General features: G+C 43.4%; 39 protein-coding genes and 1 riboswitch. Of the genes, 34 read left to right on the top strand and 5 right to left on the bottom strand.

Annotation, left to right across the window (positions count from 1 at the left end; all coding sequences use genetic code 11):
* Positions 1–123: 123 nt before the first annotated feature.
* Positions 124–311, top strand: a riboswitch (cobalamin riboswitch).
* Positions 312–771: 460 nt separating this feature from the next.
* The gene (locus LIZ66_RS15050; RefSeq protein ID WP_118577780.1) at positions 772–1,080 is read left to right on the top strand and encodes a cysteine-rich small domain-containing protein; all 309 of its coding nucleotides are present in this window, start codon (positions 772–774) and stop codon (positions 1,078–1,080) included.
* A 123-nt stretch (positions 1,081–1,203) separates the two neighbouring features.
* On the opposite strand, the gene LIZ66_RS15045 is transcribed toward LIZ66_RS15050, so the two are convergent.
* Positions 1,204–1,917: a phosphatase gene (locus LIZ66_RS15045; protein ID WP_227200972.1), complete on the bottom strand. Its 714-nt coding sequence runs from the start codon at positions 1,915–1,917 to the stop codon at positions 1,204–1,206.
* 279 nt (positions 1,918–2,196) lie between these two features.
* On the opposite strand from LIZ66_RS15045, the gene LIZ66_RS15040 reads away from it, so the two are divergent.
* The 16 genes from LIZ66_RS15040 (at position 2,197) to LIZ66_RS14965 (ending at position 14,985) form a co-directional block, all read left to right on the top strand.
* Positions 2,197–2,574: a BMC domain-containing protein gene (locus LIZ66_RS15040; RefSeq protein ID WP_021924989.1), complete on the top strand. Its 378-nt coding sequence runs from the start codon at positions 2,197–2,199 to the stop codon at positions 2,572–2,574.
* Positions 2,575–2,580: 6 nt separating this feature from the next.
* On the top strand, positions 2,581–3,054 hold the full coding sequence (locus tag LIZ66_RS15035; RefSeq protein WP_226836513.1) for a EutP/PduV family microcompartment system protein: 474 nt from the start codon (positions 2,581–2,583) through the stop codon (positions 3,052–3,054).
* Positions 3,055–3,300: 246 nt separating this feature from the next.
* Positions 3,301–4,167, top strand: coding sequence for a class II aldolase/adducin family protein (locus tag LIZ66_RS15030; RefSeq protein WP_118577777.1), 867 nt, complete (start codon positions 3,301–3,303; stop codon positions 4,165–4,167).
* Between the two features lie 72 nt (positions 4,168–4,239).
* Positions 4,240–5,628 carry an aldehyde dehydrogenase family protein gene (locus tag LIZ66_RS15025; RefSeq protein WP_148461168.1) on the top strand — a complete coding sequence of 463 codons (1,389 nt, stop codon included), beginning with the start codon at positions 4,240–4,242 and terminating at the stop codon, positions 5,626–5,628.
* Between the two features lie 17 nt (positions 5,629–5,645).
* On the top strand, positions 5,646–6,884 hold the full coding sequence (locus LIZ66_RS15020; protein WP_173716622.1) for a zinc-binding dehydrogenase: 1,239 nt from the start codon (positions 5,646–5,648) through the stop codon (positions 6,882–6,884).
* A 23-nt stretch (positions 6,885–6,907) separates the two neighbouring features.
* Positions 6,908–7,222 (top strand): BMC domain-containing protein, encoded by a 315-nt coding sequence (locus LIZ66_RS15015; RefSeq protein ID WP_118577774.1) that lies wholly within the window; start codon positions 6,908–6,910, stop codon positions 7,220–7,222.
* A gap of 128 nt (positions 7,223–7,350) precedes the next feature.
* A complete protein-coding gene (locus LIZ66_RS15010; protein ID WP_118577773.1) occupies positions 7,351–7,626 on the top strand; it encodes a BMC domain-containing protein in 276 nt (91 codons plus the stop codon).
* Between the two features lie 21 nt (positions 7,627–7,647).
* On the top strand, positions 7,648–7,950 hold the full coding sequence (locus tag LIZ66_RS15005) for a BMC domain-containing protein (RefSeq protein WP_118577772.1): 303 nt from the start codon (positions 7,648–7,650) through the stop codon (positions 7,948–7,950).
* Positions 7,951–8,153: 203 nt separating this feature from the next.
* Complete coding sequence (locus LIZ66_RS15000; RefSeq protein ID WP_005427721.1) at positions 8,154–8,432, top strand: BMC domain-containing protein; 279 nt, start codon at positions 8,154–8,156, stop codon at positions 8,430–8,432.
* Between the two features lie 128 nt (positions 8,433–8,560).
* On the top strand, positions 8,561–9,205 hold the full coding sequence (pduL, locus tag LIZ66_RS14995) for a phosphate propanoyltransferase (RefSeq protein ID WP_117850748.1): 645 nt from the start codon (positions 8,561–8,563) through the stop codon (positions 9,203–9,205).
* A 104-nt stretch (positions 9,206–9,309) separates the two neighbouring features.
* Positions 9,310–9,576 carry a EutN/CcmL family microcompartment protein gene (locus LIZ66_RS14990; protein WP_117850917.1) on the top strand — a complete coding sequence of 89 codons (267 nt, stop codon included), beginning with the start codon at positions 9,310–9,312 and terminating at the stop codon, positions 9,574–9,576.
* Between the two features lie 4 nt (positions 9,577–9,580).
* Positions 9,581–10,909: a 4Fe-4S dicluster domain-containing protein gene (locus LIZ66_RS14985; protein WP_118577771.1), complete on the top strand. Its 1,329-nt coding sequence runs from the start codon at positions 9,581–9,583 to the stop codon at positions 10,907–10,909.
* A 16-nt stretch (positions 10,910–10,925) separates the two neighbouring features.
* Positions 10,926–11,474, top strand: a complete 549-nt coding sequence (locus LIZ66_RS14980; protein WP_118577770.1) for a BMC domain-containing protein — start codon at positions 10,926–10,928, stop codon at positions 11,472–11,474.
* A gap of 42 nt (positions 11,475–11,516) precedes the next feature.
* Complete coding sequence (locus tag LIZ66_RS14975) at positions 11,517–12,290, top strand: DeoR/GlpR family DNA-binding transcription regulator (RefSeq protein ID WP_227200973.1); 774 nt, start codon at positions 11,517–11,519, stop codon at positions 12,288–12,290.
* A gap of 47 nt (positions 12,291–12,337) precedes the next feature.
* Positions 12,338–13,489 carry a 1-propanol dehydrogenase PduQ gene (locus LIZ66_RS14970; RefSeq protein ID WP_148461170.1) on the top strand — a complete coding sequence of 384 codons (1,152 nt, stop codon included), beginning with the start codon at positions 12,338–12,340 and terminating at the stop codon, positions 13,487–13,489.
* A gap of 380 nt (positions 13,490–13,869) precedes the next feature.
* Positions 13,870–14,985 carry a cob(I)yrinic acid a,c-diamide adenosyltransferase gene (locus LIZ66_RS14965; protein WP_227200974.1) on the top strand — a complete coding sequence of 372 codons (1,116 nt, stop codon included), beginning with the start codon at positions 13,870–13,872 and terminating at the stop codon, positions 14,983–14,985.
* A gap of 35 nt (positions 14,986–15,020) precedes the next feature.
* Here LIZ66_RS14965 and LIZ66_RS14960 read toward each other — a convergent pair whose 3' ends face one another.
* The 3 genes from LIZ66_RS14960 to LIZ66_RS14950 form a co-directional block, all read right to left on the bottom strand.
* Positions 15,021–15,281 carry a heavy-metal-associated domain-containing protein gene (locus LIZ66_RS14960; RefSeq protein ID WP_148461172.1) on the bottom strand — a complete coding sequence of 87 codons (261 nt, stop codon included), beginning with the start codon at positions 15,279–15,281 and terminating at the stop codon, positions 15,021–15,023.
* A gap of 110 nt (positions 15,282–15,391) precedes the next feature.
* Positions 15,392–15,628 (bottom strand): hypothetical protein, encoded by a 237-nt coding sequence (locus LIZ66_RS14955; protein ID WP_148461173.1) that lies wholly within the window; start codon positions 15,626–15,628, stop codon positions 15,392–15,394.
* 592 nt (positions 15,629–16,220) lie between these two features.
* Entirely contained in the window at positions 16,221–17,069 is an 849-nt protein-coding gene (locus tag LIZ66_RS14950; protein WP_227200975.1) for an AraC family transcriptional regulator, read from the bottom strand.
* 288 nt (positions 17,070–17,357) lie between these two features.
* On the opposite strand from LIZ66_RS14950, the gene LIZ66_RS14945 reads away from it, so the two are divergent.
* Together LIZ66_RS14945 and LIZ66_RS14940 are read left to right on the top strand one after the other, a co-directional pair.
* Positions 17,358–19,154: an L-fucose isomerase gene (locus tag LIZ66_RS14945; protein WP_148461175.1), complete on the top strand. Its 1,797-nt coding sequence runs from the start codon at positions 17,358–17,360 to the stop codon at positions 19,152–19,154.
* A gap of 380 nt (positions 19,155–19,534) precedes the next feature.
* Positions 19,535–20,707 (top strand): hypothetical protein, encoded by a 1,173-nt coding sequence (locus tag LIZ66_RS14940; RefSeq protein WP_227200976.1) that lies wholly within the window; start codon positions 19,535–19,537, stop codon positions 20,705–20,707.
* A 62-nt stretch (positions 20,708–20,769) separates the two neighbouring features.
* On the opposite strand, the gene LIZ66_RS14935 is transcribed toward LIZ66_RS14940, so the two are convergent.
* Positions 20,770–21,213, bottom strand: coding sequence for an RbsD/FucU family protein (locus LIZ66_RS14935; RefSeq protein ID WP_118577760.1), 444 nt, complete (start codon positions 21,211–21,213; stop codon positions 20,770–20,772).
* 258 nt (positions 21,214–21,471) lie between these two features.
* Between LIZ66_RS14935 and LIZ66_RS14930 the strand changes: the two genes are divergently transcribed.
* From LIZ66_RS14930 to rhaB, 15 genes are all read left to right on the top strand, one after another.
* Positions 21,472–22,320: a class II fructose-bisphosphate aldolase gene (locus LIZ66_RS14930; protein ID WP_173717930.1), complete on the top strand. Its 849-nt coding sequence runs from the start codon at positions 21,472–21,474 to the stop codon at positions 22,318–22,320.
* Between the two features lie 11 nt (positions 22,321–22,331).
* Entirely contained in the window at positions 22,332–23,339 is a 1,008-nt protein-coding gene (locus LIZ66_RS14925) for a LacI family DNA-binding transcriptional regulator (protein ID WP_173734870.1), read from the top strand.
* Positions 23,336–24,850, top strand: a complete 1,515-nt coding sequence (gene xylB, locus LIZ66_RS14920) for a xylulokinase (protein ID WP_227200977.1) — start codon at positions 23,336–23,338, stop codon at positions 24,848–24,850. The genes LIZ66_RS14925 and xylB overlap by 4 nt, the downstream gene beginning before the upstream one ends.
* Before the next feature lie 14 nt (positions 24,851–24,864).
* On the top strand, positions 24,865–25,914 hold the full coding sequence (locus LIZ66_RS14915; protein ID WP_173717933.1) for a galactitol-1-phosphate 5-dehydrogenase: 1,050 nt from the start codon (positions 24,865–24,867) through the stop codon (positions 25,912–25,914).
* Between the two features lie 4 nt (positions 25,915–25,918).
* On the top strand, positions 25,919–26,848 hold the full coding sequence (gene pfkB, locus LIZ66_RS14910; RefSeq protein WP_227200978.1) for a 1-phosphofructokinase: 930 nt from the start codon (positions 25,919–25,921) through the stop codon (positions 26,846–26,848).
* Between the two features lie 88 nt (positions 26,849–26,936).
* Positions 26,937–27,947, top strand: a complete 1,011-nt coding sequence (locus tag LIZ66_RS14905; protein WP_118577756.1) for an aldo/keto reductase — start codon at positions 26,937–26,939, stop codon at positions 27,945–27,947.
* A gap of 273 nt (positions 27,948–28,220) precedes the next feature.
* Entirely contained in the window at positions 28,221–29,843 is a 1,623-nt protein-coding gene (locus LIZ66_RS14900; RefSeq protein ID WP_148461183.1) for a response regulator, read from the top strand.
* On the top strand, positions 29,840–30,910 hold the full coding sequence (locus LIZ66_RS14895; RefSeq protein ID WP_173717935.1) for an FAD:protein FMN transferase: 1,071 nt from the start codon (positions 29,840–29,842) through the stop codon (positions 30,908–30,910). The genes LIZ66_RS14900 and LIZ66_RS14895 overlap by 4 nt, the downstream gene beginning before the upstream one ends.
* Positions 30,911–31,026: 116 nt before the next feature.
* A complete protein-coding gene (locus LIZ66_RS14890) occupies positions 31,027–32,841 on the top strand; it encodes a sensor histidine kinase (RefSeq protein ID WP_148461185.1) in 1,815 nt (604 codons plus the stop codon).
* Positions 32,828–33,814, top strand: coding sequence for a substrate-binding domain-containing protein (locus tag LIZ66_RS14885; RefSeq protein WP_148461186.1), 987 nt, complete (start codon positions 32,828–32,830; stop codon positions 33,812–33,814). Before LIZ66_RS14890 ends, LIZ66_RS14885 begins: the two co-directional genes overlap by 14 nt.
* A gap of 380 nt (positions 33,815–34,194) precedes the next feature.
* The gene (locus LIZ66_RS14880) at positions 34,195–35,172 is read left to right on the top strand and encodes an ABC transporter permease (protein ID WP_118577750.1); all 978 of its coding nucleotides are present in this window, start codon (positions 34,195–34,197) and stop codon (positions 35,170–35,172) included.
* A 20-nt stretch (positions 35,173–35,192) separates the two neighbouring features.
* Positions 35,193–36,704 (top strand): sugar ABC transporter ATP-binding protein, encoded by a 1,512-nt coding sequence (locus tag LIZ66_RS14875; protein WP_148461187.1) that lies wholly within the window; start codon positions 35,193–35,195, stop codon positions 36,702–36,704.
* A 10-nt stretch (positions 36,705–36,714) separates the two neighbouring features.
* Positions 36,715–37,692 carry an ABC transporter permease gene (locus LIZ66_RS14870; RefSeq protein ID WP_173770686.1) on the top strand — a complete coding sequence of 326 codons (978 nt, stop codon included), beginning with the start codon at positions 36,715–36,717 and terminating at the stop codon, positions 37,690–37,692.
* A 179-nt stretch (positions 37,693–37,871) separates the two neighbouring features.
* Positions 37,872–38,984: a substrate-binding domain-containing protein gene (locus LIZ66_RS14865; protein WP_173773161.1), complete on the top strand. Its 1,113-nt coding sequence runs from the start codon at positions 37,872–37,874 to the stop codon at positions 38,982–38,984.
* Positions 38,985–39,549: 565 nt separating this feature from the next.
* The gene (gene rhaB / locus LIZ66_RS14860) at positions 39,550–40,953 is read left to right on the top strand and encodes a rhamnulokinase (RefSeq protein ID WP_118577746.1); all 1,404 of its coding nucleotides are present in this window, start codon (positions 39,550–39,552) and stop codon (positions 40,951–40,953) included.
* Positions 40,954–41,060 lie beyond the last annotated feature (107 nt).

Below are 41,060 nucleotides of genomic sequence, written 5' to 3'. Positions count from 1 at the left end.
ATTGGGACATTTTCCTTTGTGGTATATTAGGACATTATCATAAATGGTTCATAAAAAATAACAAAAATCTTTTCAAAGGGTTGACAAAGACAGTGACCGGTGGTACTATGGTGTCAGTATAATTCCATAGTGAACATATTAAGTGCTGACAGCTATAAGCTGGCAGAAAGAGGGAATCAGGTGAGAAACCTGAGCGATCCGGTCACTGTAACAGAGGAGCGAATCTCATAGTCCATTGTGCTTGCGCATGAGAAGGAGAGAGGATGTGATGATCCTGGAGCCAGGAAACCTGCTTGGTATGGCGAGGTTAAACTTCCGATGAAAGTGTAACAACCAGTTTTGGGGAATCCGCAGCCCTGAGATGTTGTCCGCTTTTGTGAGTGGACATTTTTTATGGAATGATCGCCTGTTCAGAAGAATTATACAGATTAAATGGCAGGCGATACTACTTCGGATGAAACCGTTCCCTCCGCGTATATATGAACGGATCATATTCTACCCCGGAGTAGCATCGCTCCCTCTTAAATTACGATGATTCAGAAGCCGCATATGCGGTATTTTTTTTACACTTTTCCTGAGCCTGTTTGTAGAATTATTCCGTAATCTCCTGCAGAGTGTGACGCACATCTTGCAGAAAGCCTTTTTTAAACACGCTCTGGCAATATTCTATTCCTGTAAGCGGGAGTCATTTTTATCATTTGATTTTTGTGCATTACGAAATAGAATATAAAGAATATTTTGTTTTGAGTTGTATGAGATAAGGAGAGAAATATGGAGAAAAAATATTGGGAAGACAAAGAATACGCTTATTTCAGCCATAAGAAATGTGAATATTTTCCATGCCATAAAGGAGCTGATCCAGAGGACTTTAACTGTCTGTTCTGCTATTGCCCGCTTTATGCACTTGGAGACAAATGCGGCGGAAATTTCAAATATAATGAGAAGGGATTTAAAGATTGTACGAATTGTCAGCTACCTCATAAGAAGAAAAACTACGGTTATGTGACAGGAAAATATCAGGAACTTGCTGCGATGATGCAGAAAGTAAGAGAAGCAGATCATAAAAATGAAAATGAGTAATCAAAGAAATAAGTATAAAAAACTCTCCGGAATATATACGAAGTTAAGCTTACGTATTTATATTTCTCGGAGAGTTTTTGCGTAACGCAAAATTCCATTGGAATTCTGCAAGCTGGATCCTTTTTATCGTATGCTTAACAGCATCTTTAATTTCGGAATCTGGTTGTTGAGAATCAGACCCTCTGGAAACATAGCATTATGAACGAAATCAGCGGCATAAGTGAAGTCTCCAATATGCTCTGTTCCATGACTGTCACTGGAAAGCACGATTGGAACCAGATACTTCCGGCAGCAGGACAGGATCTGCGCGCAGTTGGCATGGGTATCGCCCCGATATCCGTAAGGTGCCAGGGAAGCTTCGTTGATCTCAAGGAGAACACCGTTTTCACCGGCAGCCTTTACAACTGCGTCGTAATCTATGTCATACTGGGGATTATCAATGTGTCCCAGGATCTTTATAACCGGATTCTTCATTACGTTCAGAAAAGCAGCAGTATTTTCTTCCCTGGTCTTAGGACGGAAATTCTGACAATGCATGCTGGCAATTGCGTAGTCCAGCTTATCAAGAAGCTCCTGTGGCAGATCTGTTTTTCCATCGGTATCCAGAATATTCAGTTCAATTCCATATAATAATTCCACGTCGAAACGCTTCCTTGGCGAATAGATCAGGCTTCGAAAATAAGAAGAAGTTCCTGCAGCCAGAGTGGCTGGTCCGTGGTCTGTGATTCCAAGAAGCTTCAGCCCTTTTTGAGAAGCAGCCTTTGCCATGTCGCTGATGGTGCAGGTCGTGCCGTGTCCGCTGGCAATAGAATGTGTGTGTATATCAGAAAGATACATAAAATCATCTCCTAGTCAAGATTACGTGAATATATGCAGCTGGTAATTTCACTATAAAAGTGTTTTGAAAAGCCATTTACAGTTAACTTTAGTATGCCAGAGGGCAAAAAACATGTCAATCATAAATAAGAAAAAACAGAGAAAACAAATAAAAACAACATTGCAGTACAAGAAAAACCACACATCACATGCAGAGAAGTGTTGCTTTTTGTTGACACTTGGAAATCAGAAAGGTATAATCAAATCAGAAAATAAAAACTCTTTATTCAGGAGGAGAAAATGGGATACACAGATAATATGTCTCCGGAAATGAAACAGAGAATTGTACAGGAGCTTGTGCCAGGCAAGCAGATTTCCCTGGCACATATCATTGCCAATCCAGATAAGATTCTTTACACCAAGCTGGGCCTTGATCCGTCGCTGGACTACTCAAGAGCGGCCATTGGGATCATGACTGTAAGTCCGGCAGAAACTGCTATCATTATGGCAGATATTGCGATGAAATCATCTGGCATTGAACTGGGGTTTGTTGACCGTTTCAGCGGAAGCCTGATCATCACAGGTACTGTGTCGGAAGTAGAAGCTTCTACCAGTGCAATTCTGGATTATGTGGGAAATAAACTGGGCTTTACTTTATGCCCCATTACAAGGACCTGACAGAATATGAAGAAACTTGTTCTGATCGGTCGTAGCGAGGCTGGAAAAACTACTTTGACCCAGGCCCTGCGTGGTGAAAAAATACATTATCATAAAACACAATATGTAAATAATTTTGATGTGATCGTAGATACGCCAGGAGAGTATGCCCAGACGAAAGGTCTGGGACACGCCCTGGCGTTGTATACATATGAATCAGATGTAGTAGGTCTGCTGGTATCTGCCACGGAACCTTATTGCCTTTTTCCACCTTGCATTACCTGTATGGCCAACCGTGAAGTAATTGGAATTGTTACCAAAATACACAATCCGGATGCAAATGTAAAACTTGCCACGTCCTGGCTGGAGCTTGCCGGCTGTAAAAAAATCTTTTATGTAGACTCCAGGCAGCAGGAGGGCATTCCGGAGATTTTGGAATATCTCAGGGAAGATGGCGATGTAATGCCGTGGGAAAAAGATGCCTCTGATCTTGTGAATTAGAAAATACTTGCCAAATGGGGAAAAACAGTAAAACCACGAAAAACAACATAGCAATCTAGAAAAAAATCCACATAAAACAACATAAAACAACGGAAAAACCTTGACTTATAATGTGGAATGGTGTAAACTTACAACATAACCAAAAAAGTAACAGGCTAGCTATGCCTAGCCATGATAAGTTACCCGGTGCGGTACTATAACATACATAATCCACCGCACCTGAATGTGCTTAAGGAGGAAAAAAGCATGGTAAACGAATACGAAATCAAAAAACAGATTTGCGACATCGGAAGAAGAATCTATAACCGCAACATGGTTGCAGCAAATGATGGAAACATCTCTGTAAAACTGAATGACAACGAGTTCCTTTGCACACCTACTGGTGTATCCAAAGGTTTCATGACCCCAGAGTTCATCTGTAAAGTAGATGCCAAAGGAAATGTTCTTCAGGCTAACCCGGGATTCAAACCATCATCTGAGATCAAGATGCATATGAGAGTATATGAGAAGAGACCTGATGTAGGATCTGTTGTACATGCTCATCCAATTTATGCAACATCTTTTGCTATTGCCGGTATTCCGCTTACACAGCCAATCATGCCAGAGGCAGTTATCGCTCTTGGATGTGTTCCGATCGCTGAGTATGGTACACCTTCTACAATGGAGATTCCGGATAACCTTGAGAAATATCTTCCATATTTCGATGCAGTTCTTCTTGAGAACCACGGAGCTCTTACCTGGAGCACAGACCTGAACGCTGCATACATGAAGATGGAGTCCGTAGAATTCTATGCACAGCTTCTGTATCAGAGCAAACTTCTTGGAGGCCCGAAGGAATTTGATAAAGAGAACATTAAGAAACTTTATGAGATCCGTCGTAAATTCGGTATGCCTGGAAAACATCCGGCAAGCCTTTGCCAGAACAAAGATGGCATGAACTGCCATAACTGCGGTGGTGCATGTCACAACGAAGACTATAAACAGTTCCCAGGATATCAGTATGATTTCGTTGGCGGCAACTGCGATGCTCCGGCAGCAGATACAGCTAATGCAGATGCAGAGTTAGTAGCTAAGATCACCAAACAGGTTATGGCTCAGTTAGGACTGAAATAATCAGAAAATATAAAGGCCGCAGCTGTGAGAGAATCAGGCAGCTGCGGGCAATTGTTAAGGAGGAACAATCTCATGCCAATCAGCGAGAGCATGGTACAGGATATTGTACAGGAAGTTATGGCGAAAATGCAGATTGCAGACGCTCCGGCCGGTAAACATGGAATTTTCAAAGATATGAACGAAGCCATTGAGGCAGCGAAAGCTTCTCAGAAGATCGTTCGGAAAATGTCCTTGGACCAGAGAGAAAAAATTATTACCTGCATTCGAAGAAAAACAAAAGAAAATGCAGAAATCCTTGCTCGTATGGGCGTTGATGAGACCGGAATGGGAAATGTAGGAGATAAGATCCTGAAACACCATCTGGTAGCAGACAAGACCCCAGGCACAGAAGATCTCAGCACTACAGCTTGGTCAGGCGACAGAGGACTTACTCTGATCGAGATGGGACCATTTGGTGTGATCGGAGCGATCACTCCGTGTACGAATCCAAGTGAGACCATTCTGTGTAATACGATCGGTATGCTGGCAGGCGGAAATACAGTTGTATTTAACCCACATCCGGCAGCAATCAAAACATCTATTTATGCGATTAACCTTCTGAACGAAGCATCCCTGGAATCAGGCGGTCCGGACAATATCGCAGTTACAGTAGAGAAACCTACATTAGAGACAAGCAACATCATGATGAAACATAAAGATATCCCGCTTATCGCAGCAACAGGCGGTCCTGGCGTTGTAACAGCAGTCCTTTCCTCTGGAAAACGTGGAATCGGCGCTGGCGCAGGAAATCCTCCGGCAGTTGTAGATGAGACAGCAGATGTAAGAAAAGCTGCTCAGGATATCGTAAACGGATGTACATTCGATAACAACCTTCCGTGTATCGCAGAGAAGGAAATCGTAGCAGTTGCTTCTATTACAGATGAGCTTATGCATTATCTGGTAAGTGAGAATGACTGTTACCTTGCTTCCAAAGAAGAGCAGGATAAACTTACAGCAGTTGTTCTTGCAGGCGGCAAGCTGAACCGTAAATGCGTTGGACGTGACGCAAGAACATTACTTTCCATGATCGGAGTAAATGCTCCTGCAAATATCCGCTGCATCGTATTTGAAGGACCGAAGGAACATCCACTTATCGCTACAGAGCTTATGATGCCGATCCTTGGCGTTGTAAGGGCAAAAGATTTTGATGATGCAGTAGAGCAGGCTGTATGGCTTGAGCATGGCAACCGCCACTCTGCACACATTCATTCCAAGAACATTGACAATATCACCAAATATGCGAAAGCAATCGACACCGCAATCCTTGTTAAGAATGCACCTTCCTATGCAGCACTTGGATTCGGCGGAGAAGGTTACTGTACATTCACAATCGCAAGCCGTACTGGTGAAGGACTTACAAGTGCAAGTACATTCACCAAGAGAAGACGCTGCGTAATGGCAGACAGCCTTTGCATTCGCTGACAGGAGGAAACATAAAAATGGACATGAATAACGTAAATATCGAAGAAATCGTAAAACAGGTTCTTGCTGGAATGGCTGGAACAGCACCGGCAGCTTCTGCATCAGCAGCACCAGTTGCACCAGCTGCAGCACCGGCAGGCGCAATCCCGAAAACTGCACACGTTGCAGTACTTACTGAAAAAGAGCATTTTGATATTAAAGAGTACCCGATTCCGGCACTTGGTGATGACGATATCCTTGTTAAAGTAGAAGGCTGCGGCGTTTGCGGTACTGATGCTCACGAATTCAAGAGAGACCCATTCAACCTGATCCCGGTTGCACTTGGACATGAGGGAACTGGTGAGATCGTTGCCATGGGTAAAAATGTTAAGACTGATACAGCTGGAAAACCGGTTAAGATCGGTGACAAAGTTGTTACCTGTATGATCTTCAAGGATGATCCGGAGATCACTATGTTCGACCTGAACAAGAAAAACGTTGGCGGAGCTGACGTATACGGACTTCTTCCAGATGATGACATTCATCTTAACGGATGGTTCTCTGATTACATCTTTATCAGAGGCGGAGAGTTCGGAAGCACATTCTTCAACGTAAGTGATCTTGATCTGGATTCCCGTATCCTGATCGAGCCATGTGCAGTTCTTGTACATGCAGTTGAGAGAGCAAAAACAACTGGTATCCTTCGTTTCAACAGCAGAGTTGTTGTACAGGGATGCGGACCAATCGGTCTGATCTGTATTGCAGTTCTTCGTACCATGGGTATCGAGAACATCTGTGCTGTAGATGGAAATCAGCAGCGTCTTGATTTCGCTAAGAAAATGGGCGCTACCATGAGCGTAAACTTCATGGAGCACAAAGGAATCGAAGCACTTTCTGAAGCTGTTAAAGATCAGTTTGGCGGACATCTTGCAGACTTTGCATTCCAGTGTACAGGATCACCTGTTGCTCATGCAAACATCTACAAATTTATTCGTAACGGCGGTGGTCTTTGCGAGCTTGGTTTCTTCATCAATGGTGGAGATGCTACAATCAACCCGCATTTTGACATTTGCTCCAAAGAGATCACAATCGTAGGCTCCTGGGTATACACCTTAAGAGATTACGTTACAACATTTGACTTCCTTAAGAGAGCAAACGCAATCGGACTTCCAATGTCTGAGCTGATTACAGACAAGTATCCGCTTGAGGAGATCAATGAAGCATTAAAGAAGAACCTTGCAATGACCGGTCTTAAGATCGCAGTTGTAAATAAATAATTGCCGGATAAAGGAGAATCAAGATGGCAGAAGCTGTAGGAATCTTGGAGGTGTTCGGACTGGCAACAGCGTTTGTGGCGGCCGACGCCGGCTGCAAGGCAGCAAATGTCCATCTGGAGGTTTTTGATAAAAATAAACCTGCAAATGCGGACAGTCTGCCGGTACCGCTCCTTGTCTGCATCAAGTTCCGCGGAAGCGTTTCTGATGTAACAGAGGCTGTAGAAGCTGGAATCAGAGTAGCAGAGAGTATGACCGGTGTGGTACAGCACTACGTAATACCAAATCCGGAACCCGGTACACAAAAAATGCTGAAAATCAGCGCACTGGATAAGGATTAATGATTGCTAACCAGTGAATTTAAGTCTATAATAAAAACGAACAAAGTCATGCGGAGCATGGCAGGTACCTCACAGCAAGTACGCTGGAGCGTACTTGAAAAGTCGAGATATATCAGGAGGAATTCATCATGGCACAGGAAGCTTTAGGAATGGTAGAAACCAGAGGACTTACAGCTGCAATTGAGGCAGCAGATGCAATGACAAAAGCAGCAGAGGTTACACTGGTTGGTACAGAGAAAATCGGATCCGGTCTTGTAACTGTTATGGTTCGCGGTGATGTCGGAGCTGTTAAGGCAGCAGTTGAGAGTGGAAGCGCAGCAGCATCCAGACTTGGAGAGCTTGTAGCTACACACGTAATCCCAAGACCTCATACAGATGTGGAGAAAATCCTTCCAAGCATCTAATGAACTATAAGGAGTTCGCTCATGAGTAAATCATATGGTTTTATTGAAATCACAGGTGTTGTAGCGGCCATGGATGCCCTGGACATTATGTGTAAAACGGCAGACGTTGAGCTGGCGTCATGGGAGCGTAAGCTGGGCGGACGACTGGTGACCATTATTGTACAAGGCGATGTGGCAGCTGTTACAGAAGCTGTGGAAGCGGCAGCAACAAATGCCATCAAGAAACCGGCAAGCTATGCAGTAATTGCCAATCCCCATGAGGAAATCGTCAAAATGGTGGAGCTTAGCGCAAGTCGATGGAGAAAGAAAAAGGGGGATGAATAATGGCTGACGAAGAAAAGAAAGAGACAGCGAAAAAAACAGCCCCTAAAAAGGCAGCCGCTCCGAGAAGAACGGCCAGAACAACCAGAGCAAAAGCAGCAGAAGTAAAGGCCGAAGAGCCGAAGACCACTGCAGCTGACAACGAGATTACAGAAACCAAACATACAGAAGCTGAGAAACCAGCAATTCATAAGGAGGAAAAAATCATGACACAGGAAGCATTAGGAATGGTAGAAACCAGAGGACTTACAGCAGCTATCGAGGCAGCTGACCAGATGTGCAAAGCAGCTAACGTTGCATTAGTTGGAACAGAGAAGATCGGATCCGGTCTTGTAACTGTTATGGTTCGTGGAGATGTTGGAGCAGTTAAATCTGCAGTAGAGAGCGGAAGCGCAGCAGCATCCAGACTTGGAGAGCTTGTAGCTACACACGTAATTCCGAGACCTCATACAGATGTTGAGAAAATCCTTCCAGTTCTGAAATAATATAAAAGTCCCAGATAGCAGCCATGAATGAGCTGTGCTTGCATGAGCGAATTCATGGATGCTCCTTACTTTTATAATGTCTGCTATGGCAGACATTACCGAATTTCAGGAAGAAAGCAGGTGTACTTTTGGAAACCAATAATGTTGAGCTGATTACCAGAATGGTACTGGATGCTCTCAATAAAAAAGAAGAAAAAGGCAATGGCTTCATGGTGCCCATCGGAGTTTCCGCAAGACATATCCACCTGACGCAGGAACATGTTGAAGCTTTATTTGGACCAGGATATCAGCTCACCAAGAAGAAAGAGCTGATGGGCGGACAGTTTGCCTCCAATGAGACAGTAACTATCGTTGGACTGAAGCTCCGTGCAATTGAGAATGTACGTATTCTCGGACCGGTCCGCAAGGCTTCACAGGTTGAAGTATCAGCTACAGACGCAATCAAGCTTGGTATGAAAGTACCGGTGCGTGAGTCTGGAGATGTTAAGGGAAGTGCTCCTATTGCAATTGTCGGACCGAAAGGTGCGATTTATCTGAAAGAGGGATGTATCGTAGCAATGCGTCACATTCACATGTCCCCGAAGGATGCTCAGGCAGCCGGTGTGAAGGATGGAGATATCGTATCTGTTAAAGCAGACAATGAGAGAGGAACCATTTTCAATCAGGTGAAGATCCGTGTAGACGACAGCTTTACACTGGAGATGCACATTGATACAGATGAAGCAAATGCAGCAAAAATTGCCACAGGCAATACAGTTACAATTATAAAGTAATGTTTTGGAAATCATTTCCTCATTACTAAAATAAAGTGTTCAGCCATGCTGGTTCTGAAAATGACAGATGCATGGCTGAACTGATATAAAATTTGGAGGTTCACATGATAGTTGGCAAGGTAGTAGGAAGCGTTGTTTCCACAAGAAAAAACGAAAAGCTGATCGGCAATAAGTTTATGATCGTGGAACCGGTTCATCACATGAAAGGTGACCTCAGTCAGATTGTTGCGATCGATATTATCGGTGCAGGAATCGGAGAATATGTATTGGTGGCACAAGGAAGCGCGGCAAGAATTGGCTGCGGCGTAGAAACAGCACCGGTAGATGCCGCCATTGTAGGTATCGTTGATGACGGTGCAGGATTGGAGTAACGCCATGGATATCAAAGAATTACAGAATATTATACAGGAGAATGGTGTAGTTGGTGCCGGCGGTGCAGGATTCCCTACATACATGAAGCTGACAGATAAAGCAAATACCATTCTTATGAACTGTGCAGAGTGCGAACCTTTACTGAAATTACACAGACAGTTATTAGAGAAGCACGCTTACGAAATAATGAAAACCTTCCATATGGTTCAGGAAACAGTTGGAGCTTCTGAGGCCATTATTGGAATCAAAAAATCTTATGTTCAGACAGTAAATGCTCTGAAACAGCATATCGAAGAGTTCCCGGGAATGCGCATCCACCTTCTGGATGAAGTGTATCCGATGGGAGATGAGGTTGTACTGATCTACGAAGCAACTGGTAGAGTTGTAAGACCTGGCGGACTTCCTATTGAGCAGGGAGTTGCTGTGTTTAACGTAGAGACATTGTATAATATATACCAGGCAGTAGAGAAAAAAGAGCCTGTAACAGCCAAATATGTGTCTGTTGTAGCTGAGGTAAATCATCCGGTAACTGTAAAAGTACCTCTTGGATGTACTATGGATGATGTTGTTGCCCAGGCAGGCGGAACTACTGTAAAAGACCCGGTTTACTTTATTGGTGGACCGATGATGGGAAGAATCGGAAAAGGTTCTGACCCTGTGACGAAGACAACAAATGCGATTCTGGTTCTGCCAAAAGACCATTTAATCGTACAGAAGAAGATGCGGACTTCTGCTATAGATTTAAAACGTGCAGCATCTATTTGCTGCCAGTGTAATACTTGTACAGATCTTTGCCCACGTAACAATCTGGGACATCCGATTGATCCAGCCCGCTTCATGCGTGCAGCTTCCAATCAGGATTTCAGAGATGTTAATCCATACATCAATGCAAGCTTCTGCAGCTCCTGTGGCGTTTGTGAGATGTATGCATGTCCTCAGAGCCTTGCTCCAAGAACACTTCTTGCAGACATGAAGGGCGGACTTCGTAAGGCAGGTATTCGTCCTCCTCAGGGAGTACAGCCAGTACCAGTTAAGGAATCCCGAGAATACCGCAAGGTTCCGGAAGAACGCCTGATGGCACGTCTTGGTCTTACAAAATATGACAAGGACGCACCGATGGACGAGACACTGGTTGATATTCCAAAGGTTAAAATTCTTCTTAGCCAGCATATCGGAGCACCTGCTCAGGCAATTGTAAAAGTTGGAGATCAGGTGACAAGAGGTCAGATGATCGCTTCTCCTGCCCAGGGCTTAAGTGTTGGTATCCATGCAACCATCTCCGGTAAAGTTACCGAGGTGACAGACCGCTGGATCGTAGTTGCAAAGAATTAGAAAGGACGTGCAGAAAATGAGTAAAGCAATCGGAATGATTGAATTCAAAACTACAGCTACCGGCGTTACTGCAGCAGATGCAATGGTTAAGACATCTGATGTAGAAATCGTTGAGGCGCAGACCGTGTGTCCGGGTAAATATATTGCAATTATTACCGGTGATCTCAGTGCGGTAAAAGCTGCCGTAGATACAGCTGTAACAACATATGAGGACAAGTGCATTGACAGTTTTGTACTGGGTAATCCGCACGAGTCTCTTTTCCCGGCTATTTATGGAACTACTCAGGTTGAGGAGATCAGTGCGCTGGGAATTCTTGAAACATATGATGCAGCTTCCATTATTGAGGCTGCAGATCAGGCTGCAAAGACTGCAATTGTAGATCTTATCGAGCTTCGTATTGCAAAAGGTATGTGCGGAAAATCCTACATGATGATCACTGGTGAGGTTTCTGCTGTATCCGCATCAATCGACAGAGCGAAAGAGCTTGTTGCTGAAAAAGGCATGTATCTGGATTCCTCTGTTATTGCACATCCGGATAAGAGAATGATCGACAGCCTTCTGTAATTCTGGTCTGACCAATAAAATGAACGCGGAGGGGACCTGAACATGCTTGCGTTAGAGAGACGGAATCTGATCCTTGAGAAATTACAGAATGAGAAGCGCGTAGTAGTAAGTGAACTGAGCCAGTTATACGGAGTCTCTGAGGAAACCATCCGACGGGATCTGGACAAGCTGGAGAAGGAAGGGCTTGCCATTAAAAGCTATGGCGGAGCTGTGATCAATGAAGATGTGAGCATTGATCTCCCTTTTAATGTGCGCAAGAATCAGAATGTAGTTGGGAAACAGAAGATGGCGGAAATTGTAGCCTCTCTTGTGCATGACGGGGAACATCTGCTTCTGGACGCCAGCACTACTGCAGTGTTTGTGGCAAAGGCATTAAAAGAGAAGGAGCGTCTGACTGTGATCACCAATTCCATGGAGATCCTTCTGGAACTGGCAGATGTGTCAGGATGGAATATTATTTCCACAGGTGGGATGATGAAGGAAGGCTATCTGGCTTTCCTTGGATCCCGGACAGAAGAAGTCATTCGCTCTTATTTTGTAGATACCGTTATTTTTTCCTGTAAGGCTCTTGATGAGAACTGGGGAATAATGGAATCACAGGAAGCTTTTGGAACAGCAAAGAGAGCAATGCTGGATTCAGGACGTAAGAAAATCCTGGTTGTGGACAATACGAAATTTGACCAGACCGCATTTTCCGTTGCCGGAAGATTGCGGGATGTTGATATCGTCGTGACAGATGCGAAGCCTTCTGAAAAATGGCTGAAGCTTTTTGAAGAAGAGGGCGTGGAGTGCAGATATCCGGAATCTGTCCGATAGAAGCTTTCTGCTTACAAAAGAAAGCTGCAATAAAGGAGCATTGAATTATGAAAACTTTTGAAATGAAAACAGTCATCCATTTTGGTGACAATGCCCTGGATAGACTGGCAGAACTGCCATACAAAAAAGTTCTGGTGATCACAGATCCATTCATCGCAAAAGGGAAAATGATCGAGCTGATCACAGACCCATTGAGACGCGGTGGCAAGGAGTTTGAAGTATTCAGTGATGTTGTGCCGGATGCACCGGTAGGAAAAATCGCAGAAGGTGTAAAGAAGTTCCTGGAGTATCAGCCGGAGGTTGTAGTAGCTGTCGGAGGCGGCTCTGCAATTGACTCTTCCAAGGCAATCCGTGAGTTTGCCCTGAAGATCAACAATTATGGCAAAGTAGGTCTTATTGCAATTCCTACTACCAGTGGTACAGGATCTGAGGTTACCTCTTTTGCAGTTGTAAATGATACAGATAATCATGTGAAGTATCCGCTGATCTCAGACAGCCTTACAGCTGATGAGGCAATTCTGGATGCGGAACTGGTAAAGAGCGTTCCGCCTTCTATCACAGCAGATACAGGTATGGATGTACTGACTCATGCAATTGAGTCTTATGTAAGTATCAATCACAATGAATTTTCATCTGCTCTTGCAGAAAAGTCAATTGAAATCTGCGGAGTCTTTCTGTTAAGAGCATACCTTGACGGCGGCGATATGCATGCCCGTCAGAAAATGCATGTAGCTTCCTGTCTTGCCGGACTTTCTTTTAATGCTGCAGGACTTGGAATCACACATAGCATGGCACATCAGCTGGGAGCTATTTTTCATATTCCTCATGGACGTGCCAATGCAATGCTGCTTCCGCATATTGTTGAATTTAATGCAAATATCAACAAACACAGCAGAAGCCAACAGGAATATCTTCCGGCAGTAAAGCGATATGCCAATATTTCACATATTCTTGGACTGAGTAACTATAACAAAGTAATGTCTGTAAGATCTCTTGTAAACTGGATTCAGTTTATGCAGAAGGAAATGAATATTCCGCTTACAATTAAAGAAATGGGAACTATTTCTGAGGATGAGTATTTTGCAGCAATTGACAAAATGGCAAATCTGGCGCTTGCTGATGCCTGCACAACTGCCAACCCAAGAGTACCAACGAAAGAGGATATTGTGAAGATCTACAAGAAATTGTGGTCATTTTAATGAATTTAAGAGTTGCTGTTCACTTTGTGCCCGGTAACATATAAGAGACTTTGGACAGATACGGTGGAATTGCGGTTATTTGTCCAGAGTCTGTTTATAACTAATGTAGTGAATGTAAGATAATGTGGATTATTTCGTTACTGTTCACTGGTAACGTTCCGCGAGGTGTTTTTTGTGAACAAAGTTCACAGAAAACCCGAGAATTGCGGCGCGAAATCATGCGAATGCATGATTTCTGTGCATCGCGAAGCGCGTTACTGTGAACGGAGTGAACAGTAACATTATTTCCTGTTTTTGCACAGATATTGTCTTATATTCAGTGTATTGGTGCATAATAAAATCCATTTTGCCGGATGGGTAAAATGTCAGGAGAAAGTCGTATGAGTATTTATACAAAGAATGGTGACAAGGGAACTACCAATCTTGTCCATACGAAAAACGTTTCCAAAGCGGATGACCGAATCCAGCTGGAGGGAACCATAGATGAACTTTCCTGCCATATTGGAGTGTTGAAAACCCTGATCAGAGATGGAGATACCATTCGTTTTCTGGAGAAGATCCAGGGAAATCTGATCAGAATTGATGCAGGAGTAGCAGATCCATATAATAGAGAGTATAAGATCAATGATGACAAGACAGAGCTTTTAGAGGAAGAGATTGACCGTTTGACGGGGCTTTTTCATATGCCGAAGGAGTCTTCTTTACCTGGGGCATGTCGCTTGTCTGCTGAGATTGATGTGACTTGGGCTGTAGCCAGAAGAGCGGAGCGTGATCTTGCGGCTGTAAGTGTAAAGTTTGGTTCTGACACAGGAAGCAAGAAATATATGAACCGTCTGGCAGACTATCTGTATGTGCTTGCACGCTATGAAGAAGCGAAGGCGGCAGGTCAGAAGATGGGTACGTCAGAGTCTTTAGAAACTGACGCATCTTCTGAAAATACGGAACTACATGCAAGTGGAACTGAGAAAGTGGCAGGAGGAAGCGTGAGCGTGGATACGAAAGTTGAAAATTCTCTCATATCTAGTACCTCTGATTCTGTAGACGAAGCTGTAATCCAGGCAGTACTGCGCCGCATGGGTATGCAGAATAAGATTACACTGGATGGAGCGAAGAAGCTGATCGGGAAAATCGAACAGGAAGCCCTTCGCCGCGGTAAGAAAGCAGTGATTGCAGTTTGCGGTCCGGAAGGAAATCCAATTGCCGTTCATGTAATGGACGGAGCATTTCTGGTAAGCTTTGATGTCGCTTTGAAAAAAGCTTATACTTCTGTTGCGGTGAAGATGTCCACCATGGAATTATCCAAACTTGCCCAGCCAGGCGGAACCTTTTATGGCGTAGATAAGATGGATGGTGGAAAGATCGTGATTTTCGGAGGCGGTGTGCCGCTGAAATCCGGAGATACGATTATCGGAGGTCTTGGTATAAGCGGCGGCACAGGAGAGGAAGATCACAGCCTGGCAGAATATGCATTGTCCGTATTACCGGAGATATTGTAGTTGGAATATAGTACAAGGATTATGACAGAGAAAGGCTATTTTTTCAGGAAAGAGAAAAAGCCTTTCTTTTTTTCGTAAGGAGCTTTTGAGACAGAAAGCAGTTTATAACCTGTTTTATCAATGGTCTCTTTCAGCTTTGCTTCATCAAGATCATTTTCTGTAAGGATAACCGTCTCTCCTTTTGTATGGGACGAGGTGACTTTTTTTACAGAAAAGTTATTACGAATACTTTCGTTAATGTGGGATTCACACATTCCACACATCATTCCGTCTATTTTTAATGTAATCTGCTGCATAATTTAATCTCCTTTTCTTAATAGATTTGCCATAAATGACCTGTCGGTATGTTTTCAGAAGAAGCGGTACTGGAGCCTGTTTGAAAAATCATTCCCGCAATCTGCAGACTTTAAGCTGTGTAATCAAATTTCACAAAGGACAGCTCGCAGTTTGCAATACGGCTGCAGATATTTACTGCTGAATACATTACCACGGAAAATTCTCCGTCAATGGTATCCACATAAAGATAACGTCCGTCAGCGGAGATTCTGGCGTGTTTCACATCGCCTCGCTCTGTCAGTTCTTTTATGATTTTATTTGCCAGGTCTTCCGTAACAGTTTTTGATAAATGATAACATCTTCCCATGATTCAACAGATTCCTTTCGTCGTACTTGTGTTAGTTATTTCTAATTAGAAATATTATAGCACGTTTCAGACAAAAGAAAACTCCAGCTACAGATAAAATTTATCATTTAAGTGTCGAATTATGGGAGAATTTTACGACCGAATTTCGTTGTAATGGTGGTCGGCTTTTGTTAGAATAAAAGAAACGAAAGAGAAAAACAATTTCTGATTTTCTGCGGCGTTCTGCAGCAGTATGTGCGGACAGTTTTCTGCCATGGGCTAATCTGCCTGATCAGCAGCAATTCCATCATCCATTTACTTGAAGGCAACCTGCATAAGGGTCCTGGAATAAGAGACCATTCTGGAAAAAAATCGGCATGTATATCAAAATAACAGTAAACATCTGCCTTTTCGCGTCTGTACAGCAAAAGAGTGCGCAAAAATGCGTTGCCATAGCCTGCAAAAATGCGGGAATCATTCTCTGTCGTCTTTCTTACGGCGAACAACTCATATCTTCTACATATCTGAAGCAGTAAGAGAAAAGGGCGGACATCAGGCCAATGCCCGCCCGGTAAAAATCACCGCTGTCAATTATTTTCATAGCAGTATAGTATCAGCTTTTATTATATTTACCTGGTGTAGTTCCTTTATACTTTTTGAATGTACGGATGAAATAACTCAAATCATTGAAACCATTTCGATAAGCAATATCAGTAATGGAATCACCTGTAGTGGACAGTTCATAACAGGCCTGTTCAATACGCTGTCGGTTCAGATAATCCATAGGTGTCTGATGGGTCATCTCAGAAAAAAAACGGCAGAAGTACTTAGGTGACATGGAAACAGATTCGGATAACTGACTAAGGGTAAGGGGAGAAGCATAGTTCTTTTCAATGAACTCCACAACCTGTTTCAACTGCAGAATTCGTTTGTAATCCCGGCGTGCTTTGGGCTGGCTGTCCAGATAGTAATGATTACCAAAAACAATACCAAAAAAGTGGTAAAATTGTCCGATTACAGAAAGCTCATACCCTGTCTTTTTTTCCTCCATAGCGTGAAAAAGTGAATTTACGATACCTAGAACGTCCGGATAGCGATTGTCAAAATGGTGGAAAATCAAAATATCCTGATGTACGATTTTCTGGATATAATCAGCGCATACGGAATTCAGCTTCAGAAATACGTTCATGTCAAATACAATGCACTGATAGACACAATTCACAGGAATTCCGGAATGTAAAATTCCACTGTGGACAAAAATTACATCGCCCTGGGTCGCTTTAAAACTTTTTTCATCTAAAGTGACGGTGAATTCGCCGGAAAGAATGCGAATGATTTCATATTCTACATGCCAGTGATAAGACATAATGTAGCGGGGATGGTTTTCATCAATATGATGAAACTCAAAAGGAAACTCATAAGTGCCGCGCGGACGGTCTTCGTTCTGATCAATAATCTGCAAAATTTTTCCTCCAGTCAAGAATTTATAGAAATTTTATTGTTTCTACAGAAAAGGTGAATATTGTACTATTATTTGCTATTATATCACAAGTAATTTTCCGGAATCAATCTTATAATGTGAAATATAAGAGGCTGAGAGAAAAAATAGATTTTCAAATCAGCGGCACACAGGCAGAGTGCCTGAAACAGAGTTAAGAAAGCTATTGTAATTATTCAGCAGGCAATTACGAAATGCTGAACAGTTACGAACAATTTAATTTATATTTATAACAGGAGGTATGAAACTACTATGGCAAAGAGCAGATTAATCGGAAGCTACCCTGTAATCGGTATCAGACCGACTATTGACGGACGTAGAGGAGCACTCGACGTAAGAGGATCTCTGGAAGAGCAGACCATGAATATGGCTAAGTCCGTTAAGGAATTATATGAGGCAAACTTAAAATATTCAAATGGTGAGCCTGTAAAGGTTGTTATCGCTGATACCACAATCGGACGCGTTGGTGAGGCAGCTGCTTGTGCAGACAAGTTCAGACATGAAGGTGTTGATATCACTGTAACAGTTACACCTTGCTGGTGCTACGGTGCAGAGACAATGGATATGGATCCACAGACCATCAAGGCTGTTTGGGGATTCAATGCTACTGAGAGACCAGGAGCTGTTTATCTGGCTTCCGTTCTTGCTACACATGCACAGAAGGGTCTTCCGGCATTCGGTATCTACGGACACGAAGTTCTGGATGCTGATGACACAGAGATGCCAGAAGATGTTAAAGAAAAAATGTTAAGATTCGGTCGTGCAGCTGTTGCTGTTGCAACTATGAGAAACAAATCATGGCTGCAGATCGGTTCCGTTACAATGGGTATCGGCGGATCTATTATCGATCCTGATTTCATCGAGTCCTATCTTGGAATGCGTGTTGAATCTGTTGATGAGGTTGAAATTATCCGTCGTATGACAGAAGGCATCTATGATCATGAAGAATTTGACAGAGCTATGAAATGGGCAAAAGAAAACTGCACCATCGGCTTTGACAAGAACCCACCGGAACTTCAGATGACAGAGGAGCAGAAAGAAGAGCAGTTTGAGTTTGTAGTTAAGATGGCTGTTATTATTAAAGAGCTTATGAATGGATGCGATAACCTTGATCCGAAGTTCTCAGAGGAAGCAATCGGACACAATGCGATTGCAGCTGGCTTCCAGGGACAGAGACAGTGGACTGATTTCTATCCGAATGGTGACTTCGCAGAGGCTATGCTGAATACTTCCTTTGACTGGGATGGCGCAAGAGAGCCATACATCCTTGCTACAGAGAATGATGTTCTCAACGGTTTGGGAATGCTGTTCATGAAACTCCTTACCGGACGTGCTCAGATGTTTGCAGATGTTCGTACATACTGGAGCGCAAATGCTGTTAAACGAGTTACAGGATATGATCTTGAAGGTGTTGCAAAAGAGAACGATGGTATTATCCATCTGATCAACTCTGGTGCATGCTGTCTTGACGCTTCCGGTGTTGTTAAGGATGAGAACGGCGAAGGCGTTATGAAAGAGTGGTGGAACGTTACAGAAGAAGATCAGAAAGCCATCATGAAGGCTACTACCTGGAATGCAGCTGATAACGGATACTTCCGTGGCGGCGGATTCTCCTCCAGATTTGAGACAAGAGCTACTATGCCGGCAACTATGATCCGTCTGAACCTTGTAAAAGGACTTGGACCGGTTCTTCAGATCGCAGAGGGCTGGACAGTAGAGCTTCCAGAGGCTGTATCTGATACACTTTGGAAACGTACTGACTATACATGGCCATGCACATGGTTCGTACCGAGATGCGATGGCAAGGATGGTGCATTCAAGAGTGCATATGATGTTATGAATAACTGGGGCGCTAACCATGGCGCAATCTCTTATGGACATATTGGTGCTGATCTGATCACAATGTGCTCTATGCTGAGAATTCCGGTTTGCATGCACAATGTACCGGAAACTGATATCTTCCGTCCGGCTGCTTGGAATGCATTTGGAATGGATAAAGAGGGTGCAGATTTCAGAGCTTGCAAGAACTATGGACCTCTTTATAAATAATTAGCTTTTTATAACTTAACTGCTTTCTTTCACTCCCTCAGGACAATGAAGGAAAGCTGAGAGAGAGCGGGACTTTTGTCTCGCTCTTTTACTGTCTGGGAACCTTTATCGGACATACATTCGCATGATTTCATGCCAGGTTCCCGGTTTTTCTGTGAAATTTGTTTATAAAAACACCTCGCGGAACCTTTCCGGTGAATAGTAACTGTTGCTGTAAAATAATGGGAAAATATGAGAAAAATGGTTGCAAGTTTTTCCTGGTGTGTTACAATGAAAAGCAGAAAAATGGTTACTGCTCATTCCGTTCACAAAAATACCTCGCGGAATGTTATCAGTAAACAGTAACGAAAAATGTATACAAGAGGGAAAAGAGGATATATATGAAGAAAAAGCTGGGAATGCTGCTGGCTGTGCTTCTTACTTTTGGTATGACTGTGGGAGTTTTTGCAGATGCGGGAAAGACACAGCAGGTAGATTACAAAACAGATTACTATATGATTGTAGAATCGCCTGATGGCGGTGTTGACATGTATTCAGAGGCAGATGCTTCCAGCCCGAAGCTGAATGATGAGCTGATTCCTAATGGAACTGCGATTCATGTAGAAGGAGAGACCACAGATGAAGCTGGAATGGTATGGGTATATGCTCAGCTTCATGGCATGTTTGGTTTCTTGGAAGAGAATTATCTGAAGCCGGCCACTCTTGCCGAGGCAGTGGCATCAGAGCTTGCCTTATACGGAAGCAAGGATGCGAATTACAGTATTACAGTGAATGCTAAGGACAACGGTTCCGTTTGCTTGTATAAAGGACCTGGGAAAAAGTACGGCACAGTTTCCGGAGGCTGTAATATAGCGAATGGTGAGAAGTTATATATTGATACAGAAGTAGATACTGGTAAAGATGGTATCTGGGGACACACAGAGGCTGGTGATGTTTCTGGCTGGGTAAATATTGCAGAAGCCACCAATACGGAAGAGAGTACAGTAGAACTTGTTCCTGAAACTGAGAAAGAAGCGGAAGACGGTTCCCAATCTGTTCAGGATGGAGAGAATACTTCTGAAGTTGGAAAAGCAGGTACCGAAGGCAAAGACATCAGTGATGTGGAGACAGAGCCAACAGGCACTCCTGCCCCGAAGCCTGAGAAGACAAGTACTCCTGCTCCGAAGCCAGCTGAGACGAGTACTCCTGCTCCGGAACCTACTGAGAAAGCAACTGCAGCTTCAGAACCAACTGAGACAAGTATTCCTACCCCGGAGCCAACTGAGGCTGGCACTCCTACCCCGGAGCCGACTGAGACAAGTACTCCTACTCCGGAACCAACTGAGACAAGTACGCCCACCCCGGAGCCAAGTGAGACTATTGCGCCTACAGAAGAGGCAGCAGTAACAGCTGCTCCTTCAGAAAGTGCAGAACAGGAAGCGTCCAGCGAAAATGTGGAGAGCACAGATAAAGGAATGAGTTCTGTTATCTGGATTCTGGTTGTAGTTATTATCATTGGTATTGCAGTGGTAATCTGGCTTCTTAAGAAAAAAGGAAAAAATAGTGAATCATAATAAACATGAATAATAAAAGCTCCGCCGGGAATCCGACGGAGCTTTTTAGCTGAAATAAAAAATTACTTGTTGATAACAACACCTTTCTGAAGCATAACGTTTGCGTAAACAGCTTTCTCACCTGTAGCGATAATACAATATGCTTTCTTTGCCTCTTCATAAAATGCGAAACGCTCGATATTTCCAACTGCCTCGGCGCCACGTTCATCATGTTTGGAAACAATCTCTTTGTATGTATCCCAGATTGGAGTTTTTACCGGATCGCCAGGCATAACTTCCATCAGGGTAACTGGTTTCTCTACATAAGAATCAAGAGGGATAACAGTAAGGATAGCGTCCAGAAGTTCTGGAACTCCATGTCCGTCGCAGCGAACAACAATTGCATCTTTACCCATTGATTCTACTGGGAAGTTGCCGTCCGCGATAACGATGCGGTCGCTGTGTCCCATCTCGCATAAAACTTTTAAAAGCTGTGGTGAAAGTATTTCTGGAATTCCTTTTAACATAATATATTCTCCCTTCGTTCTTTCTCAGAAATCTGGCACAGTAATCTATAAAAACTGATACCGGTTCCGAAAGTATTCTACTCTATAAGTTACCTTTCTTTGCTGGATTTTTCAAGGTAAAATTTTACGCAAAAAGATGAAATATTTACTGTTGACAGAAATTTGGAAAAGAGTTAATATGAACTAAAACAGAAACGTTTCGGTTTCTCAAAAAACAGAAGATTCACGGCCTGTATCAGCAGGCAGAAGGAGGAGAATATGCCACTTGTTACATCTAAGGAAATGTTGTTGAAGGCTCAGCAGGGCGGTTACGCAGTGGGTGCGTTTAATGCAGAGAATATGGAGATGGTGAAAGCGATCATTCAGGCAGCTGAGGAGTTGAAAGCACCTGTTATGATCCAGACTACTCCATCTACTATTAAATATGGCACTCTTGAGACCTATCAGGCAATCGTTGCAGCAGAAGCTGCAAAGGCTTCCGTTCCGGTTTGCCTGCACCTTGACCACGGCAGTAGCTTTGATCTCGCCATGAAGGCTCTGAAGGCTGGATATACTTCCGTGATGATTGACGGTTCTAAGCTGGATTATGAAGGAAACATTGAGGTGAGCAAGAAGGTGGCTGACGTAGCAGCTTCTATGGGAATCCCATGCGAGGCAGAACTTGGTAAGGTAGGTGGTAAGGAAGACGACCTGGTTGCAGTTGCAGATACCAATACCGATCCACAGGAAGCCAGAGAATTTGTAGAGCGCACCGGCGTTACTTCTCTTGCGGTAGCAATCGGCACAGCACATGGCTTCTATGTGGGAACTCCTGTTCTTGATAAGGAGCGTTTAAGTGAAATTCGTGAAGTTGTAGATATTCCTCTGGTTCTTCATGGCGCTTCCGGCCTTAGCGATGAGGATGTTATGGATTGCGTAAAGAGAGGAATCTGTAAGGTTAATTTTGCCACCGAGCTTCGTGCAGCATACTCCAAGGCTGTCAGAGAGACACTTGAGGATGAGAAGGTATTTGATCCTAAGGCATATGGCAAGGCTGGAATTGCAGCTGTGAAAGAGCTTGTAATGGCCCGTATGAAAGTTTGCGGCTGTGACGGAAAGGCTGAGTAAGAGGCTGATTTATGGCAGCGACGATGAAAGATATTGCCAGACGGACAGGACTTGGTCTGGCAACGATTTCCTCTTATTTCAATGGGGGGAATGTAAGAGAGAAGAACCGTATCAAGATCGAAGAAGCCATCGAAGAATTACATTACGAAGTAAATGAAGTTGCCCGCGGTCTGAAGACCAATGCGACCAAGACAGTGGGGGTTGTGATTCCAGAGCTGAACAATGTTTTCTGCGCCGAAATCATCAGTGGAATGGAGGATATCCTCCGAAGCCATGGATATGCAGCGATTGTCTGTGACTGCAGAACAGATAAGAAGCTTGAAAAAGAAGCAGTGGATTTCCTTACCCGGAAACGTGTGGATGGAATTATCAATATGCCGGTAGATATGACTGGAGCCCATCTGAATGAATTTCAGAAAACAGGTAAACCCATTGTGCTTATCGACCGTATGATCCAGGGAATATCCTGCGACTGTGTGCTGGTGGATAATGTAAATGCAGCTGAGAAGGCTGTTGGCATGCTGGTAGAAGAACAGCATCAGAAGATTGGTCTGATCGGTGGACCGGATGAGGTATTCACTGCCAGACAGCGTATGTTAGGATATATGAAAGCACTTAAGGCTCATGGAATTGCGGTTGATGAAAAGCTGATCTGTCATGGTGATTACACGATCCAGGGAGGGGTTCAGGCAGTAGAAGAGCTGGTGAAAGAGAATCCGGATATGACAGCTGTTTTTGTGACGAACTATGAGATGACTATGGGGGCAGTGATCGGGCTTAACGAGATGGGGGTATCCATGCCAGAGGAGATTTCCCTGGTGGGATTTGACAATCTGCCTTTTGCCCGTGCATGCAGACCTGCACTTACCATTGTTTCACAGCCCACAGAGAAAATTGCAAGGGAAACAGCACAGATCATGCTGGAACGGCTTGAAGGAAGAGATGAGCTTCCTGACCATATTGTACGGAAACTTCAGACTGATATTTTTATGGGGAAATCCATAAGGAGACAAGGATGAGCAAAGACTATTTATTAGGAATTGATATTGGAACCAGCGCGTGCAAGGTTGCCATATTTAACAAGAACGGAAAGGTGATGGCTTCCGCCAATGGGGATTACCCTGTTTATTATCCTCATGAGGGATGGGCGCAGCAGAAGCCGGATGAATGGTGGCATGCGGTTTGCGGCGCTATTTGCGAATGCCTGGAGACAGGTAATATTTCAGGAGAGCAGATTGCCGGAGTGGGAATTGATGGGCAGAGCTGGTCGGCTATTGCCATTGACCATGAGGGAAATGTTCTGACAGATACACCTATCTGGATGGATACAAGAGCCCAGGAAATCTGCGACAGACTCAATAATGAAATCGGCAGTGAGAATATTTTCAATGTTGCAGGTAATTCTCTTCAGCCTTCATATACCACAGCGAAGATTCTCTGGTATAAGGAGAATATGCCTGAAGTATATAATAAGATTTACAAGATCCTTCAATCAAACAGCTTTATTGCTTACAGACTGACTGGTGCCATCACACAGGATCTTTCACAGGGATATGGCCTGCATTGCTTTGATATGCGTACTGGTACCTGGGATGAAGTGATGTGTGAGAAAATGGGAATTCCTGTGGATTTTCTTCCGGAGATTGTTGCGTGCGATAAGGTAGTGGGAACTGTGACGGAAGAGGCGGCAGCCCAGAGTGGACTGACTGTCGGAACTCCTGTAGTGGCCGGCGGTCTGGATGCAGCCTGTGGAACACTTGGTGCAGGTGTGATCCATCCGGGGGAGACCCAGGAGCAGGGTGGACAGGCTGGTGGCATGAGCATCTGCACAGATACATACAAAGCAGATCCAAGTCTGATCTTAGGCTATCACGTAGTGCCAGGCAAGTGGCTTCTTCAGGGAGGAACTACCGGAGGCGGCGGTGTCATGCGCTGGTTTGAGAGAGAATTTGCAGCTTATGAGAGGAGCCGCAAGGCGGATACCGGGAAATCCTCTCTGGAACAACTGAATGAAATTGCCGAGGCAGTACCAGCCGGAAGTGAAGGCGTTGTGTTCCTTCCATATATGTCCGGGGAGAGATCCCCTGTCTGGAATCCATACGCCAAAGGCGTTTTCTATGGACTTGATTTTGCTAAGACCAAGGGACACATGGTAAGAGCCTGTATGGAGGGCGTAGCATTTTCCCTGCGCCATAATCTGGAGGTGGCTGAAGCGGCAGGTGCTAAAGCAGAAGTTCTTCGTGCTATGGGAGGTTCAGCCAATTCCCTTCTCTGGACTCAGATTAAGGCTGATGTGACAGGCAAGGCAGTGGTGGTCCCTGCTTCCGATACAGCAACCACATTAGGTGCTGCAATCCTGGCTGGCGTAGGAGTTGGATTTTATAAAGATTACGAGGAAGCGGTTTCCATGACAGTGAAAGAGACAAGACGCCATGAGCCCAATCCTGAGAATAAAGAAGTTTATAATAAGACATACCGTACATATAGGGATTTATATGAATCTCTGAAAGCTATGATGGTACGGAAGTAAGGAGGTATTTCAAGATGAAAGCAGCAGTTGTAGTTGCAAACGAGGATGTACAGTACCAGGAAATCGAAGAACCACAGGCAAAACCAGGCTGGGTAAAGATTAAAGTAAAAGCTTCCGGCATTTGTGGCTCTGATGTTCCGCGAGTATTGAATCATGGTGTTCATTTTTATCCTATCGTTCTTGGACATGAGTTTTCTGGTGATGTAGTAGAAGTTGGAGAAGGGGTCACCAAGGTGAAAGTTGGCGACCGCGTTTCCGGGGCTCCGCTTCTTCCGTGCATGAAGTGTGATGATTGTCAGAATGGAAACTTCTCCTTATGTAAGCATTACAGTTTTATCGGTTCCAGGCAGCAGGGAAGTAATGCGGATTATGTAGTAATTCCAGAGCAGAATGCGATTCCTTTTGATCCGTCTATTTCCTATGAACAGGGTGCAATGTTCGAGCCATCCACAGTTGCTCTTCATGGACTCCTTCAGAATGATTATCAGGGCGGTCGCTGCGTGGCAATTTTAGGATGTGGAACAATTGGTATATTCACAATGCAGTGGGCAAAGATCTTTGGTTCCAAGAAGGTTGTAGTATTTGATATTAGTGAGGAACGCCTGGATCTTGCCATGAGAATGGGCGCAGATGCAGTTATCAATACAACCAAAAAGAATTATATGGAAGAGGCTATGGCAATTACCGGTGGTAAGGGCTATGAATATGTGTTTGAAACAGCCGGACAGGTTCCGACTATGCATATGGCATTTGAACTTGCTGCGAATAAGGCACACGTATGTTTCATTGGAACACCTCATGCAGATCTTACATTTACACCAAAGCAGTGGGAGAATATGAATCGTAAAGAATTCAAACTTACAGGCTCCTGGATGTCCTATAGTTCCCCGTTCCCAGGCAAAGAGTGGGATCTTACAGCTCATTATTTTGCAACCGGTCAGCTGAAATTTGATCCGGGATTTATTTATCGCAAAATGCCAATGAGTCAGGCTCAGGAAGCATTCCAGCTCTATAAGACACCTGGTCTTGTAAAGGGGAAGATTCTTCTGACGAATGAGGATTGAGCATATGATACTGACAGTAACATTAAATGCAGCCATTGATAAGCGGTATGTGGTAAATAACTTTAAGACTGGAGAAGTGAATCGTGTAAAGGAATGTACTTATGTTCCTGGTGGAAAAGGTCTGAATGTATCCAAGCCGGCTTCAATTTACGGAGCAGAGGTGATTGCCACAGGTTTTGTAGGTGGTTATGCAGGAGCTTATATTGAGAATGCACTGAAGCCGTTTGGTATTAAAAGTGCTTTTTATCATGTAGCTGCAGAAAGCAGATCCTGTATTAATATCTGGGATGAAGTTAATAAAGTTCAGACAGAATTTCTGGAACCTGGGTTTACCCTTACAGAAGAGGATTTTGCCGGATTTGAGGAAAAATTCCGTAATCTTGTAAAAGAAGCGAAAGTAGTTGCAATGTCAGGAAGTGTTCCGAAAGGACTTGACGGAACTGCTTATCAGCGTCTTATAAAGATTGTAAAAGAGGCAGGAATTCCGGTTATTCTGGATACCAGCGGCAAACTTCTTGAAATGGGAATTGAAGCAGCACCTACTATGATCAAGCCCAATATTGATGAAATCCGCATGCTCACAGGTAAGAATTGTGATGATATCCAGGATATTATAGATGCGGCGAAAGAGATTCATGCAAAAGGTGTGGAAATCGTAGCTGTTTCCCTGGGAGCTGACGGTTCTCTTGCAGTAGGTAATGAAGGAATTTTCCGTGCACTGGTTCCGAGAATAAATGCAGTGAACACAGTTGGGTGTGGAGATTCTATGATCGCAGGATTCGCACTGGGTTTATCCAGGGGACTTTCACTTCCTGAGACAATGAAACTGGCAAGTGCTATTTCAGCGTCAGCAGCCATGCGCGAGGAGACTGGATTTTTTGTGATGGAAGATATGGAGAAACTGCTTTCACAGATTGAGGTTACTAAATTATAAGAAAATGTAGTAAAAGATATTAAGCGAAAGTAAATTGCGTTGTAATTGAAATCTATAGTGCAAACGAAATGTTAAGGAGGATAAGAAAATGACAATGATCGATCCGGCAATTGTTCCGCAGAGAACACTTTATACTGGCGCTAAGATGCCAGCTGTTGGAATGGGCACTTTTGGAAGTGACCATGCAGATGCAGATGCAGTTTCTGCTTCTGTTGCAGGTGCACTTCGTGTAGGTTACCGTTCTTTTGACTGTGCTGCATGTTACGGAAATGAAGATATGATCGGAAAGATCTTCGCAGATGCATTTGCAGAAGGCATTGTAAAAAGAGAAGAACTTTTTATTGCATCCAAAGTATGGAACGATATGCATGGCGACGGAGATGTACTGATTGCCTGTGCGAAGACCTTAAAGGATCTGAAGCTTGACTATCTGGATATGTATTATGTTCACTGGCCATTCCCGAACTATCATGCACCGCATTGTGATGTGGATTCCAGAAATCCTGATTCCAAACCGTTCACAGTAGAGCGTTTTATGAAAACCTGGCGCCAGATGGAGCGCCTGGTAGATATGGGTCTGACGAAACATATCGGTATGTCTAATATGACAATTCCGAAACTGGAGGCAGTACTTCCACTTTGCAGAATTAAACCAGCTGCGATCGAGATGGAGCTTCATCCATGCTTCCAGCAGCCGGAGCTGTTTGATTATTGCAGAGCGCATGGTATTGAAGTGGTAGGATTCTGCCCAATTGGTTCTCCTGAGCGTCCGGAACGTGATAAGATGCCAGAAGATATTGCGGATATTGAACTGCCAGAGCTGAAAGCAATTGCAGCGGCACATGGTGTTCATCCGGCAGTTATCTGCATTAAATGGGCTGTACAGAGAGGTGCTTCCCCAATTCCATTCTCTTTGAAAGAGAAGAATTACACCATGAACCTGAAATGTGTCACGGAAGATCCTCTGACAGAAGAAGAGATGGAAACCATCCGTTCCCTTGATAAGAATAACCGTCTGATCAAAGGCCATGTATTCCTGTGGGAAGGTGCAAAGGACTGGCACGATCTCTGGGATGAGGATGGAGTGATTGTAAAATAATGGTTATAATTTCAAAGCTTCTTTAAATATCTTACACAGCAGAAAAGCTGCAGGGTTTATAATTCTTATAACTTTGCAGCTTTTTTGTTACCAGTAAACAGTAATAGTAACACACACCAAACAAACTCTGGAATTGTTTGTTTAGTTTGCATGATTTTATGGTATGTGATAATATAATATTTAGCTGAAATTAATAGAATACCATGTGCAAACAGGCATCGGGGGGGGAGCCGATGAGGTACATGCTGTGTATAGAAAGGGAAAGCGAAAACTATGTATCGAATTTTACTTGTAGATGATGAGATCCTGGTACGTGACGCCATAAAGGAGAATATTGACTGGAAGTCCATGGATTGCCAGCTTGTAGGAGACTGTGAAAACGGAAAGCAGGCAGCAGATTTTGTAAAGAGCCATCCGGTAGATATTGTTCTCACAGATATTTTGATGCCGTATATGGATGGAATGGAACTAAGCCATTTTCTGCATGATAATTATCCGGAGATCGTAATTGTGATCTTCAGTGGCTTCGGGGAATTTGAATATGCAAAGAAAGCAATTCAGTATAATGTAAGCGAATACATGCTGAAGCCGGTAACTGCTATGGAGCTCAGAGAAGTTATTGGCAAAATGAAAGAAAAAGTAGATCTGCAGAGAAAAGAAAAGAAGAAAATAGAATCCCTCACAAAGACATCTCAGGATTATCACAAAAATGCTCTGGTGATTCGTTCGAAAGCGATTGAATCTCTGGTAAGCTGTACGCGGGATGTGCAGGAGAGCCTGGAGGAATTGTCTGGAATGGGAATTAATCTGGAGGCAGCATCTTATCGGGTTGCGTTATTTGACATGGATCTGTTTTCCGATATTCATCAGATTGATATGGAAAAACGCCAGGAGAGCGCATTAATGGCTTTTGTTTTATTTAATGTTGCAGATGAGATCGTGACAGATCGTAATGCAGGAATTGCCTATCAGGAAGGAAATAACCGGGTGTGTATCCTCTTTATGGGAAACCGCAGCAGGGAGTTTTCCAGAGAAATACAGGAAATCTGTCAGGAAATCCAGAAAAAAGTAAAAGAAGTGATCGGCATTGAAGCTTCAGCAGGAATTGGGGGCTGGGTAAGGAATCCCGGAGATACGATCCAGTCTCATAACCAGGCTGAGAAGGCTATTGAACTGCGCTATTTACTGGGCGGAAATCTGCTCATTGACACAGAAACACTGAATCCGGAGAGAAGTATTTCTTTGCAGCAGCCATTAAGCGATATGGTAGATGGAATCAAGAAAGGCAATGAAGCTGAGATGAATCAGGCTCTTTCTGTTATGAAATCTGAGATCAAAAAGGCCAGAGTGGATAAAAGTCAGGCCTGTGTCTGCCTTCAGATGATTCTGCGCCATGCAGGAAGCTGCTGGGAAGCTCTTTCTTCCGAGAATGAAGATCTGTTCCACAAAAGAGAAATTCTCATGGGACGGGTAACCGAACAGAAAACTTTTAAGGAAGCTTTTAAAATGGCAGAGGACTATGTTCACGAGGTATTTGAAAGATGCTCTTCCCTGAACAGTTCCAGCGGTCAGAAGCAGGCAGTACTTGCTATGGAATATATTCGTCAGCATTACAATGAGCCGGAATTAGGATTAAATGATATCTGTTCCTATCTGAATATTGGTACAAGCTATTTCAGTACTATTTTTAAGGAAGCCACAGGAGGCACTTTCCTGGAATTCCTCAGTAAGACACGTATGGAAAAGGCAAAGGAACTCCTGGAACAGACTGCACTTAAGAACTATGAGATTGCGGAGAAGGTGGGCTTTTCAGATCCCCATTATTTTGGAATTTCTTTTAAGAAAATGACAGGTAAGACTCCTACCGAGTATGCAAGGGAAAAAAGATCCTTATGAAAAGAAAAGTACTGACGGCAGCCGGCATTTGTATTGGAATTTTGATTTTTACAGAAGGAACCAGGTATTTTGTTCAGAATCAGAAATGCCAGAAGCAGCTGTTTGCGATGGACACCTATATGGAGTTTACCGCATATGGTAAAAACAGTGAAAAAGCTGTAGATGCAGCTATAGAAGAAGTACAGAAACTGGATGCGATGTTATCAGCAGAAAACAGTAAAAGTGAAGTATATGCCTTAAATGAACAGGGAAATCTGCAGGCAACAGATGATCTGGCAGAACTGATCCTCCGGGGAAAAGAGATTTATCAGGAGACAGACGGACTTTTTGACGATACGATTTATCCGGTGATGAAGCTATGGGGATTTCCCACAGGTAATTATCATGTGCCTACAGCTGCAGAAGTACAAAAAAAACTGGCACTGGTGGATGGAAATAAAGTAGAAATACAGACCCGGGACTCTGATGAAAAGGGCAGGGACAGCAAAGAAAAAGCAAAGTTTGTAACGCTTGGAGCAGATCAGCAGATTGATTTTGGAGGAATTGCAAAAGGATATACAGGTCAGAAGCTGGCAGAGCTTTTTCAGGAATATGGCGTTTCTTCCGCATTGGTTTCTCTTGGAGGAAACATTCAGGCGATAGGGACGAAGCCAGACGGCAGCAGCTGGAAAGTGGGAATACGTGATCCAAAAGGCGGACAGCAGGATTATATTGGTGTTTTATCTGTGGAAAATCAGGCCGTAGTTACTTCTGGCGGTTATGAGAGGTATTTTGAAGAAGATGAGGAGACCTATATTCATATCATCAATCCCAGGACAGGATATCCGGCAGATGGAGATCTGCTGTCTGTGACAATCGTATCAAAGGACGGTACACTTGCGGATGGAATGTCCACGGCTCTTTATATTATGGGCTATGAGAAAGCTTGTCAATTCTGGCGGCAGCACAGGGAAGAATTCAATGTGATCCTGGTGACAGATGATGGGAAGATTCATATTTCAGAGAATCTTAAGGGGAATTTTCAGACAGAGTGGGAGCTGGAAATGATTGAATCCGGAAGTGAATAATTGCAGCTATAAAAAGATTTGCTGCCAGCAGGTGGATTATTTCTACAGAAATCAGTGATGAAAGATATGAAAAATAAAAAGTTAAATGAATGAGAAAACGTAAGGGAGAGCAGCCTATGAATAAAAACAAAAGAGAACGAAAATTTCTTAAAGGCTTTAAAAGTATTCAAAGCACTATATTTGCGGCTGTTTCTGTTCTGGTTCTCTGTGCGGTGCTTGCAGCGACTGCAGTATCAGTAAGATATACGAATTCTACAGTTTATGAGAACTCTGCCATTTATACCCAGACTATTATACATCAGCTGAATCAGAATGTTGATTCGTATATTACATATATGGATAATATTGCCTCAGTTATTGCAAAAAGCCAGGATGCGTATCAGCTTTTGTACCAGCGTATCGGTGAGGATGAGGCTGTAAAAGAAGGGCACAGGAAGCGTCTCCAGGAACAATTCAGTACGATATTGAAAGGACGTGATGACATCTGCAACATTGGAATCGTGCAAAAAGATGGGGTTATGCTTATAAACAGCGGATATCAGGCCACCAATCCGGATCTGGATCTTTCCACTCAGGAGTGGTACACCAATGCAGTAGATAATTACAATCAGTATTGTCTCAGTTCTTCCCATGTCCAGCATGTGATTAAGGACCAGCGTCCGTGGGTGATTACATTAAGCCGCGAAGTCCATAATTTCTATGGCACGGGAAACAGTGACGGTGTTGTATTTATTGACTTGAATTATAGCGCCATCAGTGAGCTCTGCGACCAGAACAGCATTGGGGATAAGGGATATGTATTTATTCTGGATCAGGATGGGAACATCGTTTATCATCCAAGCCAGCAGCAGCTGTATAATGAGCTTCAGACGGAGAACATTGATATTGTTATGAATGCCGACACAGATACGGTAGTAACAGGAGAGGGAGATGACGAAAAAATCTATACACTTGCCCGCTCTGAGATAACTGGCTGGACGATTGTTGGCTGCATGAATATGGCAGAGCTTTTAAAGAGCAGCAAAGAGGCCAATAACATATATGTAATGACGGCCATTGTACTGGTTGTGATCGCCATGCTTATTTCCAGCTTTATTGCCAGAAGCATAACTCTTCCGATTCAGAAGCTTCGTGATTCTATGGAAAGGGTTCAGGAAGGAGATTTCAAGGCAGCAGATGATCTGGTTATACCTTCCCAGAATGAAATTGGAAGTCTTACCACATCATTCAATGTGATGACCCATAAGATTGAAGATCTGATGGCACAGAATGTCCACGAACAGGAACTGAAGCGAAAGAGCGAACTGAAAGCTCTTCAGTCCCAGATCAATCCCCACTTTCTTTATAATACGCTGGATTCCATTATCTGGATGGCAGAAGGAAAGAAATATGAAGATGTAGTACTGATGACCGCTTCTCTGGCACGGCTTTTGCGGCAAAGTATCAGCAACGAAGATGAAACGGTCCTCATCGGCCAGGAAATCCAGTATGTAAAGAGTTATCTCACCATTCAGAAAATGCGCTATAAGGATAAACTGGAATTTGAGATCAATGTGGATCCATCTATTAACAGTGTGCATATAGTGAAACTTGTACTTCAGCCAATTGTGGAAAATGCAATTTATCATGGTCTTAAATATAAGGAATCAAAAGGGATGCTTACTGTTAACGGATACCAGAAAGATGGAAATGCAGTTATCGAAATAGCAGATGACGGTGTGGGAATGGATGAGGAGACCCTGAACCGGATTTTTGAGAAGCATAAAGTCAATTATCGTTCTAATGGTGTCGGTGTATACAACGTTCAAAGACGTCTCAGTATGTACTATGGAAAGGAATATGGTCTGAGCTATAAAAGTGAAAAAGGAAAAGGTACGACTGTTACAGTGGTAATTCCGATCGAGCAGGAGGAACATCATGAAAAAGCGTAAACAATGGCTTATGCTTGTATGCATAGCGCTGGCGGTGTGTCTGGTTTCCGGAGGAATGCTTTATATTCGTCAAAAAAATAATAACAAAAAGTGGTCATTAATTTACATACCGAAAACAGAGGATGGAACCAATGACTTCTGGACCTCCCTGATTTCAGGGACAAGAATGGCGGCGCAGGAATGCGGTGCAGAACTGGAAGTGCTGGCACCGGAGAGAGAACAGGATGTGGAGGTACAGAATAAACTTCTGGAAGAGGCCATTGAGAAAAATCCGGATGCAATATTATTTTCCCCTTCCAGCTTTGATGCTTCCGATGAATTATTGCAGAAGGCAAAAGATAAGGGAATCAAGATCACATTTATAGATTCCTATACAGAAAGCAATATTCAGGATATGACAGTTGCCACAGATAACCTGGAAGCAGGAAAGCAGCTGGGGGAATATGCCAGAACTTTTTTAAATAAGGATTCTCAGATTGCAATTGTAAGCCATGTAAAAGGTGTTTCCACTGCAATCGAAAGAGAACAGGGCTTTCGGGAAGGTCTGGGGGATTATAATAAGAATGTTGTAGACGTAGTATATTGTAATTCCCAGTTTGATAAGGCTTCCCAGCTTACAGAAGAACTGATGGAGAAATATCCGAATCTTGAAATGATTGCAGGAATGAATGAATATTCCTCTGTAGGCGCAGCACGGGCGGTACAGAAACATGATATGGAAGACCAAATCCAGGTAGTGGGGGTAGACAGCTCCCAGGAAGCAGTCCAGCTTATGGAAAAGGGTGTCTTCAAGGGAATTGTTGTGCAGAAAGCGTTTAAGATGGGCTATCTGGGTGTAACGGAGACTGTGCGTATGCTGCAGGGCAAACCTTACGATGAGAATGTAAATTCCGGCTGTCAGCTTGTAACTCCGGAGAATATGTATTCCAGCGAAATCGAAAAGCTGATCTTCCCATTTAATACCATAAAATAGACTTTGTAGCTGTTCTGTATCTTCACAGCTGCACGTTTTGCGGAAGAGTTACCCGATTTATGCTGTACCAGATCTTTTTAATATACTCTGTCAGATAAAATGAGACCTCAGGTTCGATCCTTTTGCGTTTCTTACGTATGAAAAGGATTGAATTTGAGGTTTTTTGATTTTACATGGTAAAGTGTTAGTGCATATTTCACATAAAAGGTTAAAAATTTATGACCATACCGTAAATATTTAACCTTTTTCTGGAAAATATTCTATTACAATTGTGCAGAATTCAAGGTATTATATAGAAAACGCAGAGAGTGCAAAAAGTTATTGCTCAGGAAGAGTGAGGTAAACCTGGACAATAACAAAAAATCAAGGAGGGTGAAAAGTTGGAAAAGTTAAAACAAAATCCAATTGTGAAAAAGCTCGGCCTGAACAGAATCATGCTTGTCTGTATTCTTGTTCTTATGTTCGTAGTTTTCAAGGTAGTACTCGGAAGTAAATTCCCTGTTGGCGACAGTATCAAATCTACTTTGAACTATGTATACTTCCTGGGCTTTTTATCACTTGGAGTAACATTTGTAATTGCTACGGGAGGAATTGATTTCTCCATCGGACCGGTTATGTTCTGCTGTGCACTGGTTTCCGGTTACTGCATGACTTCTTATGGAGTTCCTTGTGCAGCTGCCATGGTTCTGTGTGTGCTCATTGGTCTTGCATTTGGTATATTTAATGGATGGCTGGTTTCTTATATGTCAGTTCCGCCATTTATCGTATCCATGGCTTCCATGAACATTGCAAAAGGTATTGCTTCTGTATTTACCAAGACACAGTCAGTCAGCTGGCCGCAGAGTTCTGATCCGGTAAACGGATGGTTCCGTAATATCGCATCTTATAATGGATTCCCGGTTGGTCTTGTGATCTTCCTTGGAATGGCAGTGGTTTGCGGTATTGTTCTTTACAATACAAAGCCAGGACGTTATATCCTTTGTCTTGGATCTAACAGCGAGGCAGTTCGTCTTTCTGGTGTCAATACCAGAAAATGGAGAATGCTTGCATATGTGATCTGTGGATTCCTGGTAGGAATCGGAGCACTGTTCTTTGTAGCTACTTATACAACCGTTCAGCCAGGATATGGCGATCAGTATAACAACGAGGCAATTGCAGGCTGTGTAATGGGTGGTACATCCATGGTTGGTGGACTTGCTTCCATCGGCGGTACTGTAATCGGTGTATTTATCATCTCTCTTCTTCAGCAGGGAATCATGGCATTTGGTCTTGGCAAAGGACAGCAGATGATTATTACAGGTATCATTGTTATTGTAGCAGTTTACGCTGACGTTTCTGCAAGACGCAGAAAGAACTGATCATAAGGGAGGATTCGATAATGGGTGAAGTTATTTTAACTATGAAGGATATTGATAAGTCCTTTCCTGGAGTTCATGCCCTGGATCATGTTAATTTCGAAGTGAAACGCGGTGAAGTACATGCACTTATGGGAGAGAACGGAGCCGGAAAGTCCACACTGATGAAGGTGCTTACCGGTATTTACCAGAAGGATTCCGGAACAATTACATATAAAGGCAAAGAGACAGAATTTCACAATACCCGTGAAGCTCAGGATGCCGGAGTGGTAATCGTACATCAGGAATTAAATATGATCGGAGATCTGACTGTTGCACAGAACATCTTTATCGGACGTGAACCGAAGAAGGGAATCCGTGTAGACGACAAGAAGATGATCGAAGATTCCAGAAAATTATTTCAGGATCTGAATATTGAGATCGATCCGAGAGAAAAAATGAGTAATCTTACTGTTGGTAAGCAGCAGATGTGTGAGATTGCAAAGGCTATTTCCCACAAAGCTGAGGTGATCATTTTTGATGAGCCGTCAGCTGCTCTTACTGAGAAGGAGATTGCGGATTTATTTGAAATCATCAAAGACCTTCGTAAGAAGAATCTGGGTATTGTATACATCTCACACCGTATGGATGAGATCAAGGTCATCACAGACCGTGTAACTGTCATGCGAGATGGTGGCTATGTTGGAACCCTGATCACAGCAGACAGTACAAAAGAAGATATTATCAACATGATGGTTGGTCGTGTTATTTACGAAGATCCGAAGGATCATAGCATGGTTGCCCCAGATGCCCCGGTTGTTTTGAAGGTAGAGCATCTGAATGCAGGCAAGATGGTTCAGGATGTAAGCTTCGAGCTTCGTAAAGGTGAAATCCTTGGCTTCTCAGGACTGATGGGAGCAGGACGTACTGAGACAGCCAGAGCACTGTTTGGGGCAGATCCGAAACAGAGCGGTAAGATTTCCATTATGGGTAAAGATGGACAGCTCCATGAAGTAACCATCAACAGCCCACAGGATGCTGTTAAATATGGTATCGGTTATCTGTCTGAGGACAGAAGAAGATATGGAGTTGTTGTTCAGAAATCTGTAACAGAGAACACAACCCTGGCTACCATGGAAGAATATTGCAACGGTTTATTCATCAACAAAGCCAAAGAGAAAAAAGTTACAGAGAGATATGTGAAAGAGCTTGCAACCAAGACTCCTTCTACAGACCAGCTGGTAGTGAATCTTTCCGGTGGTAACCAGCAGAAGGTAGTTATTGCAAAATGGCTTACCCGTGACAGTGAGATCCTGATCTTCGATGAGCCTACAAGAGGTATCGACGTTGGTGCGAAGAACGAGATCTACAAGTTAATGAGCAAGCTTGCAGCAGAAGGAAAATCTATTATTATGATTTCCTCTGAAATGACTGAGATTCTCCGAATGAGTGACCGAATCATCGTTATGTGTGAAGGTAAGGTAACAGGAAATATTGATATTTCTGAAGCTACACAGGAACACATCATGAATAAGGCGACACGGAATATCGATTAAGGAGGACGTCATGACTAAGAAGAAAAAAAGTATTTTAAGTGATCAGAGATTTATTGTTTTGCTGGTTATCATTGCACTGGCTGCTGTTTTCTCCTTTATGAGTAAGGAGTTCAGACAGTACACCACAATCCTGAGTATGCTGGATTTCTCATATTATGACCTTCTGATGGCAATCGGTGTTACATTCCCGCTTATCACAGGCGGTGTAGACCTGTCAATCGGAACTGGTATGGTATGTTACGCATTGATCGGCGGAACACTTGTAAGAAGCAACAATGTTCCAGTAGTAGTAGCAATGCTGCTCTGTGTAGTGCTTGGAATTGCAATCGGCGCATTGAACGGTGTTCTCATTGGTATCATGAATCTGCCGCCATTCCTTGCTACTCTTTGTACCTGTATGATTACCCGTGGTGCTGGTTCTCTTTGCAGTGCTACACCATGGCCAACACTGAATCAGCCAGGCGGATGGTTCCATTCCATCTTTAAACTGACAATCGGACAGGGAAGAAGCGCTTCCCGTTACCCGCTCGGTTTCCTTTGGATGATCCTTCTGGTAATCCTGATGGAGTTCGTTCTGAATCATACAAAATTCGGACGTTACACCATCGCAATCGGTTCCAACAAAGAAGCAGCAGCTCTTTCCGGAATCAATGTTAAGTTTTACCATGTAATGGTATACGTAGTTTGCGGTCTGTTTACCGGACTTGCAGCTATCGCATACGCAGCAGTAACTCCTACTGTACAGCCTGGTACTGGTGCCGGACTTGAGATGGACGCAATCGGCGGTGTATTCGTTGGTGGTGTTGCAGCTTCCGGTGGTTATGGATCTGTAGTAGGAACTCTGGTAGGTATTTTCGTAATCATGCTGTTAAAGACCGGTCTTCCATATGTCGGTCTGCAGGCAAACTGGCAGCAGATCATCACAGGTGTTGTATTGATCGTTGCAGTATTGATCGATATCCTGAAAGAGAAAAAAAGTGCACACTAATAACTGAAACATACAGGCTGGCTTACAGACAGTCAGCCTGAAGAAAAGCAGAATTCTGTTTATAAGCAGAACAGCTGGTAAACAGCAACAATTTCATAACGGATGTGAAGCGTCGGAGAGTGTAGCGACGTATCATCATAAAAAACTATATAATTTTTATTTCAAGGAGGAAGTAGTAAATGAAAGCAAAGAAAGTTATGGCATTAGTACTCTGTGCAGCAATGGTATCTGGTTTAGCAGCAACAACTGTTATGGCAGCTCCGGAAGATCAGTTTGAAGGACTTACAGCTAACGAAGCTTATGAGTTCCCAATGATGGTTAAATCCTTCCAGTCTACATACTGGGAAGCAGCTATGAAAGGTATGGACAAAGCTGCTGAAGAATTAGGTGTTACCTATACAGCACAGGGACCAAACAGTGAGTCCGATATCGCTGACCAGGTTAACATGATCAATACAGCTATCGCAGCTAATCCTGTTGGATTAGGACTTGCAGCTTGTGATACATCTTCTGTTCAGGAAGCTCTTCAGACATGTGTTGACAAAGGAATCCCGGTTGTTACATTTGATACAGGTATCGCTGATGCTCCGGAAGGATCTGTAGTTTGCGAAGTCTGCACAGACAACAATCAGGCTGGTTCTGTAGCAGCTGAGAACATGTATCCGGCAATCAAAGACGTTATCGCTAACGCTGACGGACAGGTTATCATCGGTGAGGTTAACCAGGATGCTACAGCTCTTAACATCCAGCAGCGTGGTACAGGATTCATCAATAAGATGATCGAGCTGATTAAAGCTGATGGAAAAACAGTAGCAGTTAAAGGTAATGAGTTCTATGTAAACGCAGCAGAAGGTGCTGACGCTGAAGAAGCTGACGCAGACGTTGTTATCCAGGTTGCAGTTCCGGCACAGACAACTGTAGAGCTTTGCTCCACAGAGGCTCAGGCTATCCTTTCCCAGGAAAACTGTATCGCAATCTTCGGTTCCAACCAGGTTGCAGCAGAGGGTGTTCTTGCAGCTAACGCTAACCTGAACGTTCTTGGTTCTGACGCAGCTAACGGTGATGTTATCGGTGTTGGTTTCGACGCTGGTTCTATCATTAAAGCAGCTGTAACAGATGGCACATTCCTTGGTGCAGTTACACAGTCTCCTCTGATGATGGGATATTATGCAATCTACGCTCTGACAGCAGCTGCTAACGGAGCTGAGCTTGAGGATGTTCCTACAGCTGGTTACTGGTATGATTCTACAAACATCGACGATGAAAACATCGCTCCAAACCTTTACGACTAATTAAAAAGTAAAGAGACGACACAACGTCCAATGTTTGCAGGTTTATAAACTGTGAATGAAACAGACCCCTGGGGCATTGCCCCGGGGGTTTTCTGGGTGAAAGAGGAATTATTGCAGCACGGAAAATATTGTCACTATCTTCCGGATACTTTATGTGAGAGGTTTTTGTGAATATAGTGGACAGAACATTCTGGTTGCAAATAAGGACACTTTTTTAGACAAACAAGGTTCTTATTTATTGATGAATATTATAGTACTATGATATCATCAATTAGAAAAGCCGCTGTATGAGGAATATCAGGATTGGTACGTTATTGTGTTACTGTTCACTGGTAACGTTCCGCGAGGCGTTTTTTGTGAACAAAGTTCACAGAAAACCCGAGAATTGCGGCGCGAAATCATGCGAATGCATGATTTCTGTGCATCGCGAAGCGCGTTACTGTGAACGGAGTGAACAGTAACGTTATTGTTTATGGAAAATGTTTGATGAGACATTTGTGTAGGACAATAAGACAGGAACCTTGATATATACAGCGTAATTTTACAATTGAGGAGGTTTCATAAAATGACAAAGTATTATTTAGCAGTAGATATCGGTGCTTCCAGCGGACGTCTGATCCTTGGACATCTTGAGAATGGAAAAATGGAGCTTGAGGAAGTTCATCGTTTTGAGAATGGAATGGTAAAGAAAGACGGCGAGCTTTGCTGGGAGTTTGACAGACTTTTCCAGGAAATTAAGAATGGTCTTAAGAAATGTAAAGAGATCGGCAAGATTCCGGTAAGCATGGGTGTTGATACCTGGGGCGTTGACTTTGTACTGATGGATAAGGACGACAAGGTTCTTGGAAATACAGTTGGATATCGTGATCACAGAAATGAAGGTATGGATGAGGAAGTATATAAGACGATTTCTCTTGAGGATCTTTATGCACGTACCGGTATTCAGAAAGCAATTTTCAACACGGTATATCAGCTGATGGCTGTGAAGACAAAACATCCGGAATATCTGGAACAGGCTGAAACTATGCTTCATGTACCGGATTACTTCCATTATCTTCTTACAGGCAAGAAAACCTGTGAGTATACAGAGGCAACAACAGGTCAGCTGGTAAATGCAGAAACAAAGGACTGGGATTACGAACTGATTGATAAACTTGGATATCCAAGAAAAATGTTCCAGAAATTGATCATGCCTGGTACCAGTGTTGGACACTTTACAGAAGAGGTAAAAGCAGAAGTTGGGTTTGATGTGGAAGTTGTAGCACCGGCTACACATGATACCGGATCCGCAGTTCTTGCAGTTCCTGCAAACGACGACGATTTTATTTATATCAGCTCCGGAACATGGTCATTGATGGGAATTGAAAGAGAAAAAGCTGACTGCTCCAAGAAGAGTTGCGAGATGAACTTTACGAATGAGGGCGGCTATGCAGGAAGATTCCGTTATCTGAAGAATATTATGGGACTTTGGATGATCCAGTCTGTTCGTCATGAATATGATGATAAATATGGATTTGCAGAAATCTGTCAGATGGCAGAGGAAGCGAAAGATTTCCCATCCAGAGTAGATGCAAATGATGAGTGCTTCCTTTCTCCGGAAAGCATGATCGAAGAGGTTAAAGATTACTGCAGAAGAACCGGACAGAAGGTTCCGGAAACTTTAGGAGAAATTGCTACTGTTATTTATACCAGTCTTGCTGAGTGCTATGCAAAGACAGCAAAGGAACTGGAAGAGATGACAGGAAGAACCTTCAGCCGTATCCATGTAGTTGGCGGAGGTTCCAACGCAGGCTATCTTAATGAGCTGACTGCGAGAGCAACAGGAAAAGAGGTTCATGCAGGTCCTGGAGAGGCAACTGCAATCGGTAATATTACCGCTCAGATGTTAAAAGCAGAAGAGTTTAAATCAATCGAAGAGGCTCGTACTACCATTCATGAGTCCTTTGGAATTAAGGTATATCAGGCTTAATGAAAAGTTAAAACAGCCGGGATATACGATCGTTTGTATAATGGTATTTGTGGTTACTGTTCACTGGTAACGTTCCGCGAGGTGTTTTTTGTGAACAAAGTTCACAG

Source organism: Blautia faecis, from assembly GCF_020554845.1.
Classification (GTDB): domain Bacteria; phylum Bacillota; class Clostridia; order Lachnospirales; family Lachnospiraceae; genus Blautia_A; species Blautia_A faecis.
This window is presented reverse-complemented; position numbering and strand designations above follow the sequence as displayed.

Coding starts and splice junctions, on each gene's coding strand:
- LIZ66_RS14940 (WP_227200976.1), top strand. CDS start 19,535: ATGAAGAAAAAGCTGGGAATGCTGCTGGCTGTGCTTCTTACTTTTGGT.
- rhaB (WP_118577746.1), top strand. CDS start 39,550: ATGACAAAGTATTATTTAGCAGTAGATATCGGTGCTTCCAGCGGACGT.
- LIZ66_RS14870 (WP_173770686.1), top strand. CDS start 36,715: ATGACTAAGAAGAAAAAAAGTATTTTAAGTGATCAGAGATTTATTGTT.
- LIZ66_RS14900 (WP_148461183.1), top strand. CDS start 28,221: ATGTATCGAATTTTACTTGTAGATGATGAGATCCTGGTACGTGACGCC.
- LIZ66_RS15005 (WP_118577772.1), top strand. CDS start 7,648: ATGAGTAAATCATATGGTTTTATTGAAATCACAGGTGTTGTAGCGGCC.
- LIZ66_RS14915 (WP_173717933.1), top strand. CDS start 24,865: ATGAAAGCAGCAGTTGTAGTTGCAAACGAGGATGTACAGTACCAGGAA.
- LIZ66_RS14960 (WP_148461172.1), bottom strand. CDS start 15,281: ATGCAGCAGATTACATTAAAAATAGACGGAATGATGTGTGGAATGTGT.
- LIZ66_RS14945 (WP_148461175.1), top strand. CDS start 17,358: ATGGCAAAGAGCAGATTAATCGGAAGCTACCCTGTAATCGGTATCAGA.
- LIZ66_RS15015 (WP_118577774.1), top strand. CDS start 6,908: ATGGCAGAAGCTGTAGGAATCTTGGAGGTGTTCGGACTGGCAACAGCG.
- LIZ66_RS15020 (WP_173716622.1), top strand. CDS start 5,646: ATGGACATGAATAACGTAAATATCGAAGAAATCGTAAAACAGGTTCTT.
- LIZ66_RS14885 (WP_148461186.1), top strand. CDS start 32,828: ATGAAAAAGCGTAAACAATGGCTTATGCTTGTATGCATAGCGCTGGCG.
- LIZ66_RS15045 (WP_227200972.1), bottom strand. CDS start 1,917: ATGTATCTTTCTGATATACACACACATTCTATTGCCAGCGGACACGGC.
- LIZ66_RS14890 (WP_148461185.1), top strand. CDS start 31,027: ATGAATAAAAACAAAAGAGAACGAAAATTTCTTAAAGGCTTTAAAAGT.
- LIZ66_RS14925 (WP_173734870.1), top strand. CDS start 22,332: ATGGCAGCGACGATGAAAGATATTGCCAGACGGACAGGACTTGGTCTG.
- LIZ66_RS14985 (WP_118577771.1), top strand. CDS start 9,581: ATGGATATCAAAGAATTACAGAATATTATACAGGAGAATGGTGTAGTT.
- LIZ66_RS15025 (WP_148461168.1), top strand. CDS start 4,240: ATGCCAATCAGCGAGAGCATGGTACAGGATATTGTACAGGAAGTTATG.
- LIZ66_RS14895 (WP_173717935.1), top strand. CDS start 29,840: ATGAAAAGAAAAGTACTGACGGCAGCCGGCATTTGTATTGGAATTTTG.
- LIZ66_RS14970 (WP_148461170.1), top strand. CDS start 12,338: ATGAAAACTTTTGAAATGAAAACAGTCATCCATTTTGGTGACAATGCC.
- pfkB (WP_227200978.1), top strand. CDS start 25,919: ATGATACTGACAGTAACATTAAATGCAGCCATTGATAAGCGGTATGTG.
- LIZ66_RS14980 (WP_118577770.1), top strand. CDS start 10,926: ATGAGTAAAGCAATCGGAATGATTGAATTCAAAACTACAGCTACCGGC.
- LIZ66_RS14875 (WP_148461187.1), top strand. CDS start 35,193: ATGGGTGAAGTTATTTTAACTATGAAGGATATTGATAAGTCCTTTCCT.
- LIZ66_RS15030 (WP_118577777.1), top strand. CDS start 3,301: ATGGTAAACGAATACGAAATCAAAAAACAGATTTGCGACATCGGAAGA.
- LIZ66_RS14990 (WP_117850917.1), top strand. CDS start 9,310: ATGATAGTTGGCAAGGTAGTAGGAAGCGTTGTTTCCACAAGAAAAAAC.
- LIZ66_RS14905 (WP_118577756.1), top strand. CDS start 26,937: ATGACAATGATCGATCCGGCAATTGTTCCGCAGAGAACACTTTATACT.
- LIZ66_RS14955 (WP_148461173.1), bottom strand. CDS start 15,628: ATGGGAAGATGTTATCATTTATCAAAAACTGTTACGGAAGACCTGGCA.
- LIZ66_RS15000 (WP_005427721.1), top strand. CDS start 8,154: ATGACACAGGAAGCATTAGGAATGGTAGAAACCAGAGGACTTACAGCA.
- xylB (WP_227200977.1), top strand. CDS start 23,336: ATGAGCAAAGACTATTTATTAGGAATTGATATTGGAACCAGCGCGTGC.
- LIZ66_RS14935 (WP_118577760.1), bottom strand. CDS start 21,213: ATGTTAAAAGGAATTCCAGAAATACTTTCACCACAGCTTTTAAAAGTT.
- LIZ66_RS15010 (WP_118577773.1), top strand. CDS start 7,351: ATGGCACAGGAAGCTTTAGGAATGGTAGAAACCAGAGGACTTACAGCT.
- LIZ66_RS14930 (WP_173717930.1), top strand. CDS start 21,472: ATGCCACTTGTTACATCTAAGGAAATGTTGTTGAAGGCTCAGCAGGGC.
- LIZ66_RS15040 (WP_021924989.1), top strand. CDS start 2,197: ATGGGATACACAGATAATATGTCTCCGGAAATGAAACAGAGAATTGTA.
- LIZ66_RS14865 (WP_173773161.1), top strand. CDS start 37,872: ATGAAAGCAAAGAAAGTTATGGCATTAGTACTCTGTGCAGCAATGGTA.
- LIZ66_RS15035 (WP_226836513.1), top strand. CDS start 2,581: ATGAAGAAACTTGTTCTGATCGGTCGTAGCGAGGCTGGAAAAACTACT.
- LIZ66_RS15050 (WP_118577780.1), top strand. CDS start 772: ATGGAGAAAAAATATTGGGAAGACAAAGAATACGCTTATTTCAGCCAT.
- LIZ66_RS14965 (WP_227200974.1), top strand. CDS start 13,870: ATGAGTATTTATACAAAGAATGGTGACAAGGGAACTACCAATCTTGTC.
- LIZ66_RS14975 (WP_227200973.1), top strand. CDS start 11,517: ATGCTTGCGTTAGAGAGACGGAATCTGATCCTTGAGAAATTACAGAAT.